Annotated in this window: 48 protein-coding genes and 5 tRNA genes (2 of these 53 only partly in view); 27 read left to right on the plus strand and 26 right to left on the minus strand. The window is 74.8% G+C overall.

Features of this window, described 5'->3' with window-relative positions; translation table 11 throughout:
- Both GA0070610_RS19085 and GA0070610_RS19090 read left to right on the plus strand, forming a co-directional pair.
- Positions 1-1,758 carry the 3' portion of a phosphoketolase family protein gene (locus GA0070610_RS19085; protein WP_089001300.1) on the plus strand. The gene continues 645 nt to the left of window position 1, outside the view, so 1,758 of the gene's 2,403 nt are visible here — the last part of the coding sequence; its start codon lies off the left edge, out of view; it ends in the stop codon at positions 1,756-1,758.
- 207 nt (positions 1,759-1,965) lie between these two features.
- Positions 1,966-2,838 (plus strand): universal stress protein, encoded by an 873-nt coding sequence (locus GA0070610_RS19090; protein ID WP_089003609.1) that lies wholly within the window; start codon positions 1,966-1,968, stop codon positions 2,836-2,838.
- 32 nt (positions 2,839-2,870) lie between these two features.
- Here GA0070610_RS19090 and GA0070610_RS19095 read toward each other — a convergent pair whose 3' ends face one another.
- Positions 2,871-5,213: a heavy metal translocating P-type ATPase gene (locus tag GA0070610_RS19095; protein ID WP_089001301.1), complete on the minus strand. Its 2,343-nt coding sequence runs from the start codon at positions 5,211-5,213 to the stop codon at positions 2,871-2,873.
- Positions 5,214-5,403: 190 nt separating this feature from the next.
- Here GA0070610_RS19095 and GA0070610_RS19100 point away from each other — a divergent pair, with 190 nt between their 5' ends.
- Both GA0070610_RS19100 and GA0070610_RS19105 read left to right on the plus strand, forming a co-directional pair.
- Complete coding sequence (locus tag GA0070610_RS19100; protein WP_089003610.1) at positions 5,404-6,414, plus strand: Acg family FMN-binding oxidoreductase; 1,011 nt, start codon at positions 5,404-5,406, stop codon at positions 6,412-6,414.
- A 139-nt stretch (positions 6,415-6,553) separates the two neighbouring features.
- Positions 6,554-8,185, plus strand: a complete 1,632-nt coding sequence (locus tag GA0070610_RS19105; RefSeq protein WP_231926215.1) for a sensor histidine kinase — start codon at positions 6,554-6,556, stop codon at positions 8,183-8,185.
- A 39-nt stretch (positions 8,186-8,224) separates the two neighbouring features.
- Here GA0070610_RS19105 and GA0070610_RS19110 read toward each other — a convergent pair whose 3' ends face one another.
- Positions 8,225-8,863 carry a response regulator gene (locus GA0070610_RS19110; RefSeq protein WP_089001303.1) on the minus strand — a complete coding sequence of 213 codons (639 nt, stop codon included), beginning with the start codon at positions 8,861-8,863 and terminating at the stop codon, positions 8,225-8,227.
- A gap of 177 nt (positions 8,864-9,040) precedes the next feature.
- Here GA0070610_RS19110 and GA0070610_RS19115 point away from each other — a divergent pair, with 177 nt between their 5' ends.
- Complete coding sequence (locus GA0070610_RS19115) at positions 9,041-10,015, plus strand: Acg family FMN-binding oxidoreductase (RefSeq protein WP_089001304.1); 975 nt, start codon at positions 9,041-9,043, stop codon at positions 10,013-10,015.
- 59 nt (positions 10,016-10,074) lie between these two features.
- Here GA0070610_RS19115 and GA0070610_RS19120 read toward each other — a convergent pair whose 3' ends face one another.
- The 3 genes from GA0070610_RS19120 to GA0070610_RS19130 all read right to left on the minus strand — a co-directional run bounded on the left by GA0070610_RS19120 (position 10,075) and on the right by GA0070610_RS19130 (position 11,439).
- On the minus strand, positions 10,075-11,076 hold the full coding sequence (locus GA0070610_RS19120) for an NAD-dependent epimerase/dehydratase family protein (RefSeq protein ID WP_089001305.1): 1,002 nt from the start codon (positions 11,074-11,076) through the stop codon (positions 10,075-10,077).
- Positions 11,077-11,243: 167 nt separating this feature from the next.
- Positions 11,244-11,318 (minus strand) — tRNA-Val (locus GA0070610_RS19125).
- A gap of 48 nt (positions 11,319-11,366) precedes the next feature.
- Positions 11,367-11,439 (minus strand) — tRNA-Gly (locus GA0070610_RS19130).
- A 163-nt stretch (positions 11,440-11,602) separates the two neighbouring features.
- Between GA0070610_RS19130 and GA0070610_RS19135 the strand changes: the two genes are divergently transcribed.
- Positions 11,603-11,842 (plus strand): DUF6458 family protein, encoded by a 240-nt coding sequence (locus tag GA0070610_RS19135; protein ID WP_089001306.1) that lies wholly within the window; start codon positions 11,603-11,605, stop codon positions 11,840-11,842.
- Between the two features lie 102 nt (positions 11,843-11,944).
- Here GA0070610_RS19135 and GA0070610_RS19140 read toward each other — a convergent pair.
- The 3 genes from GA0070610_RS19140 to GA0070610_RS19150 form a co-directional block, all read right to left on the minus strand.
- Positions 11,945-12,019, minus strand: a tRNA-Val gene (locus tag GA0070610_RS19140).
- A gap of 13 nt (positions 12,020-12,032) precedes the next feature.
- Positions 12,033-12,103: transfer RNA gene (locus GA0070610_RS19145), tRNA-Cys, on the minus strand.
- Positions 12,104-12,137: 34 nt separating this feature from the next.
- Positions 12,138-12,210 (minus strand) — tRNA-Gly (locus tag GA0070610_RS19150).
- Between the two features lie 317 nt (positions 12,211-12,527).
- Here GA0070610_RS19150 and GA0070610_RS19155 point away from each other — a divergent pair.
- On the plus strand, positions 12,528-13,130 hold the full coding sequence (locus GA0070610_RS19155; RefSeq protein ID WP_089003611.1) for a TetR/AcrR family transcriptional regulator: 603 nt from the start codon (positions 12,528-12,530) through the stop codon (positions 13,128-13,130).
- Between the two features lie 80 nt (positions 13,131-13,210).
- Positions 13,211-13,786 (plus strand): TIGR03086 family metal-binding protein, encoded by a 576-nt coding sequence (locus GA0070610_RS19160; RefSeq protein ID WP_089001307.1) that lies wholly within the window; start codon positions 13,211-13,213, stop codon positions 13,784-13,786.
- A gap of 40 nt (positions 13,787-13,826) precedes the next feature.
- Here GA0070610_RS19160 and GA0070610_RS19165 read toward each other — a convergent pair whose 3' ends face one another.
- Positions 13,827-15,002 (minus strand): alkane 1-monooxygenase, encoded by a 1,176-nt coding sequence (locus tag GA0070610_RS19165; protein WP_089001308.1) that lies wholly within the window; start codon positions 15,000-15,002, stop codon positions 13,827-13,829.
- 508 nt (positions 15,003-15,510) lie between these two features.
- Positions 15,511-16,377 (minus strand): hypothetical protein, encoded by an 867-nt coding sequence (locus GA0070610_RS19175; protein ID WP_231925741.1) that lies wholly within the window; start codon positions 16,375-16,377, stop codon positions 15,511-15,513.
- A gap of 272 nt (positions 16,378-16,649) precedes the next feature.
- Between GA0070610_RS19175 and GA0070610_RS19180 the strand changes: the two genes are divergently transcribed.
- The 4 genes from GA0070610_RS19180 (at position 16,650) to GA0070610_RS19195 (ending at position 20,536) form a co-directional block, all read left to right on the plus strand.
- Positions 16,650-17,318 carry a class I SAM-dependent methyltransferase gene (locus GA0070610_RS19180; RefSeq protein WP_089001309.1) on the plus strand — a complete coding sequence of 223 codons (669 nt, stop codon included), beginning with the start codon at positions 16,650-16,652 and terminating at the stop codon, positions 17,316-17,318.
- Between the two features lie 9 nt (positions 17,319-17,327).
- Positions 17,328-18,491 carry a cytochrome P450 gene (locus GA0070610_RS19185; RefSeq protein ID WP_089001310.1) on the plus strand — a complete coding sequence of 388 codons (1,164 nt, stop codon included), beginning with the start codon at positions 17,328-17,330 and terminating at the stop codon, positions 18,489-18,491.
- 363 nt (positions 18,492-18,854) lie between these two features.
- On the plus strand, positions 18,855-19,787 hold the full coding sequence (locus GA0070610_RS19190) for an ATP-binding cassette domain-containing protein (protein WP_089001311.1): 933 nt from the start codon (positions 18,855-18,857) through the stop codon (positions 19,785-19,787).
- Positions 19,784-20,536: an ABC transporter permease subunit gene (locus tag GA0070610_RS19195; RefSeq protein ID WP_089001312.1), complete on the plus strand. Its 753-nt coding sequence runs from the start codon at positions 19,784-19,786 to the stop codon at positions 20,534-20,536. The genes GA0070610_RS19190 and GA0070610_RS19195 overlap by 4 nt, the downstream gene beginning before the upstream one ends.
- 37 nt (positions 20,537-20,573) lie before the next feature.
- On the opposite strand, the gene GA0070610_RS19200 is transcribed toward GA0070610_RS19195, so the two are convergent.
- The 4 genes from GA0070610_RS19200 to GA0070610_RS19215 form a co-directional block, all read right to left on the minus strand.
- Entirely contained in the window at positions 20,574-21,251 is a 678-nt protein-coding gene (locus tag GA0070610_RS19200) for a response regulator (RefSeq protein WP_089001313.1), read from the minus strand.
- The gene (locus GA0070610_RS19205; protein ID WP_089001314.1) at positions 21,248-22,984 is read right to left on the minus strand and encodes a sensor histidine kinase; all 1,737 of its coding nucleotides are present in this window, start codon (positions 22,982-22,984) and stop codon (positions 21,248-21,250) included. Before GA0070610_RS19205 ends, GA0070610_RS19200 begins: the two co-directional genes overlap by 4 nt.
- A gap of 54 nt (positions 22,985-23,038) precedes the next feature.
- Complete coding sequence (gene bioD, locus GA0070610_RS19210; protein WP_089001315.1) at positions 23,039-23,767, minus strand: dethiobiotin synthase; 729 nt, start codon at positions 23,765-23,767, stop codon at positions 23,039-23,041.
- 150 nt (positions 23,768-23,917) lie between these two features.
- Positions 23,918-25,054: an 8-amino-7-oxononanoate synthase gene (locus GA0070610_RS19215; protein ID WP_089003612.1), complete on the minus strand. Its 1,137-nt coding sequence runs from the start codon at positions 25,052-25,054 to the stop codon at positions 23,918-23,920.
- A 156-nt stretch (positions 25,055-25,210) separates the two neighbouring features.
- On the opposite strand from GA0070610_RS19215, the gene bioB reads away from it, so the two are divergent.
- Genes bioB through GA0070610_RS19230 form a run of 3 tightly spaced genes read left to right on the plus strand, consistent with a single transcriptional unit; the run spans position 25,211 to position 26,948 of the window.
- A complete protein-coding gene (bioB, locus tag GA0070610_RS19220) occupies positions 25,211-26,206 on the plus strand; it encodes a biotin synthase BioB (RefSeq protein ID WP_089001316.1) in 996 nt (331 codons plus the stop codon).
- A gap of 8 nt (positions 26,207-26,214) precedes the next feature.
- Entirely contained in the window at positions 26,215-26,436 is a 222-nt protein-coding gene (bsaP, locus tag GA0070610_RS19225; protein ID WP_089003613.1) for a biotin synthase auxiliary protein BsaP, read from the plus strand.
- Positions 26,437-26,441: 5 nt separating this feature from the next.
- Positions 26,442-26,948: a GNAT family N-acetyltransferase gene (locus tag GA0070610_RS19230; protein WP_089001317.1), complete on the plus strand. Its 507-nt coding sequence runs from the start codon at positions 26,442-26,444 to the stop codon at positions 26,946-26,948.
- A gap of 32 nt (positions 26,949-26,980) precedes the next feature.
- Here GA0070610_RS19230 and GA0070610_RS19235 read toward each other — a convergent pair whose 3' ends face one another.
- The 3 genes from GA0070610_RS19235 to GA0070610_RS19245 form a co-directional block, all read right to left on the minus strand.
- Positions 26,981-28,423 carry a WD40 repeat domain-containing protein gene (locus tag GA0070610_RS19235; protein WP_089001318.1) on the minus strand — a complete coding sequence of 481 codons (1,443 nt, stop codon included), beginning with the start codon at positions 28,421-28,423 and terminating at the stop codon, positions 26,981-26,983.
- On the minus strand, positions 28,420-28,938 hold the full coding sequence (locus GA0070610_RS19240; protein ID WP_089001319.1) for a SigE family RNA polymerase sigma factor: 519 nt from the start codon (positions 28,936-28,938) through the stop codon (positions 28,420-28,422). The genes GA0070610_RS19235 and GA0070610_RS19240 overlap by 4 nt, the downstream gene beginning before the upstream one ends.
- 64 nt (positions 28,939-29,002) lie before the next feature.
- Positions 29,003-29,527, minus strand: a complete 525-nt coding sequence (locus GA0070610_RS19245) for a DUF488 domain-containing protein (protein ID WP_089001320.1) — start codon at positions 29,525-29,527, stop codon at positions 29,003-29,005.
- A 9-nt stretch (positions 29,528-29,536) separates the two neighbouring features.
- Between GA0070610_RS19245 and GA0070610_RS31215 the strand changes: the two genes are divergently transcribed.
- Positions 29,537-29,944, plus strand: a complete 408-nt coding sequence (locus GA0070610_RS31215) for a hypothetical protein (RefSeq protein ID WP_197697920.1) — start codon at positions 29,537-29,539, stop codon at positions 29,942-29,944.
- Between the two features lie 23 nt (positions 29,945-29,967).
- Here GA0070610_RS31215 and GA0070610_RS19255 read toward each other — a convergent pair whose 3' ends face one another.
- The gene (locus GA0070610_RS19255; RefSeq protein ID WP_089001321.1) at positions 29,968-32,904 is read right to left on the minus strand and encodes a glycoside hydrolase family 9 protein; all 2,937 of its coding nucleotides are present in this window, start codon (positions 32,902-32,904) and stop codon (positions 29,968-29,970) included.
- Between the two features lie 400 nt (positions 32,905-33,304).
- Between GA0070610_RS19255 and GA0070610_RS19260 the strand changes: the two genes are divergently transcribed.
- From GA0070610_RS19260 to GA0070610_RS19270, 3 genes are all read left to right on the plus strand, one after another.
- Positions 33,305-34,093 (plus strand): LPXTG cell wall anchor domain-containing protein, encoded by a 789-nt coding sequence (locus GA0070610_RS19260; protein ID WP_089001322.1) that lies wholly within the window; start codon positions 33,305-33,307, stop codon positions 34,091-34,093.
- Between the two features lie 335 nt (positions 34,094-34,428).
- The gene (locus GA0070610_RS19265) at positions 34,429-35,994 is read left to right on the plus strand and encodes an aldehyde dehydrogenase family protein (protein WP_089001323.1); all 1,566 of its coding nucleotides are present in this window, start codon (positions 34,429-34,431) and stop codon (positions 35,992-35,994) included.
- 71 nt (positions 35,995-36,065) lie between these two features.
- A complete protein-coding gene (locus tag GA0070610_RS19270) occupies positions 36,066-36,461 on the plus strand; it encodes a VOC family protein (RefSeq protein ID WP_089001324.1) in 396 nt (131 codons plus the stop codon).
- Between the two features lie 21 nt (positions 36,462-36,482).
- Here GA0070610_RS19270 and GA0070610_RS19275 read toward each other — a convergent pair whose 3' ends face one another.
- Together GA0070610_RS19275 and GA0070610_RS19280 are read right to left on the minus strand one after the other, a co-directional pair.
- On the minus strand, positions 36,483-37,544 hold the full coding sequence (locus GA0070610_RS19275) for a GNAT family N-acetyltransferase (protein ID WP_089001325.1): 1,062 nt from the start codon (positions 37,542-37,544) through the stop codon (positions 36,483-36,485).
- Between the two features lie 123 nt (positions 37,545-37,667).
- Positions 37,668-38,372 (minus strand): ACT domain-containing protein, encoded by a 705-nt coding sequence (locus tag GA0070610_RS19280; RefSeq protein ID WP_089001326.1) that lies wholly within the window; start codon positions 38,370-38,372, stop codon positions 37,668-37,670.
- A 151-nt stretch (positions 38,373-38,523) separates the two neighbouring features.
- Here GA0070610_RS19280 and GA0070610_RS19285 point away from each other — a divergent pair, with 151 nt between their 5' ends.
- Both GA0070610_RS19285 and GA0070610_RS19290 read left to right on the plus strand, forming a co-directional pair.
- On the plus strand, positions 38,524-39,609 hold the full coding sequence (locus GA0070610_RS19285) for a phosphotransferase family protein (protein WP_089001327.1): 1,086 nt from the start codon (positions 38,524-38,526) through the stop codon (positions 39,607-39,609).
- Complete coding sequence (locus tag GA0070610_RS19290; RefSeq protein WP_089001328.1) at positions 39,609-40,823, plus strand: acyl-CoA dehydrogenase family protein; 1,215 nt, start codon at positions 39,609-39,611, stop codon at positions 40,821-40,823. The genes GA0070610_RS19285 and GA0070610_RS19290 overlap by 1 nt, the downstream gene beginning before the upstream one ends.
- A 225-nt stretch (positions 40,824-41,048) precedes the next feature.
- On the opposite strand, the gene GA0070610_RS19295 is transcribed toward GA0070610_RS19290, so the two are convergent.
- The 6 genes from GA0070610_RS19295 to GA0070610_RS19320 all read right to left on the minus strand — a co-directional run bounded on the left by GA0070610_RS19295 (position 41,049) and on the right by GA0070610_RS19320 (position 47,806).
- Entirely contained in the window at positions 41,049-42,095 is a 1,047-nt protein-coding gene (locus GA0070610_RS19295) for a LacI family DNA-binding transcriptional regulator (protein WP_089001329.1), read from the minus strand.
- An 85-nt stretch (positions 42,096-42,180) separates the two neighbouring features.
- Entirely contained in the window at positions 42,181-43,614 is a 1,434-nt protein-coding gene (locus GA0070610_RS19300) for a GH1 family beta-glucosidase (RefSeq protein ID WP_089001330.1), read from the minus strand.
- Positions 43,611-44,453 (minus strand): carbohydrate ABC transporter permease, encoded by an 843-nt coding sequence (locus tag GA0070610_RS19305; protein ID WP_089001331.1) that lies wholly within the window; start codon positions 44,451-44,453, stop codon positions 43,611-43,613. The genes GA0070610_RS19300 and GA0070610_RS19305 overlap by 4 nt, the downstream gene beginning before the upstream one ends.
- Before the next feature lie 11 nt (positions 44,454-44,464).
- Positions 44,465-45,430, minus strand: a complete 966-nt coding sequence (locus tag GA0070610_RS19310) for a carbohydrate ABC transporter permease (protein ID WP_089001332.1) — start codon at positions 45,428-45,430, stop codon at positions 44,465-44,467.
- A gap of 159 nt (positions 45,431-45,589) precedes the next feature.
- Positions 45,590-46,882, minus strand: coding sequence for an ABC transporter substrate-binding protein (locus tag GA0070610_RS19315; RefSeq protein WP_089001333.1), 1,293 nt, complete (start codon positions 46,880-46,882; stop codon positions 45,590-45,592).
- 378 nt (positions 46,883-47,260) lie between these two features.
- On the minus strand, positions 47,261-47,806 hold the full coding sequence (locus tag GA0070610_RS19320; RefSeq protein WP_089001334.1) for a plasmid pRiA4b ORF-3 family protein: 546 nt from the start codon (positions 47,804-47,806) through the stop codon (positions 47,261-47,263).
- A 150-nt stretch (positions 47,807-47,956) separates the two neighbouring features.
- Between GA0070610_RS19320 and GA0070610_RS19325 the strand changes: the two genes are divergently transcribed.
- The 6 genes from GA0070610_RS19325 to GA0070610_RS19350 form a co-directional block, all read left to right on the plus strand.
- Positions 47,957-48,703 (plus strand): pyrimidine reductase family protein, encoded by a 747-nt coding sequence (locus GA0070610_RS19325; RefSeq protein WP_089001335.1) that lies wholly within the window; start codon positions 47,957-47,959, stop codon positions 48,701-48,703.
- Between the two features lie 142 nt (positions 48,704-48,845).
- Positions 48,846-50,600 (plus strand): ATP-binding protein, encoded by a 1,755-nt coding sequence (locus GA0070610_RS19330; protein WP_089001336.1) that lies wholly within the window; start codon positions 48,846-48,848, stop codon positions 50,598-50,600.
- Between the two features lie 123 nt (positions 50,601-50,723).
- Positions 50,724-51,872, plus strand: coding sequence for an exonuclease SbcCD subunit D (locus GA0070610_RS19335; protein WP_089001337.1), 1,149 nt, complete (start codon positions 50,724-50,726; stop codon positions 51,870-51,872).
- Positions 51,872-54,346: an AAA family ATPase gene (locus GA0070610_RS19340; protein WP_089001338.1), complete on the plus strand. Its 2,475-nt coding sequence runs from the start codon at positions 51,872-51,874 to the stop codon at positions 54,344-54,346. The genes GA0070610_RS19335 and GA0070610_RS19340 overlap by 1 nt, the downstream gene beginning before the upstream one ends.
- A gap of 37 nt (positions 54,347-54,383) precedes the next feature.
- Positions 54,384-55,343 (plus strand): hypothetical protein, encoded by a 960-nt coding sequence (locus tag GA0070610_RS19345; RefSeq protein WP_089001339.1) that lies wholly within the window; start codon positions 54,384-54,386, stop codon positions 55,341-55,343.
- Positions 55,343-56,183: the 5' portion of a spermidine synthase gene (locus GA0070610_RS19350; RefSeq protein ID WP_089001340.1), read on the plus strand. It continues 17 nt past the right edge of the window; only the first 841 of its 858 coding nucleotides appear in the window; it begins with the start codon at positions 55,343-55,345; the stop codon falls past the right edge of the window. The genes GA0070610_RS19345 and GA0070610_RS19350 overlap by 1 nt, the downstream gene beginning before the upstream one ends.

Genomic DNA, 56,183 nt, shown 5'->3' on the forward strand with positions numbered 1-56,183 from the left:
CCGACGGTGCTGGACCGCATCCCCGAGGACGATCTGCTGGCCATGATGCGCGGCTTCGGCTACGAGCCGTACGTGGTCGCCGGTGACGACCCGGCGACGGTGCACCAGGCGCTCGCCGGCACGCTGGACCGGGCGCTGGACGAGATCGCCGCCATCCAGCGGCGGGCCCGCTCGGGCGGCGCCGTCGAGCGCCCCCGCTGGCCGATGATCGTCCTGCGTACGCCGAAGGGCTGGACGGGGCCGCACGACGTCGACGGCAAGCAGGTCGAGGGCACCTACCGCGCGCACCAGGTGCCGCTGTCCGAGGTACGCAAGAACCCGGAGCACCTGGCGGAGCTGGAGCGCTGGCTGCGCAGCTACCGGCCGGAGGAGCTCTTCGACGCCACCGGTGCCCCGGTCGCCGAGCTGGCCGAGTTGCCGCCCCGGGGCGAGCGGCGGATGAGCGCCAACCCGGTCACCAACGGCGGGCTGGTGCTGCGTGACCTGGTGCTGCCGGACTTCCGCGACTACGCGGTCGACGTGCAGCGGCCCGGCGAGACCGTGGCCGGGGCGACCGGCACCCTCGGCCCGTGGGTACGCGACGTCATCAGCGCCAACCCGGAGACGTTCCGCCTCTTCGGTCCGGACGAGGTCGCCTCGAACCGGCTCGGCGCGGCGTTCGAGGTCACCGACCGGGCCTGGGTGGCCGGCACCGTGCCCGGCGACGACCACCTCTCCCCCGACGGGCGGGTGATGGAGGTCCTCTCCGAGCACCTGTGCCAGGGCTGGCTGGAGGGTTACCTGCTGACCGGCCGGCACGGCATCTTCACCAGCTACGAGGCGTTCATCCACATCGTCGACTCCATGCTCAACCAGCACGCGAAGTGGCTGAAGGTGACCCGGGGCATCCCGTGGCGCAAGCCGGTGGCCTCGCTGAACTACCTGCTCTCCAGCCACGTGTGGCGGCAGGACCACAACGGTTTCTCCCACCAGGACCCGGGCTTCATCGACCACGTGATGAACAAGAAGGCCGAGGTGGTACGCGTCTACCTGCCGCCGGACGCCAACACCCTGCTCTCCACGATGGACCACTGCCTGCGCAGCCGGCACTACATCAACGTGGTGGTGGCCGGTAAGCAGCCTGCCCCGAACTGGCTGTCGATGGACGAGGCCGTCCAGCACTGCCGGCGCGGCATCGGCATCTGGGACTGGGCCAGCACGGACGCCGGCAGCGAGCCCGACGTGGTGCTGGCCTGCGCGGGCGACGTGCCGACCCTGGAGACGCTGGCCGCCGCGGACCTGCTGCACAAGCACCTGCCGGAGCTGAAGGTGCGGGTCGTCAACGTGGTCGACCTGATGCGGCTCCAGCCGCCGACGGAGCACCCGCACGGGCTGTCGGACAAGGAGTTCGACACCATCTTCACCCGCGACAAGCAGGTCATCTTCGCGTACCACGGCTATCCCTGGCTGATCCACCGGCTCACCTACCGCCGGACCAACCACGCCAATCTGCACGTGCGTGGCTACAAGGAGGAGGGCACCACCACCACGCCGTTCGACATGGTGATGCTCAACGACCTGGACCGCTTCCACCTGGTCATCGACGTGATCGACCGGGTGCCGGGGCTGGCCGACCGGGCCGCCCACCTGCGGCAGGAGATGGTCGACGCGCGGCAGGCCTGCCGGGACTACACCCGCGAGCACGGCGAGGACGACCCGCAGGTCGCGGAGTGGCGCTGGGTGCGCGAGACGGACCCGGGGCTGCGGGGTGACCAGTGAGCGCGAGGAGTGAGCTTGCGAGCCCCGCAGTCGCGCACGAAAGGCCGGCACCGGTGAGCGCGAGGAGTGAGCTTGCGAGCCCCGCAGTCGCGCACGAAAGGCCGGCACCGGTGAGCGCGAGGAGTGAGCTTGCGAGCCCCGCAGTCGCGCACGAAAGGCAGGCCCGGTGAGCGCGAGGAGCGCAGTCGCGAACGAGAGGTGGACCCGATGAGCGGCAACGAGATCCTGGTCGGCTACGACGGCTCCGCCGACGCCTCCGCCGCGCTGGAGTGGGCGTTGGAGGAGGCCGGCCGCAGCGGGCGACCGGTGCGGTTGGCGTACGTCTTCGAGTGGCTCACGGTGGCCGGCTGGATCGGCCCCGGCGTCGCCCCCGGCATCTGGCCGGACGAGACGGCCCGCCGGCAGGTCGAGGAGCTGGTCCGCAAGGCGGCGGCGGACGCGTCCGCCGCGCACCCGGAGCTGACCGTCACGGGCGAGGTGTTCGACGGGCCGCCCGCGCTGGTGCTCCAGGAACGCTCGGCGCAGGCCGACCTGCTGGTGCTGGGCACCCGGGGGCACGGCGGCTTCGGCGGGCTGCTCGTCGGCTCGACCGCGGTCGCCGTGGCCGCCCACGCGCACTGCCCGGTCGTGGTCGTGCGCGGCGAGGCCGCCGCCGGTGGGCGCAGCGGGCACGTGGCGGTCGGTGTGGACGGCTCCGACTGTTCGCTGTTGGCGCTGGGCTTCGCCTTCGAGCAGGCCGCCGCCCGGCGGGTGCCCCTGCACGTGGTGCGGGCCTGGCATCCGCCGACCGGCCAGCGCCCGCCGTCGGGCCCCGAGGCGCGGGAGGCCGCGGCGGCCGACCGGGCCGAGCTGGACGAACCGCTGGCCCGGTGGGGCGCGACGTTCCCCGACGTGCCGGTCACCGTGGAGGTGGCGGAGGGGCGCCCGGCGTCCCTGCTGGTCGACGGCAGTCGCAACGCGTGCCTGGTGGTGGTGGGCACCCGGGGCCGGGGCGGCCTGAAGGGGATGCTGCTCGGTTCGGTCAGCCAGCAGCTCATCCAGCACGCGCACTGCCCGGTGGCGGTGGTCCGGGAACGCTGAACGGGAGGCCCCGCGGGGGGCCTTCGGCGCGGTCACCGGGTCTCGGCCGGTTCCGCGGGGCTGAGCGAGAAGTAGTCCTCCTCCTCCTGGGCGAGGTGCAGCCGCAGGATCGCCTCCAGGCCGTAGAGGGTGGCGAGCAGGTCGGTGAGCTGGTCGCGGCGCAGCGGGCCGTCGCCGGCCTGCGCGAGATGGGCGCCGAGCCGCTCCACCAGTCGCCGGATCTCCACGTGGGCGCGGCTCATCGTCGAGGTCGCCTCGGCGCTGCCCAGCGGGTCGGCCAGCGCCGGGTAGAGCTGACGTTCCTCGGCCGCCTCGTGCGGCAGCACCTCCCCGGTCAGCCTGCGGTGCGTCCCGCGCAGCGCCGGCAGGCACTGCGGCGCGTCCGGTGCGGTGGCGACCAGGTCGGCGGTGTCGCGCAGAGCGGCGAGCACGTCGCGGACGCCGCCGTGTTCGGCCGCGTACCGGTCGAGCAGTTCGCGGGTGCCCGGCGGCACGTCGCGGCGACGCAACCCGCCCCCGAGGGCGCGCAACGCGTTGAGGATCACCAGCACGTCGATGCCCTCCTGGAGGAACGCGCCGGCGACCGGGGGCAGCCGGCCCAGCGCGGCGGCCAGCATCGCCAGCACCGCGAGGCCCATCCCGACGGTGGCGCTCTGCACCGCGATGCGGCGCGCGTAGCGGGCGATCTCCACCGCGTCGGCGAGCCGGTCGAGCCGGTCGACGGTGAGCACCGCGTCGGCGACGTCGGCCGAGGCGGTCGCCCCGGTGGCGCCCATGGCCACGCCGACGTGCGCCTCGGCGAGGGCGGGGGCGTCGTTGACCCCGTCACCGACCATCACGGTGACCGCCCGGTGCGCCTCCTCGCGTACGCGGGTCGCCTTCTCCGGCGGCGAGCACCGGGCCACCACGTCGTCCACGCCGACCACCCGCGCGACCTGGGCGGCGACGTCGGGCCGGTCCCCGGTGACCATCACGATGCGCCGCAGCCCCGCCTCGCGCAGCCGGCGTACGGTGCGGCGGGCGTCGGGACGTACCGGGTCCTCCAGCAGGATCGCCCCGAGCGGGCCCCGCTCACCGCTGACCCACACCACCGAGCGACCGGCCAACTCGGCCCGGGACCGGGCCCGCCCCGCCCAGTCGGGCAGGTCGCCGTCGAGCTGACCGACCCGTACCTGCCGCCCGTCGACCGACCCGCGTACGCCCCGGCCCGGCTCCTCGGTCACCCCCGCCGGCTCCGTCAGCGGCAGACCCCGCTCGCGCGCCTGCGCCACCAGCGCGCGGGCCAGCACGTGCGGGGAGAGCTGCTCCACCGAGGCGGCCAGACGCAGCACGTCGTCGCGGTCGCCGTCGGGGGCGGCCACCACCTCGGCGGCGCGGGGGCGGCCCGCCGTCAGCGTGCCGGTCTTGTCGACCAGCAGGGTACGGGCCCGACCGAGCAGTTCCAGCGAGCCGCCGTCGCGGACCAGCACCCCACGCCGGGCGGTACGCGACAGCCCCGACACGATGGCGATGGGGGTGGCCAGCAGCAGCGGGCACGGGGTGGCGACCACCAGCACGGCCACCGCCCGGACGAACTCGCCGGAGAGCAGCCAGCCCAACCCCGCCAGGACCAGGGTGAACGGCACGAACGCGGCGGCGTACCGGTCGGCGAGGCGGACCATCGGCGCCTTGTGGGCGGTCGCCTCCTCGGCCAGCCGGACGATCCCCGCGTAGGTGCTCCCCGCCGCGTCGCCCGTCGCGCGCATCGGAAAGCCGGCGCCGGCGTTGACCACGCCGCTGGCGACCTGCTCGCCCGCCGCGCGCCGCACCAGCCGGGACTCGCCCGTCACCACGGACTCGTCGAGGGTCACCGGCTCGTCGACCTGCCCGTCGACCGGCACCACGTCCCCCGGGCCGACCAGCAGCCGGTCCCCCGCCACCACCCGGTCCAGCGGCACCTCCTCGACGCCCCCGCCCGGGGTACGCCGGCGGGCGGTGCGGGGGGCGCGGGCGAGCAGCGCACGCAGGTCACGGGTCGCCCGCCCCTGGGCGTACGTCTCCAGCGCCCGCCCGGTGGCCAGCATCACCGCGATCACCGCCCCGGCCAGGTACTCCCGGACGACGAGCGCGCCGACCAGGGCCAGCACGGCGATCACGTCCACCCCGAACTGCCGGCGCCACAACTGACGCAGCACCGACCAGGCGGCGGGTGCCAGGGCGGCCACGGTGGCGGCCGCCCACACCGCGTCGGCCGCGTCCCGCCGCCCGGCGAGGCGCAGCACCGCCCCGACCAGCACCAACGCCGTCACGCCGGCCAGCGGCGCCCAGAGCAGCAGGCGCGACCGGTCCCGCCGTACCGGCTGCTCCGGCACGCACTCGCGCGACTCCGTTCCCACCTGCGGATCGTCTCAGCGCCCACCGCGCCACGGAGGGCATCCCGGCGAACCGGAGGGGGCGACATGCCCTGCCGCGCCGGGACCTGCGTACCGTGCGTCGGCACGGCCGATGGCGCAGGATGGAGCGGCAACCCCGCCCGGGGCACCGTCGGGCTGGGGCACGATGGGGAGAAACGGAAAGGTCGTGACCATGAGCCACGAGACGCCGGCGACGGATCGTCCGCTGACCACCGCACTCGCGGAGGCCGCCGCGACGGCCGGGCACGCCCCGTCGGTGCACAACGCCCAACCGTGGCGGTGGCGGGTCCTGCCGGACGCGCTGGAGCTGCGGGTGGTCCGCGATCCCCGGCTGGCGGCCACCGACCCGGAGGGCCGGCTGGTGGCGTACAGCTGCGGGGCGGCGCTGCACCACGCGCGGGTCGCGCTGACCGCGGAGGGCTGGACCGCCGTCGTGGAGCGGATGCCCGACCCGGCCGACGGGGACCTGCTGGCCCGGCTGACCGGGCTGGCCCACGCGCAGGCCGACCCCGAGGCCATGCGCCTCGTGCAGTGCATGCAGGTGCGGCACACCGACCGGCGCCCGGTCAGCGACGAACCCGTGCCGACCGCCGCGCTCGGCGAGATCGCGTCGGCGGTCGCCGCCGAGGGCTGCCAGCTGCAGTTCCTCGACCGCGACAACGTCCTGGAGCTGGCCGCCGTCGCCAGCCGCGCCGCCTCGGTCGAGGCGGAGGACTCGCAGCTGCGCGAGGAGCTGGAGTACTGGACCAGCCGGGCCGGCACCGGCACCGGACTGCCGCCGGAGGTGCTGCCCACCGAGGCGCCCCGGACCACCGTGCCGGCCCGTGACTTCGGCCGCCCCGGCACCCTGCCCGTCGGCCCCGGGCACGACCGGACGGCCGTGTACGGGGTGCTCTACGGCGACGAGGACGAGCCGGACAGCTGGCTGCGCGCCGGCGAGGCGCTCTCGGCCGCCTGGCTGACCGCGACCCGCCTCGGGGTCTCCGTGGTGCCGCTGAGCGGGGTGGTGGAGGTCGCGGGCACCCGGCAGACGCTGCGCGGGCTGCTGGCCGGCCTCGGCTACCCGTACCTCGTGATCCGGCTGGGGCTCGCGGACCCGGCGCACGCCGGCCCGCCGCACACCCCGCGCCTGGACGTCGCGCAGGTGGTCGACACGTCCGCGGTGCGCTCCTCGGACGCCTAGCGGAGCCTGGGCCACGGCCACCGGGCGATACCATCGTCCGGTGGCCAGCACCCCGAATCCGCGCCCCGAACCGCACGTGACCCCCTCGCTGGGGCTCAGCCCGCTGTCCCGGGTGCGGCTCGACGAGCTGCTCCAGGAGATGCTGGACCGGGTCGGCGAGGTGGTGACCAGCCGGGAGCGGCTGCGCGCCCTGCTCGACGCGGTGGTGGGCATCGGCACCGACCTCGACCTGCGCAGCACCCTGCAACGGATCGTGCAGTCGGCCTGCGACCTGGTCGGCGCCCGCTACGGCGCGCTCGGCGTGATCGGCCACGACCGCCTGCTGCACGACTTCATCACCCACGGCATCGACCCGGAGCTGCACGCCAGGATCGGTGACCTGCCCCACGGGCGGGGCGTACTGGGCCTGCTCATCGACGATCCGCGTCCGCTGCGGATGCCCGACATCACCCAACACCCGAAGTCCTACGGGTTCCCGCCGCACCACCCGCCGATGCACAGCTTCCTCGGCGTGCCCGTACGCATCCGCGACCAGGTGTTCGGCAACCTCTACCTGGCCGAGAAGCAGGGCGGCGCGCAGTTCACCGAGGACGACGAGGAGATCGTCGTCGCGCTCGCCGCGGCAGCCGGCGTGGCGATCGAGAACGCCCGCCTCTACGCGCTGGCCCACCGCCGGGAACGCTGGCTGGCGGCGACCGCCGAGATCACCGCCGTGCTGCTGGGCGAGGTGCGCCGCACCGACGCCCTCACCCTCGTGGCGCGACGCGCCCGCGAGGTCGCCGAGGCCGAGGTCGCGCTGGTGCTGCTCTACGACCCCGACGCCGAGGAGTTCACCGTCGAGGTGGTGGACGGCGCCGACGAGCAGGCCGGTGCCCTGGTCGGCACGGTGCTACCGGCGGCCGAGACGAGCTTCGCCGCCGCCGTCGTCGAGGGCCGGCACGACCGGGTGGACGACCTGGCCCACGCCGCGCCCTGGCCGGCGCTGCTGCGTACCGGCCCGGCGATGGTCGCACCGCTGGCCACCGCCGACACCCTGCACGGGGTGCTGGTGATCGCGCACCGGGCCGACCGGGCGCCCGTCGCCAACGACGACGACATGGCCCTGCTGGGCAGCTTCGCCGGGCAGGCCGCACTGGCCATGGAACGCGCCCGCGGGCAGGAGGAACGGGAGCTGCTGGTGGTCCTGGAGGACCGCGAGCGCATCGCCCGGGACCTGCACGACGTAGTCATCCAGCGGCTCTTCGCCACCGGCCTGCAGTTGCAGAGCGCCGCCCCGATGACGACGAAACCGGAGGTCGCCCGGCGGATCAACGCGGCGGTCGACGACCTGGACGCCACGATCAAGGACATCCGCCGCACCATCTTCGAGCTGCGTACCCCGATGAGCGCGGCGCTGCGCACCGAGATCCGCGAGGCGATCGAGGTGGCCGCCGAGTCGCTCGGACACCGCCCCCGCCTGGAGCTGAGCGGGCCGATCGACAGCGCCGTGCCCGACGCGGTCCGCCCCGACCTCACCGCCGTGCTGCGGGAGGCGCTCTCCAACGCCGTACGGCACGCGCGGGCCGACCACGTGGCGGTGGCGGTACGGGTCGACGCCGGCCGGGTGACCGTGACCGTCACCGACGACGGGGTGGGCTGCGATCCGGCCGACGCGCGGGGCGGCCTGGTCAACCTGCGCGAGCGCGCCGAGCGCCACGGCGGCGAGTTCCACGTACGCCGGGCCGAGCCCCGCGGCACCGCGGTGTGCTGGTCGGTGCCGCTGCGGGACTGACCCGCCGGCGTCAGGGGTCTTGCCCCGCAGGCGGGTCGGTCAGGGGGTCTTGCCCAGCAGGCGGGTCGCGAGGACCGCCGCCTGGGTGCGGCGCTCCAGGCCCAGCTTGGCCAGCACGCTGGAGACGTAGTTCTTCACCGTCTTCTCGGCGAGGAACATCTTGCCGGCGATCTCCCGGTTGGTCAGGCCCTCGGCCACGTACTCCAGGATCCGCCGCTCCTGCTCGGTGAGCGACTTCAGCTCGCGCGGCTGCTCCACGCCGCTGCGGATGCGCTCAAGCACCCGCGTGGTGATCGCCGGGTCGAGCAGCGACTGCCCGGCCGCGACCCGGCGCACCGCGTCGACCAGGTCGGTGCCGCGGATCTGCTTCAGCACGTAGCCCGACGCGCCGGCCATGATCGCGGCGAAGAGCGCCTCGTCGTCCTCGTATGAGGTCAGGATCAGACCCTTGATCGAGGAGTCCACGGCCCGGATGTCCCGGCACACGTCGATGCCGTTGCCGTCGGGCAGCCGCGCGTCGAGGATCGCCACGTCCGGCCGCAGGGCGGGGATGCGCCGGGCCGCCTCCTGGGCGAGGCCGGACTCGCCGACCACCTCGATGTCCCCGCTGCTCTCCAGCAGGTCGGCAAGGCCACGACGGACGACCTCGTGGTCGTCGAGCAGGAACACGCGGATCATCCCTCGTTTCTACCCCCGCCCACCGCATTCCGCACGGGCCGAAGGTCCCGAACCGGCAACACCTGCGCCGCCCGGCGGGACGGGACGTCCGGCCCTGCCCGCGACCCGCCGTCGTGACGCACCGTGGATACGTACCACCACCGCCGGCGCAGGACCTGTCACGGAAGGAGCACGACCATGGACACCGGCTTCACTGTCGAGCAGCTACGGGCCGCCGCCACCGACGCCGTCCGCGCGCCGTCGCTGCACAACACCCAGCCGTGGCGGTTCCGACTGCGCGACGGCGGCATCGAGGTGCTCGTCGACCCGGCCCGACGCCTGCCGGCCACCGACCCGAACGGCTGGGGCGTCCGCATCGCCTGCGGGGCGGCCCTGTTCAACCTGCGGCTCTCCCTGGCCGCGGCCGGCACCCCCGCGAAGGTGCGGCTGCGCCCCTACCCGGCCGAGCCGGACGTGGTGGCCCGGCTGGTCCCGGACGTGCCGCGCCGCCCCACCCCCGCCGAGCAGGCCCTGCACGCGGCCATCCCCCGCCGGTTCAGCAACCGTGCGCCGTTCTGGCCCGACCCGGTGCCCGCCGACGCCCGTTGGCGCCTGGCCGAGGCGGCCCGCGCCGAGCAGTGCTGGCTGGAGCTGCTGGTCGGCGTGAGCGCCGTGAACGCGTTCGCCGAGATCGCCCGCAGCGCCCACCGGGTGCTGGAGCGCAGCCCCGAATACCGGGCCGAACGCCAGGAGTGGGTACGCGCCACGCCCGCCACGGACGGCATCCCGGCCGCTTCCGGCGGCCCGCAGGGCGAGCCGCAGGACCTGCTGCCCTCCCGGGGCTTCGGCGGGCTCAACCGGGCACCGGGGCGGGACTTCGAGCCGGAGCCGCTGGTCGCGGTGCTCGGCTCGCCGGGCAACACGGCCGTCGACCAGGTCGTCGCCGGGCAGGCGTTGCAGCGGGTGCTGCTCACCGCGACGGACTCGGGGCTGTCGGTGTCGATGCTGTCCCAGCCGATCGAGGTGCCGTCGGCGCGCGAGCAGCTGCGGCTGTCGCTGGGGCGGTTCGGTACGCCGCAGATGGTGATGCGCGTCGGCTACGGCCAGCCGGGCTGGCCGACCCCGCGCCGCGAGGTGGACGAGGTGCTCGATCTGGCGGTCGTCCGGTCCTGACCGGCAGCGGGCCGGCGGCACCGCGTCAACCGGTCAGCGCGCGCAGCGCGTCGGCCCGCTCAGGTGCGTGTCGCGTGCGTGGCGGAGAGTAGCGCCGCCTCCCGGTCGGGGTCCAGCCCGACGGGGGCGCGCTGCGGTCTGCCTGCCCGGGGCGGGACGGTGCCGACCTCCCGCAGCCACGCCCACGTGTCGGCGACCGTCCCGGTCACCGGTCGGCAGGTCAACCCGGCCGCGTACGCCCGCTCGACGCCGCGCTCCTGCAACCAGCGGTACTCGTGCCCGACCGGGATCCAGATCGGCAGGTCGTTCCACGGCACCACGCCGGCGGCCAGGATGGGTTCCGGATCGGTCCAGCGCAGCCGGGCGTCGGCGCCGGTGACCGTGACGCAGGCGTCGAGCAACTCCCCCATCGTCGTGTGCCCGGGGCGGCTGACCACGTTGAACGTTCCGCCCGCGCCCCGGTCCAGCAGCCAGCCCGCGAGGTCACGCACGTCGACGTACTGCACCGGCAGGTCGACCGGGCCGGGCGCCAGCACGTCCCCGCCCCGCGCGACGCGCGTCAGCCACCAGGGCAGCCGGCCGATGTCCTCCCCCGGCCCGAGGATCAGCCCCGCCCGGGCGATCAGCGCACGCTCACCGAACGTCTCCCGTACGGCCCGCTCGGCGCCGGCCTTGTTGGCCGGGTAGTCGCCGTCGTCGGCGTCCGGCTCAGCGTCCACCAGCGGGGCGTCCTCGCCCACGCCGGGGGCGACGGGCTCGGCGTAGACCGAGCCGCTGGAGACGTAGACGTACCGGTCGACCCGGTCGGCCAGCGCGCGGGCGGCGTCCCGCGCCGCGCGGGGCGCACCGTCCCAGGTGTCGACCACCAGGTCCCACTCGCCGTCCGCGAGCGCCGCCAGGCCGTCGGGCGCCATCCGGTCACCCCGCAACCGGCGTACGCCCTCAGGCGTCGCGCCGTGCAGCCCGCGATTGAACGCCGTCACCGACCAGCCCCGGCGCACCGCCTCGGCGACCGTCGCGCCGCCCACGAATCCCGTTCCACCCAGCACCAGCAGCCTCATGCGCTCCACTGTGCCGGCTGCCGGGGGCGACGCGGTCCCGTGTTCACCGTCGGCGGATCTGCCCTCGGCAGAACCCGACGCGGTCAGGGCGTACGCGTGGTGGGACCGTCAGGTCTCGCGGCGGTGTTTCCCGCTCGCTGCGAGGGCGGGACGGGTTGACAGACGGATGGTGGGCGATACTGGGTTTGAACCAGTGACCTCTTCCGTGTCAAGGAAGCGCGCTCCCACTGCGCCAATCGCCCGGGGTGACCGCCCGCTCCGGCGGACCGGAGCACGTGGGGCGGATCGCGAGCGGACGACGGGATTCGAACCCGCGACCCTCACCTTGGCAAGGTGATGCGCTACCAGCTGCGCTACGTCCGCGTGTCGCCGGTGTTCGTCGGCGACGAGGGAAACTCTACCCGACGGCAAGATCGCCTCACACGCCGCCCCGCCGGGAGCCCGACCGGGCGAGGATTGCGCTGCTCACGCGTGGGGTACTGAGGTCCATCGACAGCACACCACATCCCTGACGAAGGAGGCTGTCGTGGGTATCGGCACCAGCATCTTCCTGATCGCGCTCGGCGCGATCCTCACCTTCGCACTCGACGCGAACCTCGGCGGTCTCAACCTCGACGTCGTCGGGTGGATCCTGATGGCCGCCGGCGTGCTCGGCCTCATCATGACCACGCTCATCTGGGGGCGCCGCCGCCGGGTGGTCAGCACGGCCGAGCCGGTCGAGTACCGGCGCGTCGAGGAGCGTCGGGACGTCGCCCCGCCGCTCTGAGGCGGCGGGCCGTGGGCCCGGCGGCCGTTCCGAGCGAGCCCCTCGGCCATCGGGTTAGCAGACGACGAAGGCCCGTCACCGGATGGTGACGGGCCTTCGTGCTGGTGGGCGATACTGGGTTTGAACCAGTGACCTCTTCCGTGTCAAGGAAGCGCGCTCCCACTGCGCCAATCGCCCTCGCTTGTTACCGAGGTGGGGACGGGATTTGAACCCGCGTACACGGCTTTGCAGGCCGTTGCCTCGCCTCTCGGCCACCCCACCGAGGTTGCCCCCGTCATGCGTGGCGGCAGCTCCGAGCGGACGACGGGATTCGAACCCGCGACCCTCACCTTGGCAAGGTGATGCGCTACCAGCTGCGCTACGTCCGCTTGTCTCCGGCGTTAACCGGTGACGGGTGAGAACTCTAGCCGAGCCGGCGAGCGGTTGCCAAATCGGGGCCCTCCCGGCGCGTCCGACGGGGGTCGGGCCTGCTCGACCACGACGTGATCGGCTCCGACGCGGGTGTGCGGCTCGGGGTGACGCCCGCCTCCCGCCCTAGCCTTCCTAGGAGGATGGGTCGGAATCCTCGGATCCGTCTCGCGGCCGGCGAGGCGAGGTCGGAACTGTCCGGCTTCCGACTGCATCGGGGCAACTGGGCCGTGATCCGTAACTGCTCGTGTTCGGCAGGATGGGCTACGGTAACGGCGTGACGAGACGTGCGGCCGAGATCCGCCTGGATGCCCTGCTGCGCACGGCCTGTGACGTGATCGTGGAGCGCGGTCTGGCCAACACCCGCACGGCCGACGTGGCGCAGGCCGCCGGGGTGAGTCAGGCGCTGGTCTTCTACCACTTCGCCACCAAGGACCGGCTGCTCGCGCAGGCGTTCGCGTACGCCGTGGAGCAGGACCTGGCCCGGCTCGACGCGGTGATGCGCTCCAGCGCCCCGCCCCTGACCAAGCTCCGCCGGATCGTGCGGCTCTACACGCCAGCGGGCCGGGCGACGTCCTGGGCCATGTGGATCGACGGCTGGGCGGAGTCGCTGCGTACCCCCGAGTTGGAGAAGGTCTCCCGCCGGCTCGACCTGCGCTGGCGGGAGGACCTGGCCACGGTCATCGCGGACGGGGTCCGCGATGGCACCTTCGAGTGCGCCGACCCGGCCGGGGCGGCGTGGCGGATCAGCGCGGTGGTCGACGGGCTGGCGGTGCAGCTCGCGGTGCACGAGCGGGTGATCTCCCGTCGGCAGTTCGCCGAGTGGGTACGCCTGCTCACCGCCCGCGAGCTGGGGCTGGACCCGGCACAGCTGGACTGACCGGGCACGGGCGGCGGCCGGAGGGCCGCGAAGCCGGCAAAACGGCTCGGCTGCCGGGGGCAGCCGGAACAATCGTCGGCATGGACCCGCTGGAGACGTACCGCCGCAGCCTGGCCGAATTCACCGACCGGGTGGACCGGGTCGGCCCCGACCAGTGGTCGGACCCGACCCCGTGCCCCGACTGGGACGTCCGGACGCTGGTCAACCACGTGGTGGGCGAGGACCGCTGGAGCGTGGCGCTGCTCGCGGGGCGGACGATCGAAGAGGTGGGCGACCGCTACGACGGCGACGTGCTCGGCCCCGACCCGGCCGGCACGGCCCGGGAGGCGGCGGGGCAGGCCGAGCTGGCCTTCACCCACCCGGGGGCGCTGGAGCGCACGGTGGCGCTCTCCTCCGGCGAGACCCCCGCCGACGAGTACCTGCACCAGTTGATCGCGGAACACCTGATCCACGGCTGGGACCTCGCCGTGGCGATCGGCACCGATCCCCGGCTGGACGCCGACGCGGTCGCCGCCTGCGCGCGGTGGTTCGACCAGCGGATCGGCGACTACCAGCGGGGCCGGCTCGTCCGCCCGGAGGTCGACGTGCCGGCGCGGGCGGACCAGCAGGACCGCCTCGTCGCCGCCTTCGGCCGCGACCCCGACTGGACGCCCTGAAAAACCCTCGGACGGCCAGCCGCCGCGACGCGGGTCCGCGTCAGTCGGCCCCCGGGCCCCGGCGGCGCTCGCGCAGCCGGCGCAGCGCCGGCGGGTGGACGTTGGCGCGGCTCAGGTCGCCGCCGTAGTGGGCGAGCACGCGGTGGTCCATCAGCCGGCGCCACACCGGCGGCACCAACGCGGCCACCACCATCGTGGCGTAGCCGGCGGGCAGCTGCGGGGACGACTCGAAGGTGCGCAGGGTCTGGTAGCGGCGCAGCGGATTGGCGTGGTGGTCGCTGTGCCGCTGGAGCTGGAAGAGGAAGATGTTGGTCACGCTGCGGTCGCTGTTCCAGCTGTGCCGGGGGTCGACCTTCTCGTAGCGTCCGGCGGGGGTGCGCTGCCGGGCCAACCCGTAGTGCTCCAGGTAGTTGACCACCTCGAGCAGGGAGAACCCGACCACCGCCTGGAGCACCAGGAACGGCAGCACACCCGGGCCGAAGGCGACGGCCAGCGCCGCGTAGAGCGCGAGGGTCATGGCGGACGCGTTGAGCACGTCGTTGCGCCACGTCCACGGGGTGCGGCCCCGCAGGCGGAACCGGGCCGCCTCCAGCCGCCACGCCGAGCGCAGGCTGCCTGAGACGGTACGCGGCCAGAACGCCCAGAAGCTCTCCCCCAGCCGGGCGCTGGCCGGGTCCTCAGGCGTGGCGACGCGGGTGTGGTGGCCCCGGTTGTGCTCGACGTGGAAGTGCCCGTACGCGGCCGGCGCGAGGGCCACCTTGGACAGCCAGCGCTCCACCGCCTCCCGCTTGTGGCCCAGCTCGTGGGCGGTGTTGATGGCGATGCCGTCGACCACCCCGATCGTGGCGACCAGGCCGGCCGCACCGGCCACCGTCAGGCCGCCCCGGGCCCAGACCGCGCAGCACAGCGCGAGGGCCGCGTACTGGGCGGGCAGGTAGAGGTAGGTCAGCCAGCGGTAGTAGCCGTCGGCGGCCAACCGGGGCACCGCCTCGTCGGGCGGGTTGCGACGGTCCTCGCCCACCAGCAGGTCGACCACCGGGATCAGGACGAACACGGCCGCCGGGGTGAGCCACCAGGCCCACGCGTCGCCGGTGGCCCGCCAGGTCGCCCAGCCGATGAACGGCAGCGAGGGGACGAGCAACGCCAGCGGCCAGAACGGCCGGCGGGCGTCCCGCCAGCCGGCGGCGGAGGCTGTCGCTGCGGGGTCGAGGGCCATGGGCCGGCCTCCGAATCTGTCGCGGTCCTCCCTCGACTGTGACAGCCGTCACGTCCGTGCACAAGGGACTGTTTTTGTCAAGACCGACGCGGGGGCGGTCCCGCGGCGTGGCGCCCGCGCGGGCCGCCTTGAGTAGGCGCGCCCCTTGTTCCCCACCAGGCAGGCTGATATCCAGATGCACATGCGCAACCGCGCCCGGCTTCGGCCACCAGCGGCTGACCGTCGTCGCCAAGGCCGGCAAGCAGGGGTACGTCGACCTGCGGATGAGCCGGAACAACCTGCGCGAGTTCGCGGTGCCGACCACGCTGGCCACGCACCTACGGTTGGAGGTGCTCGCCAGCCAGTGCACCGGCGGCCCCGCCTACGCCGGGGAGCAGGACGACGCCCCGGCGACCACCACCGACTGCGCGACGGCCAGCCCGGCGCGTACGCAGGTGCATCGCGGAGTTCCAGGCGTTCTCGAAGTGACCGCCCGTCGGGGCCGGTCGGCCCTGACGACCACCGCCGGTCAGCGGCGCGCCGCCCGCCACCGTCCGGACGCGACGGGTCGTTCCCGGCGTCGGTCCGGCCCGGCGGCGGCGTCGCCCGCGCCGGCGGCCCGAGTCAGGTGGCGCAGCCGCAGCAGCAGGCCGAGGCCGAGCGAGAGCAGCAGCCCACCCAGCAGGAACGCGGCCTGCACCACCCCGAAACCGCCGGATTCCGCCACCGGCCGCCCCGCGCCGGCCGGGGGCGGCCCCTCGGACGCGGGGTCGTCGGTCACCGGCTCGTCGGTGGCGGGTTCCGCCCCGGTCTCCGTCGCCCCGGTCTCCTCGGCCGCCGGTAGGGTCGGCCCGGGCGGGGTGTCACCGGGCGCCGGTTGCCCCGTCGGGGCCCTCCGGGCGTCCGGCCCGACGACCGACCGCGTGGCCGTCTGCCGCGACAGCAGCCGCAGGTTCGCGTCGTACGCCTCGGCCGCCAGGGTGATCCGCCCCCGGGTGACGTCCCCCGCGAAGGCCACCCGGTAGCGGGCGGTGACCGTCCGCCCCGGGCAGAGCGTGCCCGGGTCGAGCCGGCGGTCGGTCAGCCGGGCCACGTCCCCCTCGGCACGGACGTCCAGCGGGAACGAGCCGGTCTCCTCGATCCGGTCCATCCTGACCTGGTCGAGCCGGAGCCCGCGCACCCGCAGCACCATCGACCAGCGGACCTTGACGCAGCCGCCGTCGTCGCGGGAGACCACGGCGGAGACGGTCCGCACCCGGTCCCCGGCGGTGAACTCGTCCGGCAGGCCGCTCAGCTCGGTGCTGAAGGCCGCCTGCGCGGGCGCGGGCAGGCCCGCCCCGGCCAGGCAGGCGAGCACCATCGCGGCCCGTAGCGCGTACCGCCACACCGTCGCCACCTCCCGTCCGTCGCCGCCACCCCGCAACGCTGCCAGCGCCGCCGGGCGGTCGGTAGACGGGCGTGTTCGCACCGGCCGCCAACCGCGGTGCCCACTTTCACCGACGGTGGTGAACCGATCACCCCTCCCCCGCGACACGCCGGTCGTCCGACGTCGGCGGGTCGACGGCCGGGTTCGCCGGGACCGGCAGTGGTGGGGTTGTGGCCGGGTCGCAGGGATCGGCCGGGGTGGCGGCGGTCGGCGGGTGCGGGTGAGGGGGGACAATCGCCGGCGTGTCCGAGCTCTCCACCGCCTTCGTCCGGCTGCACGCCAGCCTCACCCCCGTCGCCTTCGTCCCCGAGGTGCGGCTGCACCAGGCGGACGACGCCATCGGGCTGTGGGAGTTGACGGAGGGCGAGTTCCGCAGTTCGCAGCCGCCGCCGTTCTGGGCCTTCGCCTGGGCCGGCGGGCAGGCGTTGGCCCGGTACGTCACCGATCACCCGGACCTGGTCACCGGCCGCCGGGTGCTCGACCTCGCCGCGGGCTCCGGCCTGGTCGCCATCGCCGCCGCGCGGGCCGGCGCCGCCGCCGTGCGCGCCGTGGAGATCGACGAGCTGGCCGTCGCGGCCGTCGCGGTCAATGCCGAGGCCAACGGGGTACGCGTCGACGCCGAACTCGGCGACATCCTCGACGGCGACGCCGGCGGCGCCGAGGTGGTGCTCGCCGGGGACGTCTTCTACAGCCAGGCGATGGCCAACCGGGTACTGCGCTTCCTGCTCCGGGCCGCCCGCGCCGGGGCCCGGGTGCTGGTCGGGGACCCCGGCCGCGCCTTCCTGCCGCACGACCGCTTCGACGAGGTGGCCGTCTACGACGTGCCGGTACCCGAGACGCTGGAGAGCGTACGGGTGAAGCGCACCACGGTGTGGCAGTTGCGGGCGGGGCTGCCGGGGGCGGGCCGCTAGCGTGTCGGCGTGCTGTTCCGGAGCTGGGCGCAGACCGCCGACGCGCACTGGCCGGACGTGGCCCGGGTGGCCGACCACGTGGGGGTCGTGCACCTGGTGGTGACCCGGCACGCCCTGGTCCGCCAGGTGCTCACCGATCCGGTGACGTACCGGCCGGACAACGCGCTCGACGCGGTGACCCCCGTCCCGGTCGCCGCCCTGCGGGTGCTGGCCGGACACCGGTTCCGGCTGCCGCCGACCCTGGCGAACAACGGTGGCGCCAGCCACCCGGCGATCCGGGCGATCGTCGCCGACGCCCTGCACCCGAGCCGGGTCGCCGCGCAGCGGCCCTGGCTGACCGGGCTGGTGCGGGAGCGCGTCGCGAGGATCGGCGCCGCCCTGGACGCCGGCACGCCGGTGGACCTGTACGCCGAACTCGCCGCCGACCTGCCGCTGCTGGTGCTGGCCCGGCTGGTCGAGCTGCCGGACGCGCCGGTGGGCGCGGTGAAGGAGTTCGCCCGCGCCGCGCTGGAGCTGTTCTGGGCTCCGCTGGACGCCGAACGGCAGCTGGCCCTCGCCGCCGAGGTGGGCCGCTTCCACCGGGTACTGCGGGAGTTCGCCGCGACCGGGGGCGGGCTGGCCGGCTCGCTGCGGTCCGCCGGGCACCCGCCCGACGTGGTGGTCGGCGCGCTGTTCTTCCTGCTGGTGGCCGGCCAGGAGACCACCTCGCAGTTCCTCACCCTGCTGCTGCACCGGCTGGCCGGCGAGCCGACCGTACTGGCCGGGCTGCGCGACGGCACCGTCGCGGTCGCCGACGTCGTCGAGGAGGGACTACGGCTGGAGCCGCCGATCGTGACGTGGCGGCGGGTGGCGGCGCTCGACACCACGCTGGGCGCGACAGCCGTGCCGGCGGGCAGCAGCATCGTGCTCTGGCTGGCCCGCGCCGGCCGGGACCCGGCCACCGTCGAGGCGCCGGACGAGTTCCGGCCCGGGCAGCGCGGCTCCCGCCGGCATCTGGCCTTCGGGGCGGGCGCGCACCGCTGCGTCGGCGACCAGCTGGCCCGGATGGAGGCGGCGGTGGTGGTCGCCGAGACCGCCGCGCTGCTGGACGGGGTCACCGTCGTCCGCGAGCCGTGGTGCCCGGACAACCTGACCTTCCGCATGCCCGACGCCTTCGTCGTCCGCCGCCGCTGACCCCGCACACCCCGCGCCGTCCCGCCGAGTGCTCCGCCGCCCGGAACGCCCGAGCCCGCCACCCCCACCCACCCCCACCCACCCCCACGGCAGTGACACGAGCGCTCGGTGATCAGGACGCCATGGACCTTCCCCGGCGTTTTTCAGGTCCATGGCGTCCTGATCACCACTGGAGGGGCCGGGCCTGCGGGGTGGGTTGGCGACCGGGTGAGCAGGTCGGGCGGCGGAGGCCGGACGGGGTGGGTGGTCGGACGGGGGCAGGCAGCCGGGCGGGGGTGGTGGGTGGCGGGGCGACGAAAGTCGGGGGTCGGTGGTGCCGTTCGGGGGCGGTCGGCGCGGGGGTGCCGGACCTAGCGTCAACACATGATCACATTACGTGGGTTGACGAAGCGGTTCGGGGACGTGACCGCCGTCGACGCCCTGACCGTCGACATCGGACCCGGGCGGGTCACCGGCTTCCTCGGCCCGAACGGCGCGGGCAAGTCCACCACCATGCGGATGATCCTGGGGCTGGACCGGCCCACCGCCGGGCAGGCGCTCGTGGGCGGGCGGGCGTACGGGGAACTGCGGCGGCCGCTGCACGAGGTCGGCGCGCTGCTCGACGCCCGGGCGGTGCACCCCGCCCGGTCGGGTCGGGCGCACCTGCTCGCGATGGCCCGCAGCAACGAGATACCGGACCGTCGGGTGGACGAGGTGCTCGCCACCGTGGGGCTGGACGCCCGCGCCGCCGCCAAGCCGGGCCGCACCCTCTCCCTCGGCATGGGCCAGCGACTCGGCATCGCCGGTGCGCTGCTCGGCGACCCGCCGGTGCTGATGTTCGACGAACCGGTCAACGGCCTCGACCCGGACGGCGTGCGCTGGGTACGGCAGCTGATGCGGTCGCTGGCCGACGAGGGCCGGACGGTCTTCGTCTCCAGCCACCTGATGACGGAGATGCAGCTCACCGCCGACCGGCTGGTGGTGATCGGCCGGGGTCGCCTGCTCGCCGACGCCCCGATCGACGAGGTGATCGCCGGCAGCGCGGTGGCGGTGCGCGTACGCAGCCCGCAGCCGGTCGGCCTCGCGGCGCTCGCCGAGCGGCTCACCGCGACCGGGGCCACCGTCGAGGCCGCCGGACCGGACGAGCTGACCGTCACCGGCGCCACCGTCGAGCGGATCGGCGATCTGGCGTACGAGCTGGGGGTGCCGCTGCACGGGCTCAGCCCGCACGGGGCCTCCCTGGAACAGGCCTTCATGGAACTGACCGCCGACAGCGTCGAGTACGCCGGCACCCCGACCCGGAGCGAGGCACGATGAACACGATCTCCGCCGAGTGGACCAAGCTGTGGTCCGTACGTTCCACCTGGTGGTCGCTGCTGGCCGGGGTGCTGCTGATGGCCGCCACCGCCGGTCAGCTCGCCATCTACGCCGCCAACGCGAACACCAACGACGACCCGGCCGACGACGCCGGGATCGTCACCGTCGGCAGCGTCGTGATCGGCTCGGTGGAGCTGACCCAGTACGCCGTGCTGGCCCTTGGCCTGCTCGTGGTCACCAGCGAGTTCACCAGCGGCACCATCCGTACGACCCTGCAGTGCACGCCGTCGCGCGGCCGGGTCCTGCTGGCCAAGGCGGCGGTGACCGGGGCGGTGACGTTCGCCCTCGGGCTGCTGCTGGGCACGGTCGGCGCGCTCGTGGCCCGCCCGGTGCTCGGCCGCTGGGGCGCCGCGCCGGCGGGCGGCACCGTCGGCGACGTGCTGGCGGTGGCGACCTACCTGGCGCTGGTCGGCGTGCTGGCCCTCGGGCTCGGCGCGGCCCTGCGCAGCGCGGTGCTCGCCCTCGTCGTGCTCGTCGCCACGCTGATGATCGTCCCGCTGTCGTTGCAGGAGCCGGACATCGCCGTACTCAACCGGATCGCCGACGCCTTCCCCGGGGTCGCCGGCGGGCACTTCATGGCCGGGAACACCGGCCCGTACCCGGCTCCGATCGGGTTGCTGCTGCTGGCCGCCTGGGCCGGCGCGGCGCTGCTGCTGGGCCGGGCCACGCTGCGCCGCCGGGACGCGTGAGCCACCGAGGACGTGTGCGGTGCCGGGGCGGGGCGGGTCAGCCGGTCGGCTCGACCAGCCCCGCCTCGTACGCGAGGATCGCCGCCTGCACCCGGTTGCGCACCTCCAGCCGGGTGAAGACGCTGGTCAGGTAGCTCTTCACGGTCCCCTCGACCAGGTGCAGCCGGCGGGCGATCTCGGCGTTGGACAGCCCGGCCCCGACCAGCGCGAGGACCTCCCGCTCCCGCTCGGTCAGCCCGGCCAGCCGGTCCCGGGCCACCGGCCGGCGCGCGACCCGGTCACCGCCCAGTTCGATGACCCGGCGGGCGACCTTCGGCGACAGGTACGCGCCGCCCTCGGCGACCGCGTGCACCCCGGCGATCAGCTCGCGCGGGTCGCCCGCCTTGAGCAGGAATCCGCTCGCCCCGTGCCCGAGCGCCCGGGCGACGTGGTCGTCCTCGCCGAACGTGGTCAGCATGAGCGTCGCCGTCTCCGGCACGAGCCGACGGATCTCGGCGGCGGCGGTGAGCCCGTCCAGCCTCGGCATCCGGATGTCCAGCAGCGCCACCCGGGGCCGGTGCGCCCGGACCAGCTCCACCGCGGTCCGGCCGTCGCCGGCCTCCGCCACCACCTCGATGCCCGGATCGGTGGCCAGGATGGCCCGGACCCCGGCCCGGATCATCGCCTCGTCGTCGGCGAGGACGACCCGCACCGGGCCGGCCGTGTCGGCGTTCATCCGTCGATCCGCTCCTTGCTGACCAGCCGGCCCTCGACGAAGCAGAGCCGCCACGTCGGCTGGGCCAGGGGGAAGTTGCCATCGGTGTAGTGCTCGCAGCCCGGGCGCGCCGCGCCGTCGGGCGGGGTGAGCTGCCGTCGGGGCAGCCCGGTCAGCTCGGCGCGCTGCGCGCCGAGCGGCAGCCGCGCGAAGGCCCCCTCGTCGAGGACCGTCCCGGCGGTGGCGACCGGGTAGTAGACCAGCGAGAGCACCAGCGCCAGGCCCGCCGGGGCGCCGAGCGCGGTCAGCAGGCTGAGCCGGACCCGACGGCGGGCGTCGCGCAGCCGCCGCTCGGCCTCGGTCGCGGTCGCGGACTTCGACGGCGACGGCCCCGGCCGCTCCCCCGGCGACCCGCCGTCCGACGGATCGGCGCCCGCCCCCGGGGCGACCGGAAACCCCGGCTGGTCCGCCTCGCCCGCCGGCCAGCCGCCCACCGCCCACCTGCCGGCGGGGTCGGGATCGCCTGTGCGCGACGGGAGGGCGTCGCCCCCCGGCCGAGCAGTCACGGGCGGGCGGGCGTCGGCGCCGCTCGGCTCGGCGACCGGCAGCTGGGCGCGGACGGCGAAGCCGCCACCGTCCTGGTGACCGGTCGTCAGGGCGCCGCCGGCGAGCCGGACCCGCTCGGCGAGGGCAAGCAGGCCGGAACCGGTGGACGGCGGTCCCGGCAGCGGCCCGGCCGGTGGGGGCGCGTTGACGACGGCCACCTCGAGCCGGTCGCCGTCGCGGCGCAACACGACGTCGACCGCCGCACCGGGTGCGTACCGGGCGGCGTTGGTGAGTGCCTCGCGGACCATCCGGTGCGCGGCGTGCACGGCCATCGGGGACAGCGCCGCGAGGGCGTCCGCGCCGTCCAGCCGTACCGACATGCCCGCCTCGCGGGCCCCGTCGACCAGCTCGCCGACGCTCTCGTCGGCCGGCCGGATGGTCGCCGCGCCGTCCGGCTCCCGGAGGACCCCGATGATCCCGTGCAGCCGCTCGGTGGCGGCGGCGACGCTGGCGCGCAACTCCCCGGCGGCGGCCCGGTGCCGGGGCGCGAGGTCGCCGGCGACCTCCAGCGCGGCGGCGCGCAGGGCGATCAGGCTCAGGTCGTGTCCGAGGGAGTCGTGCATCTCCTGCGCGATGCGGGCCCGCTCCCGCAGCCGGATCCGCTCGGCGGCGCCCCGCCGCTCCCGGTCCCGCGCCTCGGCGTGCCGGCGGCCGGCCTCGACCAGCACGGCCTGCTGACGCCGGTACCGCCCGACGAGCCACGGGAAGACCCCGGCGAAGAGCAGCACGGAGGCGAGCAGGAACCAGGTGGCCGCGCCGGTGCCGAGCCACCCCAGGTTGAGCGCCGTGCCGCCGGCCGCGAGCACGGCGAAGGCGACGGCGGCCGGTACGGCGGTGGCGCTGCGGCGGCCGGTCAGGTAGCTGAACACCGGGATCGCGAAGAGGAAGTTGCCGTCCAGCAGCGAGCCGAGCACGACGACGACCAGGGCGGCCACCGGCCATCGCCGGCCGACCGCGACCGCCGCCGCGAGCAGCAGCAGCACGCCGAGCGTCAGGGCGGTGGCGCGCCCCGAGTGCGGCGGGGTCACGCCCGCGTACGCGATCGGGGCGGCGGTGCCCACCCACAGCAGCAGGTCGGCGCCGCGTAGCCGGACGACCGCCCGGGACCACCGACCGCCGCCCGCCCGGGCGGACCGCCAACTCTCCACGGCGGCCAGGCTACCGACGCCCGACCTGCGCCGACACCGACGAAAGTCAGGTGCTCAGCTGATCTCCTCGGCCCACGCACGCCAGTCGTCGAGCACCCCGTACAGCGTCGGGGTCAACCAGCCGGACGCGGACCGGCGGAAGACCCCCGGGTCCATCGCCCCGGTGCCGGCGGGCAGGGCGCCCAACAGCTTCGGCACCAGGTCCGTCAGGTTGGCCCAGTGCACCAGCTCCGGCGCGGCCGGCCAGGCGCCGACCACCACGCCGGCCGGCACCGCCCGGCGCTCCAGCGCCTCCAACGTCAGCGCCGTGTGGTTCAGGGTGCCCAGGCCGGCCCGGGTCACCACCACGGCCGGGCAGCCCAGCTCCACCGCCAGGTCCGCCACCGTCCAGGGCTTCCCCTCCGGCCACAGCCCCATCGGTACGAGCAGGCCGCCCGCGCCCTCGACGAGCACCAGGTCGTGCTTGTCGGCCTCCTCGTGGACCGCGTCGACGGCGGTGTGCAGCTCCAGCGGCGCCAGCTCGGCGACCCGGGCCGCCGCCAGTGGGGCGAGCGGGTCGGGGAAACTCGCCAGGGTCCGACCGGTCAGCGGGGCCGCCAGCCGGTTGACCGCGTCGACGTCGCCGGGCTCACCGCCGGCCGTACCCGTCTGGGCGGGCTTGACCACCGCGACCCGCAGTCCGGCGGCCTGCGCGGCGGCGGCGATCGCGGCGGTGACCACCGTCTTGCCGACGTCGGTGTCGGTGCCGGTCACCAGCACCGGCCCGCGCCACGGCCCGGTCATGTCACCACCCCGACCCCGCTCACTCCTCGCGCTCACCGTGCCACCTTTGTTCGCGACTGCGGGGCTCGCAAACCCCGCTCACTCCTCGCGCTCACCGTGCCACCTTTGTTCGCGACTGCGGGGCTCGCAAACCCCGCTCACTCCTCGCGCTCACGGGGCACACGCCACGATGGTCTCCAGGGCGCGCTCGAAGTCCGCCCGGGGGACGCCGGCGCCGATGGTCAGGCGCAGCCGGGACCGGCTGTCGGGCGTGGACGGGGGCCGGAAGCAGCCCACGGCGACCCCCCGGTCGCGGCAGTCCGCCGCCCAGGCGGTCGCCGCCTCGGGGCCCGGCGTGGTGACCGAGACGACCGCGCCGTCGGGGGCGGAGACCGCCAGCCCGGCGGCGCCGAGCCGGCGCACGGCCAGGGCCGCCCGGTCGGCCAACTCGGCGCGCAGGTCGTCACCGGCGCGGGCCAGGCCGACGGCGGCGTGCACGCCGGCGGCGACGGCCGGGGGCAGCGCGGTGTCGAAGATGAAGGTGCGGCCGGTCTCGATCACGTGCCGGACGAACTCCGCCGGCCCCGCCACCACCCCGCCCGCGCCGCCGAGGGCCTTGGAGAGGGTGGCGGTGACGACCACGTCGGGCTGGCCGGCGAGGCCGGCGGCGGCGACTCCCCCGGCGCCGGACGGGCCGGTCACGCCGAGGGCGTGCGCGTCGTCGACCAGCAGCAGCGCGCCGTGCTCCCGGGCGACGGCGTGCAGCCGGGCCAGCGGGGCGAGGTCACCGTCGACGGAGAAGACCGACTCGGTGACGACCACCGCCGGACGGCCCGGCGCGGCGGCGAGCGCGGCGGCCACCGCCGCCACGTCGGCGTGCGGGGTCACCACGGTCTCCGCGCCGGAGATGCGGCACCCGTCGATCAGGGACGCGTGGTTGTGGGCGTCGGAGACGAGCAGCGTACGGGGCCGCACCAGCGCCCGCACCGCCGCGAGGTTGGCCAGGTAGCCGGAGGAGAAGACGAGCGCCCGGTCGGCGCCGAGCCAGTCGGCGAGGGCGTCCTCGAGCGCGTGGTGGACGTCGGTGGAGCCGCGCACCAGCCGCGACCCGGTGGCCCCCAGCCCGTACGCCGACAGCGCCCGCGCCGCCGCAGCGGTGACCTCGGGGTGGGTGGCCAGGCCGAGGTAGTCGTTGCCGGCCAGGTCGACCACGGCGTCGCCGGCGGCCCGCGCTCGCAGCCGGCGGGTCAGCCCCGCCTTCGCGCGCAGTGCGGCGCGGCGGTCGAGCGCCGCCAGCCAGTCCGCCACCGTCACCCCCACGCCGCCCGCGCCGGCCGCCGTCGGCCGCTTCCGCCGGGCGAAATTACCACCCGCCGGCCAGCGCCCGGCGTGTCCACCCCGCCTCCCCGGGTGCCGACACGCGGGCCGTTCATCCCGGCCAGCTGGCCTTGTAGGGTACGAGCCATGCCAGAGATCCTCGACCAGGCCCGAACCCAGGTGCTGGAGAACGGCGTCGGTCTCGACGAGGCCGGCGTCCTCGCCGTGCTGAACCTGCCCGACGAGCAGTTGCCCGCCGCCCTCCAGCTCGCCCACGAGGTGCGGATGCGCTGGTGCGGGCCGGAGGTGGAGGTCGAGGGCATCGTCTCGCTGAAGACCGGCGGGTGCCCGGAGGACTGCCACTTCTGCTCGCAGTCGGGCCTGTTCACCTCCCCGGTCCGGTCGGTCTGGCTGGACATCCCCTCGCTGGTCGAGGCGGCGAAGCAGACCGCGGCGACCGGGGCGACGGAGTTCTGCATCGTGGCGGCCGTGCGCGGCCCGGACGCCCGGCTGATGAAGCAGATGCGCGAGGGCGTCGCCGCGATCAAGGCCGAGGTCGACATCCAGGTGGCCGCGTCGCTGGGCATGCTCAACAAGGAGCAGGTCGACGAGCTGGTCGACATGGGCGTGCACCGCTACAACCACAACCTGGAGACCTGCCGCTCCTACTTCCCCAACGTGGTCACCACCCACTCCTGGGAGGAGCGCTGGGAGACCCTGCGGATGGTCCGCGAGTCCGGCATGGAGGTCTGCTGCGGCGGCATCCTCGGCCTCGGCGAGACGGTGGAGCAGCGGGCCGAGTTCGCCGCGCAGCTCGCCGAGCTGGACCCGCACGAGGTCCCGCTGAACTTCCTCAACCCCCGCCCCGGCACCCCGCTGGGCGACCGGCCGGTCGTGGAGGGCAAGGACGCGCTGCGCGCCATCGCCGCCTTCCGGCTGGCCATGCCGCGCACCATCCTGCGGTACGCGGGCGGCCGGGAGATCACCCTCGGTGACCTGGGCACCCGCGACGGCCTGCTCGGCGGCATCAACGCGGTCATCGTCGGCAACTACCTGACCACCCTGGGCCGGCCGGCGACCGACGACCTGAAGATGCTCGACGACCTGAAGATGCCCGTCAAGGCGCTCTCCGCGACGCTGTGAGCGCCCCGGTGACGACGAGTGACGCGGCGACGGCGGCCGGCGGGGCGTCGGCCGCCTGGTGCGACCGCTGCGGCGAGGCCGTGGCGGCCGGGTCGCACGACGGGTGCGCGGCGGCCCGGGTGCTGGAGCCGCCGCGCTTCTGCCCGCACTGCCGCCGCCGGATGAAGGTGCAGGTGCTGCCGGTCGGCTGGGCGTCGGTCTGCGTCGAGCACGGCGAGATGCGGGGCTGAGGGCGATGCTGCGCGGCCGGGCGGTGACCCTGCGGCCGGTGACGGCCGGGGACGTGCCGGCGCTCGCCGCGATCCGGGCCGACCCAGAGGTCCGGCGCTGGTGGCGCGGCGGCGACGACCTCGCCGCCGCCGTCCGGGCCGACCTCGACGACGAGGCCCTGTCGGTGTACGCGATCGAGCACGACGGCCGGGTGGTCGGCGCGATCCAGTGGTACGCCGAGGACGACCCCGACTACCGGCACGCCAGCATGGACGTCTTCCTCGACCCGGCGGTACGCGGCGCGGGGCTGGGCGGTGACGCGATCCGCACCCTGGTCCGGCACCTGATCGACGAGCACGGCCACCACCGGTTCACCATCGACCCGGCGGCGGCGAACACGGCGGCCGTGCGGGCGTACGCGAAGGTCGGCTTCCGCCCCGTCGGGGTGCTGCGCCGCTACGAGCGCGGCGAGGACGGGCGCTGGCACGACGGGCTGCTGATGGACCTGCTCGCCGACGAACTGGCCGACTGACACCCCGGCGACGCACCGGGCGCAGCGCGTCGTCAGCGGCCCGGCGGGGCGGGGCGCATCGTCCGCAGCCACCGCCGGCGCCGCCGCCAGAGCAGCACCGACCCCAGCACGGCGGCGACCAGCAGGGCCGGCGGCACCGCCACGAACAGGATGACCGGCCGGGCCGGGAACGGACGAGGGTCGGTCGCCGGGGCGCCGAAGCGGCCGGCCACCAGCAGGTCCCGCGCCACGTCCATCGCCCACACCGGGCCGGGCGGGTCGAGCAGCGTCTCGACGTGACCGTCGGGGCGCAGGGCCACCAGCCGGACGTGCCCGGTCTCCCAGTAGCCGGTGTCGTTCCATTCCGGGAGGTCGGTAGTGCTGGTGCCCGGCTCCGGTTCGTAACGCACCGCCACCAGGTCGGTCCCACCACGCCAGCCGAGCGCCCGCAGTGCCTGCCCGCGTACCGGCGGGAGCGCGGGGCCGGCGCCGTCGCGTCCGGTGGCGGCGTCGACGTACTCGACCCGCCAGGTGCGCGCGGCCCGCTGGTCCGCGTCGCACCGGCTCAGGCAGCCGTCCAGGTGGAGCACGGCGACGGCCGAGCCGTCGGGGGTGAACGCGCCGATCCCGGCGAGCCGGCGGTCCGGCCCCAGCTGCCTGGACCAGGACGACTCCCCGTTGCGGTCGAGCATGACCAGTTCGTCGCCCGCGCTGGCCACGATCCGTGAACCGTCCGGGGAGAAGGCGGCCAGCGAGCCGGTCCGCACGCTCCACCGGTCGCCGAGGCCCGGCCCGAGGTCCCTGGTCGCGCCGCTGGCCAGCTCCAACAGCACCAGCCGGCTGGGCCACGGGCCGTCGTAGCCGGCGTCCTGGCCGGTGCGCTCGGCATGGTGCAGGACGAGCAGCGCGCTGCCGTCGGGCGCCCAGGCCACCGGCGTACCGCAGCAGGTGCTGCCGGCCCAGCCGGTGAAGACCCGGCGGCTGCCGTCGGTGAGGTCGGTGACGCCCACCCAGCCATCGGTGAAGCTGTCGGCGACGTACCGGCCGTCCGGGGAGAGCAGTACCTCCTCCCCCGCGACACTCTCCCGGCCGCCGTAGAGCAGCATCCGGTACCGGCCGTCGCGGCCGAGGACCGCGACCTTGCCCTCGTGGTCGAGGCCGTCGATGCCGCGCAGGCCGAGGCCGCCGCCGCTGAACAGCAGCGAGGCGGGCCCGGGCGGGTCCTGCTCCACGGTGGCCTGCCACATGTACGGCAGGCCGATCCGCTCCGGCACGCCGTCCGGGGCGGCCGCAGGCGTCGCCCACGGGCCCGGGGCCCCGAGCCCGGCCGGCACGCCGAGCGCGCAGGCCAGCGTCGCGACCAGGACCGCCCCGGCGGTACGCCAGCGGGCCCGCCGCCGCTGCCGCCGCCCGGCGGCCCACGGGTCACCGGGCAGCCGGGCCGGCGGCATCCGCTCGCCCAGCTCACGCAGCGCGGTACGCAACTCGTCGCTCATCGGTCCCTCCGTGTGGTCACGCCGACCAGGTCGGCCAGTTCGGGGGCGTGTGCCCGCAGCCGCGCCAGGGCGTCCCGCGTCTGGCTCTTGACGGTCGAGACCGAGCAGCCGAGCGCGTCAGCGGTCTCCGCCTCGGTGAGGTCCTCGAAGAAGCGCAGCACCAGCACGGCCCGTTGGCGTGGGGCGAGCCGGGCGAGTGCGGCACGGACCACCATCGCGCGGGCGACCCCGGCGCTCCCGTCGGGCGTCGCCTGCTCCGGCGGGTCCGCGCGCAGGTCCACCTGCCGCCAGCGACGCCGCCAGAGCGAGACGTGCTGGGTGTACATGACCCGCCGGACGTACGGCTCGGGGTCGCCGGCCGCGCTCACCCGCTCCCAGTGCCGGGCCACCCGGACCAGCGTGAGCTGCACGAGATCCTCGGCCTGGTGCCGGTCACCGGTCAGCAGCCACGCCGCCCGGGACAGGGCCGCGATCCGCCCGGACACGTACGCGCGGAACGACTCCTCAGGGTCCACACCCACCTCCCGACACGGAGCACGCCCGGCGGTGGCCGCGCGGGTGGGTCCGGCGGGGAGTTTTTCAGGCGTCCCAGATCAGGTCGCGGTCACCGCAGCGGCGGGCGCCCTCGGCGGGGCGGTGCGGGGTGAGCCGGCCGTCGGGCATCAGGTGGGACACCGGCACGCCGTGGGCCAGCACGGCGACGTCGGCGATCAGCCGCCGGTGGCAGCGCCACCAGACGCTCTCGCTGCACATCACCGCCGTGGTCCGGGTCGCCGCGTCGGCCAGCACCGCGTCCAGCGCCGCCCGGAAGTCGGCGGTACGGGTGTACGCCGCGTACGCCCGGAAGGCGGCGACGGTCCACCAGGCGTCCGGCTCCTCGGTGCCGGCAGGGGTGTGCCGCCGGCCGCCGAGGTGCTGCTCCCAGCGGTAGTCCACGCCGGCCGCCGGCAGCCAGCGGGCCAGCTCCTCCCGGCGTACGTCGGGGTTGGTCCGGCTCGCCGGGAACCGCCGCACGTCCACGACGAGCGCGACCCCGGCACCCGTCAGCAGCTCGCCCAGCCGTTCCCGGTCCGCCGCCCCGTGTCCCACCGTCAGCAGTGTCACGAGGAGGATATGCCCCGATTCCCGGGTGGCTACCGCCCGCGCGAGGCGGAGACCGCCGGGATCTCCGCGCGGGGCGGGCGACGCGGCCGGGCGGCGAGGGTGGTACGGGTGCGCCCCGACCTTCCGGCCGACGAGGCCGACGCCCTCGACTGGCTGGCGTTCGAACAGGCCGGCGTCGTCACCACCGCCCAGGTGACCCGGTCGCTGACCGAGGGCACCGTACGCGGACGCGTGCGCTCCGGGCGGTGGCGCTCGATCTGCCGGGGCGTCGTGCTGATGGGCAACGGCCGGCTCACTCGGGACCAGCAGTTGTGGGTGGCGGTGCTCGCCGCGGGTCCCCGGGGCCGTACTGGCCGGACAGTTGCCGTTCCACGGGAACGGCAACTGTCCAAGGTTCTCCGATGGCGCGGACGGTGACGTCCGCGCCACCGGATCGTGCGTCAGGAGACCGTGCAGGGGGTGCCGTTGAGGGTGAATGCCGTGGGCTTCGGGTTCGAGCCGGTGTGGGTGCCGTTGAAGCCGACGCTCGTCGACGCCCCCGGCGCGAGCCGGCCGTTGTAGGAGATGTTGGTGGCGGTGACCGCGGTGCCGGTCTGGGTCCAGGTCGCCGACCAGCCCTGGCCGACCTTCTGGCCGGCGCTGGGGAAGGCGAAGGCGAGCGTCCAGCCGTCGATCGTCGTCGTGCCGGTGTTGGTGAGGGCGACGTTCGCGGTGAAGCCGGTGTCCCAGCTGCTGGCCGTCCAGGTCACGGAGCAGCCGCCGGACGCGGGCGGGTCGGCGGTGGTGACGGCGACCGGCGCGGACGCCGCCGAGGCGTTGCCGGCCGCGTCCACCGCCACCACGAAGAACTGGTACGCGGTCGCGGCGGTCAGCCCGGTCACGGCCAGCGTGGTGCCGGTGGGCGAGCCGACAAGCGTGTCCCCACCGGCGGCCGACCGGTAGACCCGGTAGCCGGTGACCCCGACGTCGTCGGTCGACGCCGCCCAGCTCAGCGTGAGCCCGGTGGCGGTGACCGCCGAGGCGGTCGGCGTGCCGGGGCGGGTCGGCGCGACGGTGTCGGGGGCCGGCGCGACGGGCGTGGTCACCTCGGCCACGGGCGAGGCGGCGGAGCGGTTGCCGGCACCGTCGCGGGCCCGCACCGTGAACCGGTACGTGCGCTCGGGCAGCAGCCGGGTCACGGCCAGGGTGTTGGTGGCCGAGTTGAGCAGGACGAGCGCGTCGCTGCCCACTTGCGCCTGGGTGACCTCGTAGCCGGCCAGCCCGCTGCCGCCGGCATCGGTGGACGCGGGCCAGGTGAGGGTCAGCCCGGTCGCGGTGACCGCCGAGGCGACGGGGGTGCCGGGGGTGGTCGGCGCGGTGGTGTCCGGGATGGCCGGCCCGGGCTCCTCGCCCCAGACGCGGGTGGCGCCGGAGTGGAGCGTGACCTTCCGGTTCGGCCCCGCCGTCGCCTGGTACGACGGGTCGTTCGTCGGGTCCCAGGTGCCGCCCTCGGGCACGCCGATCTTGAACTGCACCTCCATCCGGTGCTGCGACTGCCCGGCGGGCGCGATGGTGTGCCCGGTGCAGTCCACCTCGACGTACCAGACGTCGCCGCTGTGCTGGCGGGCCGTGGACGGCGACGGGCAGCCCTGGGTGTAGCCGGGGGTCACCGTGACCGGGCCGGTGCCGTCGGGACGGAAGTAGTAGCGGAACTTCCCGTCGGTCAGGGCGCGGGCCGGGAACGCCGACTTGTTGTAGACGATGGCCTTGAGGCCGGTGGCGCGCGGCTCGGCCTGCATGACCGTGGTCTCGACGGTCAGCTCGTCGATGTCGGGCGTCTCGGCGCGGGGGAAGCCGGCGAGCGGAGTGCCGCCGTACTCCCGGGTGAGCCGGGCCAGCGCGGAGGTGAAGCCGGCGTTGTAGTCGGTGGCGACCTCGTTCATCACGTAGTCCGACCGGTTGTCGGTGTACGCGTCGTTGGCCGCCGACGGGCCGCCGACCAGCGCGCCGTAGAGGGTGTGCCGCGTCTCGACGGGCACGGTCTGGCTGTCCCACCAGGAGCCGTGCGCGGTGCGGTGGTGCGGGTTCTTCGGCGGGTTGGCCCCGAAGCCGATGACGTAGCTGGAGGCGCGCGGGTTGTCGCCGAGCGCGTAGTCGATCTGCCGGACCGCGAAGTCGTGGTAGCGGGCCTTGCGGGTGGCGTCGGTGGTCTTGTCGCTGTAGACGAGGGCGGCGAAGGCGGTGTTCGCGGCGTAGCGCAGCGCCCCCCACGAGTCGAGCACGGCCATCCCGCCGGGCGAGTACGGCACCCGCTGCCCGTTGACGCCGACGGTCCAGTAGTCGAGCCAGCGGTTGGCGTCGTCGACGTACTTCTGCTTGCCGGTCAGGTTGGCCAGCAGCACGTACGCCCCGAACTGCTTGTTGTCCCAGGCGATGGTCCACTTGTAGGAGCGGGTGGTGCTCTGGTTCTCGGTGCCGAGCCTGTCGTACTCGCTCTCGGCCTTGGCCAGGTAGGCGGGGTCGCCGGTGGCCCGGTACAGCCAGATGGCGGACCAGACCAGCTCGTCCTGCCAGCCGCTCCAGGAGCGGTAGAAGCTGGTCGCGTCGGTGATGCACTCGTGGTAGTTCTTCCGCACGGTGTCGGCGAAGGTGTGCAGCTGCTTCGCGTGCCCGAGCAGCCGGTCGGCGTAGGCGGCGTCGGCGGGCCGGAAGACCATCGACGACGCGGCCATCGCCGCCGCCGTCTCGCCCGCCAGGTCCGCGCCGCCGCAGCTCGCGTCGATCTTGTACGCGGGCCGCGCCATCGGCATCACCTCGGCCGGGCCCCACCACTTGTGGTCGTCGTCGCCCTTGCCGACCTGCCCGTAGAGCACGCTCGGCGCGGGGTGCGCCTTGACGAAGTAGTCGTTGACGAAGCGCAGGTTGTTGAGCAGGTGGGGCAGTTGGCCGGAGGCGACGTAGCCGGCGCGGTACTCGACGGCGCCCCAGGCGAGCATGGTGGCGCTGAACGCCATCGGGAAGCCGAACTTGACGTGGTCGCCTGCGTCGTACCAGCCGCCGGTGAGGTCGAGCCCGACGTCGGCGCCGTCGGTGAGCGCGGAGTCGCCGCGCCAGGAGACCCGGTTCCAGTCCGGCAGCGGGCCGGACTGCTGCGCCTCGTAGAAGTAGAGCGACTTTTGCAACGCCTCGGCGTAGTTGAACGCGCCGGCCGCGGCGGGTGTGGTCCGTGCCGTGGCGGTGCCGGCGGTCGCGGCGGTCCGCGTGGCGTCCACGGCGGACGCGGGCGCCGGGCCGGTGACGGCGAGGGCGAGGCCGGCGACGAGGGCGGTGCCGGCGGCCAGCAGGAGGCGCGACCGGGGCGGGGCGCCCGGCGGGCGTGGAGAGCTCGGATGGCGCATCAGGTGCTCCTGTCGGTGGTGTGGCCCGTCGGGCACCGGCGGGCGCGGCGCTGCGGGCGGTGCGGGTCCCCGTGGCGACGAGGGTGGTGAGTGGCACGGGCAGGGCGGGCGCGGTGCGACCACGGTCGCCGGGAGCGCTCCCATGGATAGACGACAATGTAAAGCGGGCGCGGACGATTTGGGAAGTGTCGCCGCGCCGGACAGGGCGACCCGGTGTCGCCGGAGCGCTCGCGGGATCGAAAGCGTTACAGCGACACGCCCACCGAGAGTCACGGATTCTCCTGCCGCCGAGAAGAGAGGTGACGCGTATCGGCAGCTCAGGCCGATCGCCCGATCCCCAGGACCGTCACTCATCGTGCGATCATGGGCCGTCCCCTCGATCAATTCCGGAGGAATCCTCATGGCACACCGTCGGCGCGTGGTGCGCGCGGCCGTTTCCACCGCAGCCGCCACCGCCTGCCTCGCCCTCGCCACCCCGGCCTGGGCGTCGAGCACCATTGCGATCAACCCGGACCACCGGGACGAGACGGCCGGCGGCTTCTCCACGCGGGACTGCGCCGACCCGCGGTTCGCGGACCGGCCGGCGGACCACGACGGCTGGCACTTCGTCCTGCCCGGCGGCAAGGCCTCGGGCGGCTTCGAGAGCCTCACGCTGACCTTCGGGACCGGCACGGGCGAGGTCACCGTCACCGTGCCGGACGCCGACGATGCCTACCCCGACGCCCTCTACCCGGCGGGGAAGAACGAGGACCGGCTGATCCACGCCTACCTCTTCACCCCGGCCGGCTGGACCCTGCTGGACGGCAGCGCCGTCATCACCGGGACCGCCGGCAAGTTCAACCTGAGCCACACCTGCGGGGGCACCGCGCCGTCGCAGTCGCCGAGCCCGAGCCCGTCGCCGACCACCTCGGAGTCGCCGCAGCCGTCGGAGTCCCCGTCGGAGTCGGCCTCCCCGAGCGCGTCCGCCCCGCCGTCGGAGTCGGAGTCGCCCTCGGACTCGGCCTCGCCGTCGACGCCGGCCACCGACTCGCCGACGGCCAGCCCCGGTGGCAGCGGCGGCGGTGAGGGCGGCCTGCCGCTGACGGGCGTGGCGACGACCAGCATCGCGCTGGGCGGGCTCGCCCTCATCGGGGGCGGCGCGCTGCTGATGCTGCGCCGTCGTCGCGACGACATCACCTTCACGAGCTGACCCCACCCAGCGCCGACCCGGCCGCCGGACACCTCGTCCGGCGGCCGGTCCTCGTCTCCGCCCCGGACGGCCCGCCACCCGGACGCCCGACGGGCCTCCCGCGACCACCGGACGTTCATCACATCATCTAAGTACGTCGATGTGACGTCGACATATGCCCAGGTCAACCTGCCGGAAGGGGTCCAAAAAGACGCGGCGGGACCGGTGCGACGCGGGGCCGGCGTTCCGGCATACGAACGTACTGTTGCCGCGCCGCTTCCCGGCGCGCGACAGTACGCCTCACCAGCGGTGCCATCGACGCCGCCGCTCCCCCGGTCAACCCTGAGGAGATCGCGATGGCTCTACGACTCGCCGAAGGCACCGCCTGGTCCGACACCCTCGCCCGCGCCGTGGCCGCCGCACCGGAGGCGTTCGGCTCCCCGGTCGACGGCGTCACCACGCTGCACAACCTCGTACGCGGCGACTGGCACGCCGTGGGCTCGCCCAGCCCGGTCCGCACGCCGGTGGACAACACCGTGCTGGTCAGCCTGGCCCGCCTCGACGCCGAATCCGCCCGCGCCGCGGTCGCGTACGCCGCCGCCGCGCACCGGGTCTGGGCCGACACCCCGCTCGCCGACCGCAAGGCCCGGGTCACCGACGCCCTGGACGCGCTCACCGCCCACCGCGACCTGCTCGCCCTGCTGCTGGTCTGGGAGATCGGCAAGCCGTGGCGGCTGGCCTGCGCCGACGTGGACCGGGCGCTCGACGGCGTCCGGTGGTACGTCGACGAGATCGACCGGATGCTCGCCGACGGCCGGGAGCCGCTGCCGGGACCGGTCAGCAACATCGCGTCGTGGAACTACCCGATGAGCGTGCTCGTGCACGCCGAACTGGTGCAGTTGCTCGCCGGCAACGCGGTCATCGCGAAGACCCCGTCGCAGGGCGGGGCGGTCTGCCTCACCGTCGCGCACGCGCTGATGCGCCGGGCCGGGCTGCCCGCCACCCTGGTCTCCGGCGGCGGCGAGGAGCTGTCCGAGGTGCTCGTACGGGCGCCGGAGATCGGCGCGGTGGCGTTCGTCGGCGGGCGCTCCAACGGCGGCAAGGTCGCCGCCGCGCTGCTCGACTCCGACAAGCGGCACTTCATCGAGCAGGAGGGCCTCAACGCGTGGGGCATCTGGCACTTCTCCCAGTGGGACCTGCTCGCCGGGCACCTGAAGAAGGGCTTCGAGTACGGCAAGCAGCGCTGCACCGCGTACCCGCGCTTCGTGGTCCAGCGGGACCTCGTCGACGAGTTCCTCGACATGTACCTGCCGGTGGTGCGCTCCGTCCGGTTCGGACACCCGCTCGCCGTCGGCGACGGCTGGACCGCCGGTAACCCGCTGCCCGAGCTGGACTTCGGCCCGCTGATCAGCGGCGCCAAGGCCGACGAGCTGCGCCGCAAGGTCGACGAGGCGGTACGCGGCGGCGCCGTGCCGCTGCACCGCGGCAAGCTGCACGGCGCGCCGTTCCTCGACGGGCAGGACACCTCCGCGTACGTGGCCCCGTCGGTGCTGCTGGCCCCGCCCGGGCGGTCCCGGCTGATGCACGCCGAGCCGTTCGGCCCCGTCGACACCATCGTCGTGGTGGACACCACCGACGAGCTGCTGGCCGCGATGAACGCCTCGAACGGCGCGCTGGTCGCCTCGCTGGCCTGCGACGACGAGGAGTTGGCCGGCAAGCTCGCGGTCGACCTCCAGGCGTTCAAGGTGGGCATCAACAAGCCGCGCTCGCGGGGCGACCGCGACGAGCCGTTCGGCGGCCGGGGCGCGTCCTGGAAGGGCGCCTTCGTCGGCGGCGACCTGCTGGTGCAGGCCGTCACCCAGGGCGGCGACGGCCGGCTCTACGGCAACTTCCCCGACTACAGCAGCTACCCCGCCACCTGAGACGTGAGGCAGCGCCCCCTGTGCACGTCGCAGGGGGCCCTGCCGACACCACGGACGCGTACCGTCGAGTGATGTCGATCATCGCGCAACTCTCCCTGGGAGTGTCCGATCCGCAGCGGGCGGCGGCCTTCTGGTCGGCCGCGCTGGGCTACCACCGCCGCCCGCCCCGGTACGCCGGCGACGACTGGATCGTGCTGGAGCCGCCGCCCGGCGTGCCGGGCACCGCCATCGCCATGGACGTCAGCGAGAGCCCGGCCGAGGAGTTCCCCCGCATCCACCTCGACATCGACGCCGGCGACCGGGACCTCCACGAGGAGGTGGCGCGGCTCGTGGCGCTCGGCGCGCACCCGGTCGACTGGCGGCACTACCCGACCGACCCGCACCCGGCCGAACCGCCGTACGTGGTGCTCGCCGACCCGGAGGGCAACCGGTTCTGCGTGCAGGGGACGCGCGCACCCGCGACGTGACGCCTCCGCGCGCCCGCCGCGTCAGCAGGGGCCCCTTCCGTTGACCGAGGGCACGCCCGCGGTGAGCGGGACGGTGAGGCTGACCAGCGCGCCGTCCCGCTCGGCCGCGGCCGGCCGGTCGAGCCGCCGCACGGTGCGCAGCATCGGCGCGTTCTCCGCGTGGACGTGCAGCACCAGGGCCGCGTGACCGGCCTGCTCGGCGTGCCGGACCAGCCGGCGCAGCAGGGCCGAGCCGAGGCCCCGCCGCTGCCAGTCGTCGCGCACCAGCAGCGCCGCCTCGGCCTCGTCGCCCTCGGCGAGCAGGTTCGCCATCGCCACCACCGACCCGGTCGCGCCGGCGTCGCCGGCCGTGGCGAGCAGGGTCACGCCCCGGGCCGGCTCCAGCAGCCGGCGCAGCCGGGCCGGCGAGGGAGCCGCCGCACCGCCCAGGTAGCGGCGGTGCCGGCTGCGCGCCGAGCAGCCCTCGTGCAACTCGACGACGCCGGGCAGGTCGTCGACGGTTGCGGGTCGTACGGCCGCCTCGGCGCCGTCGGGCAGCACCAGGGTGACCTGCTCGGCGGCCCGGCGCGCGACGGCCGCCGACAGCTCGACCAGGGCCTGGGCGCGGGCGTACTCGGCCGGGGTGAAGCCCGGCACGGCGCGGCGCAGCGCGAACGACCCGCCGGCCGGGTCGTCCAGCAGCATCGTGGTCTCGGCGAGCCCGCCGCCGGAGCCGGTCGACGCGGGCCGCCAGGCGACCGCGTCCGCGCCGAGCAGGGCGCGCAGCGCCTCGCCGGTCGCGTCCGGGTCCCGCACCAGCCGGGTGGCCAGGCCGAGCGCCCGGGTCGGCTGGTCGGCGAGCCCGCGCGCCTCGCTGCGCGCCACCCAGCAGTCCCGGCCCCGCCCCCGGTGCACGGCGGCGACGAGGCCGGCCTCGTCGAGCGAGTCGGGCGCGTCGACCAGGAAGTCGTCGACGGCGCCCCGCTCGGTGGTGTGCACCTGCACGGCGAGGATGTTGACCCCTCGCAACGCCAGGCTCGCCGTCAGCACCGACAGGTAGCCCGGCCGGTCGTCCACGGTCGCCCGGATCCGCCACAGCGTCATGGTTCGCTCCCTTCCCCCGTACGAGGCTCGCGGGTCGCTGTTGCGGGCCGGTTGCTCCCGGGTGACGGCTCCGGTCCCGGCACGGCGACCTGCGCCACACCGGCCGCCGCCGGCCGGCCCGGCTCAGGGGTTCGCGGCCACCGGGGGCGCCCCGACCAGGTCGAGCCGGTCGCCGAGGATCACCGCGGCGGCCCGCACGAGCTGCGCCAGCCGGTCCACCTCCGTGGCGTGGAAAGCCGCCGCGGCCGGCGTCCCGGCGCACTCGCGGGCGGCCACCAGCACCAGGCCCGCCCGGCCGAACGGCGCGACCGCGACGTGCGGGCCGGCCGCGACGCTGATCGCCCGGGCGCGCAGCGGGGTCACCTCCGGCAGCGGCGGCGGTACGGGGGCACGCCAGCTCGCGTACCCGACGGTCGCCTCCCCGGCGGCGCCGGTCCGGGAGGCCCAGTCCACGGGCACCACCGCGGCCACCGCCCAGTCGGCGGCGAGCAGCCCGGGCACGGCGTCGACCAGCGTGGCGACGCCGTCGACCGGGTTGGCCGCGACCTGGGCCAGCAGTTCGGCGTCCTGCCCCGACGTGGTGGGCGCGCCGATCGCCCGCCACACCCCGTCCACCCGGACGCCGGGGATCGCCGCCAGCCCGGCGAGCAGCCGCTCGACCCGCGCCGCGCCCGGCCAGACCACGGTGAAGTCGTCCACCGCCCGCCCGCCGAGCCGCTCCAGGACGACCACCTGGACGATGTCCGCACCGGACACGCCCATGGTGCGCGCCACCTGACCGAGCGTGCCCGGACGGTCCGGCAGGGTGACCCGAACTCGCAGCAACATGTCTGAACCCTCCGCTCGGCGGGCCGGCACCACGGGCCGGCAGGCTGGGCCCCAGCCTGGTGGGTGGCCGTTTCGCCCCTGTTGCAGCGGCATGTCCCGAGGGTCAAATCCCGACCTTGACAGAATGGCGGAGCTGCCATCAACTAATCGGATGACCGAGCCGGCCGTCGACGCGCACGGGCCGGGCAGTGTGCCCGCCCCCGCCTCCCCCCGCGGGCTGGATCTCGACCGGCTCGCCGATCACCTGGCCCGGCACCGGCCCGACCTGGCCGACGGCCCGCTGCGGGCCCGGCTGATCGCGGGCGGCAAGTCCAACCTGACCTACCTGCTGGCGCTCGGCGAGCGCGAGGTGGTGCTGCGCCGCCCGCCGCTCGGGCACGTGCTGGCCACCGCGCACGACATGGCCCGAGAGTACCGGGTGATCTCCGCGCTGGCGCCGACCGACGTGCCGGTGCCCGCCGCGCTGCTGCTCTGCGAGGACGCCGAGGTCATCGGCGCGCCCTTCTACCTGATGGAACGGGTGCACGGCGAGGTGTTCCGCACCCGCGCCCAGACCGATCCGCTCACCGCCGAGCAGCGGCGGGAGCTGGCGCTGGCGATGATGGACACCCTCGCCGCGCTGCACGCGGTCGAGCCCGCCTCGGTCGGGCTGGCCGACTTCGGCCGGCCCGAGGGCTACCTCGCACGGCAGGTACGCCGCTGGGCGGGCCAGCTCGACCGGTCCCGCAGCCGGCCGCTGCCCGGCATCGAGGAGCTGCGGGACCTGCTCGCCGGCACCGCGCCGGAGGGCGCCAACGCCGGCCGGATCGTGCACGGCGACTACCGGCTGGACAACCTGCTCGCCACCGTCGACCCGGTGGCCGTACGGGCCGTGCTCGACTGGGAGATGGCCACCCTCGGCGACCCGCTGGCCGACCTCGGGCTGCTGCTGACCTACTGGGACGTGCTCGGCGGCAGCGACTCGGCCGCCGGCAACCCGGTCGCCGACGGGCTCGGCCCGCGTGCCGGGTTCCCCACCGGCGCGGAGCTGATCGCCCGGTACGCGGGGCGCGGCGACGTCGACGTCGGGCCGCTGCACTGGCACGTCGCGCTCGGCTGCTTCAAGCTCGCGGTGATCTGCGAGGGCATCCACTACCGGCACACGCTCGGGCAGACGCTCGGCGAGGGCTTCGACCGGATCGGCGACATGGTGGCACCGCTGGTCGAACACGGGCTGACCGCCGCCAGGGAGCGGTGATGGACTTCGCGTACGACGCCCGCACGGAGCAGCTGCGGGCCGAGCTGACGGACTTCCTGGAGCAGCACGTCTACCCCTCGGAGCCGGTGCACGCCGCGCAGGTGGCCGCCGCCGGCGACCCGTGGGCCCGACCCCCGGTGATGGCCGAGCTCAAGGCCGAGGCGCGCAAGCGCGGCCTGTGGAACCTCTTCCTGCCCGACCCGCGCCACGGCGCCGGCCTGACCAACCTCCAGTACGCCCCACTGGCCGAGCTGACCGGGCGCAGCCCCCACCTGGCCCCGGAGGCGCTCAACTGCGCCGCGCCCGACACGGGCAACATGGAGCTGCTCGCCGAGTTCGGCTCGCCGGAGCAGCAGGAGCGCTGGCTGCGGCCACTGCTGGAGGGCGAGATCCGCTCGGCGTTCTGCATGACCGAGCCGGAGGTGGCGTCCTCGGACGCGACCAACATCGCCACCCGGATCACCCGCGACGGCGACCACTACGTGGTCGACGGGCGTAAGTGGTGGTCGTCCGGGGCGATGGATCCGCGCTGCGAGATCTTCATCGTGATGGGCAAGACCGACCCGCAGGCCGACCGGCACCGCCAGCAGAGCATGATCCTGGTGCCCCGGGACACCCCCGGCATCGCCGTGCGGCGGGGCATGACGGTGTTCGGCTACAGCGACGCCTCGCACGGCGGGCACGCCGAGATCGACTTCACCGACGTCCGCGTACCGGTGGAGAACCTGGTCGGGGCGGAGGGCACCGGCTTCGCGATCGCCCAGGCCCGCCTCGGCCCCGGCCGCATCCACCACTGCATGCGGCTGATCGGCATGGCGGAGCGGGCCCTGGAGCTGCTCTGCCGGCGGGCCCTCGACCGGGTCGCGTTCGGCCGGCCGCTCGCCGAGCAGGGCGTGGTGCGCGAGTGGATCGCCGAGTCGCGGGTGCGCATCGAGCAGGCCCGGTTGCTGGTGCTCAAGACCGCCTGGCTGATGGACACGGTCGGCAACAAGGGCGCGCACACCGAGATCCAGGCCATCAAGATCGCCACTCCCGCCATGGCCGAGTGGGTGATCGACAAGGCCATCCAGGCGTACGGCGGCGCCGGCGTCAGCCAGGACACCCCGCTCGCCGCCCTCTGGGCGCAGTCGCGCACCCTGCGCCTGGCCGACGGCCCCGACGAGGTCCACCGCTCCTCGCTGGCCAAACGCGAACTTCGCCGCTGGTCGGACTGACCCCCCAGACACCCCCACCCGCGAACCGACCCCCCACCCCCACCCCTCCCACACCCCACCCCACCCCGGCCCGGCCCGGCCCGGCCCGTTGATCATGAAGTTATTGTCGCGACACGCCGATGTCGAGGGCAACAACTTCATGATCAACCCGGGAGGTGGGTCCGGAGGTGGGTGGGGTGGGTGGGCTGGGTGGGGTGGGCTGGGTGGGTGGTGGAGGCGGGTGGGTCAGGCGGAGGCGCGTTCGATCAGTTGGGTGTCGAGGAGGATGTGGGGGGACGGAAGCTCGTCGCCGCGGATGCGGGAGACCAGCAGGCGGGCCATCTGCCGGCCCATCTCCTCCACCGGCTGGAAGACCGTGGTCAGCGGCGGCTCGGCCTGCCGGGCGATCGGGGCGTCGTCGAAGCCGACCACCGCCACGTCCTCCGGCACCCGCCGACCCGCCTCGCGCAGCGCGCGCAGTGCCCCGAACGCCATCAGGTCGGAGGCGACGAAGACGGCGTCGAGGTCGGGGCAGGCCTCCAGCAGCCGACGCATCCCGGCCGCCCCGCTGCCCTCGCTGAAGTCGCCGTACGCGATCAGGGCGGGGTCGACCCCGCGCCCGGCGGCCTTGACCGCCTCCTTGTAGCCGGTCAGTCGGCCCAGGCCGGCGCCCATGTCCTGCGGGCCGGCGATGGTCGCGATGCGCCGCCGCCCCCGGCCGGCCAGGTGTTCCACCGCGCGCCGGGCGCCGCCGACGTTGTCCACGTCGACGTAGTACGCCGGCTGGGCACCCGGTTGCAGCATCCGGGCCGGACGGCCGCCGAGCACGGTGGGCAGGCCGCGCTCCTCCAGCAGGGTGGGCAGCGGGTCGGAGTCGTGCAGCGACAGCAGCAGGACGCCGTCGACGTGCTGGTTGGTCAGGTGGTGCTCGACCCGCTCCCGCTCGATCGGCGACTGCACCATGGCCAGCCAGAGCTGCAACGGGGTCTCCAGCAGCCCCGAGCTGACGCCCCGGACGATGCCGGCGAAGAACGGCTCGGTGAAGACCCGGTCGCCGGATTCGGAGACCACCAGGGCGATCGAGTCGGTGCGCTGGGTGACCAGGGCGCGGGCGGCCCGGTTCGGCACGTACCCCAGCTCGGCGATGGCCTGCTGCACCGCGGCGCGCGCCTCGGGGCTCACCTGCGGCGAGCCGTTGACCACCCGGGAGACCGTCCCGCGACCGACGCCGGCGCGGGCGGCGACGGCGTCGAGGGTCGGGCGCCCGAGCGACCGGGTGCGCTGCGTTGTCATTGTCTGCTCCTCCGACGGCGGACCGGCCCCGGCGCCACCCCCTGCGGGGTGGCGCCGGGGCCGCCCGTTGATGACTGGCCCTGGCCTATTGTGCGGCCAGACCGTTGCGTCGGATCACCTCGGCGTACCACCTGGCGCTGGACTTGGGGATGCGCACCTGGGTGTCGTAGTCGACGTGGACCATGCCGAACCGCTTCGTGTAGCCCCAGGCCCACTCGAAATTATCCATCAACGACCAGGCGAAGTATCCGCGCAGGGGCACCCCGGCCTCGATCGCCTCGTGCGCGGCGCGCAGGTGGGCGTCGAAGTACGCCAGCCGGTCGACGTCGTCGACCCGCCCGTCGACCACCTCGTCGACGAAGGCGGAGCCGTTCTCGGTGACGTAGAGCGGCAGGTCGGTGTACTCCTCGTGCACCCGGCGCAGCGTCTCCACCAGGCCGGGGGCGTCGATCTCCCAGTTCATGTCGGTGACCGGCACGCCCCGGGTGACGAACCGGACGTCCTCGCTGCCCGGCCAGCACGACGGCGCCCGCCAGTACGGCTCCGGCTCGGCGTCGGGCACCGGCGCGGCGACGACGTGGCGGCTGTAGTAGTTGACGCCGACCACGTCCAGCGGGGTGGAGATGGTCGCCAGGTCGCCGTCGCGCACGTGCCCGAAGTCGGTGACCCCGGCGAGGTCGGCCATCAGGTCGGCCGGGTAGGACCCGCGCAGCAGCGGGTCCAGGAAGAAGCGGTTGGCCAGCCCGTCGATGCGCCGCGCGGCGTCGACGTCGGCGGGCGCGTCGCTGGCCGGGGTGACCGGGTAGAGGTTGACCGTCACCCCCACCTCGGCGCTCGGCCGGGCCGCGCGCAGCGCCTGCACCGCGAGGCCGTGCCCGAGCATCAGGTGGTGCCCGGCGCGCACCGCGTCGGCGCCGTCCGAGCGGCCCGGTGCGTGCACGCCCGAGCCGTAGCCGAGGAACGCCGAGCACCACGGCTCGTTGAGCGTGGTCCAGTAGCGCACCCGGTCGCCGAGCGCGTCGGCGACCAGCGTGGCGTAGTCGGCGAAGCGCGCGGCGGTGTCCCGGGCCGGCCAGCCGCCGGCGTCCTCCAGCGGCTGCGGCAGGTCCCAGTGGTAGAGGGTGAGCCACGGCTCGATCCCGTGCCCCAGCAGCTCGTCGACGAGCCGCCGGTAGAAGTCGAGCCCCTCGGCGTTGGCCGGGCCGGTGCCGCCGGGCTGGACCCGGGGCCAGGAGACCGAGAACCGGTACGACTTCAGCCCCAGCTCGGCCATCAGCGCGACGTCGGCGCCCATGCGGTGGTAGTGGTCGCAGGCCACGTCGCCGGTGTGCCCCTCGACCACCCGGCCGGGGGTGTGGCTGAAGGTGTCCCAGATCGACGGGGTCCGGCCGCCCTCGGCCGCCGCGCCCTCGATCTGGTACGCGGCGGTGGCCGCGCCCCAGAGGAAGCCGGGCGGGAAGGTCAGCGGCGGACGGTCGTCGACGACGCCGACGGCGGGCGGGCTGGCGGGGTTGCTCACGACTTGACGGCACCTTCCATGATCCCGCCTACGATCTGGCGGCCGAACACGATGAACACGATCACCAACGGTAGAGTGCCGACCGCCGTGGCGGCGAACACCTGCGAGTAGTCGGTGTAGTAGGCGTACGACAGGAAGGCCAGCGAGACCTGGAGGGTCGGGTTCTCGGAGGTGAGCACCGCGTACGGCCACAGGAACGAGTTCCAGGTCTCCATGAACGTGAGCAGGCCGAGCACGGCGGCGGCCGGGCGCAGCGCGGGCAGCACGATGTTCCAGTAGATCCGGAACGTGCTCGCCCCGTCCACCCGGCCCGCCTCGATCAGCTCGTCGGAGATGGCCTGGGTGGCGTACTGCCGCATCATGAACACGCCGAACGCGCTGACCAGGAACGGCACCGTCACCGCGTAGAGGGTGTCGAACCAGTTCAGGTCCTGGATCATGCCCCACAGCGGGATGAGCCCGAGCTGCGTCGGGATCATCATGGTGACGATGATCGTCAGCAGCAGGGCGTTGCGGCCCCGGAAACGCAGCTTCGCGAAGGCGAAGCCGGCCAGCGAGCCGGTGATCACCACGGAGACGGTCACGATGCCGGAGACGATCACCGAGTTGAGCAGGCCGGTGAGGAAGTTCGCCGCCTCGTTGTCGAGCACGCGGCCGAAGTTGTCGCCGAACGACCCGGCGGGCGCGACCGGCGGCGGGACGTCGTTGATCGAGTCCAGGCTGCGGGTGGCGATGACCACCATGTAGTAGAACGGGTAGATCGAGAAGAGCGTCGCCAGGACGAGCGCGACGTAGGTCAGCGGGCTGGTGCGCCACAGGCGCCGGGATGCCGAGTTCATCTGGGCGTTCCTCACTTCACCGTGCGGCGGACGAGCAGGAAGTTGATCCCCGAGACGAGGGCGATCATCAGGAACATCGCCCAGGCGACCGCCGCGCCGTAGCCGGCCGTGTTGAGGTTCTCGATGCCCAGCTCGTACATGTACATGGCCAGGGTCTGGAACTCGCGCTGGTCGCCACCGATGATGTTGCCGTTGGCGAAGACGAGCGGCTCGGTGAAGAGCTGGAGCCCGCCGATGGTGGAGAGGATCACCACGAAGACGAAGGTCGGCGTGAGCATCGGCAGGGTGATCCGCCAGAACTGCTTCCACTGGCTGGCCCCGTCGAGCGCCGCCGCCTCGTACAGGTCGCGCGGGATGGCCTGCATGCCCGCGAGCAGGATCAGGGTGTTGTAGCCGGTCCACCGCCAGTTGACCATCGAGGCGATGGCGGTCCAGGAGCTCCAGCGCTCGGCGTCCCAGTCGATCGCGTCGATCCCGACGAAGCTCAACAGCCAGTTGATCACGCCGAAGTCGCGCTGGAAGAGCATGCCGAAGACGATCGCCACGGCGGCCACCGAAACCACGTTCGGCATGAAGATCGCCATCCGGAAGAACGTGCGCGCGCGCAGGAAGGTGCGGTTGAGCAGGTTCGCCAGGAACAGGGCGAGCAGCAGCTGAGGGATGGTCGACAGCAGGAAGATGCCGAACGTGTTGAGCGTGGCGTTCCAGAAGTACTCGTCCTTGACCAGGGCGACGTAGTTGTCGAACCCGATGAAGCTGTGGTCGCCGATCAGGTTCCAGTCGTGCAGGGACATCCAGGCGGTCCGCAGCATCGGGTAGAGCCCGAAGATGCCGAAGACCACGAAGAACGGCGCGATGTAGAGGTACGGCGAGTACTTCAGGTCCAGCCGGGTCAGCGAGTGCGACCGGCGCCGCGCGGGCGGGCGGGGTGGCGGTGCGGCGGGTGACGGCGGCGCCGTCGTGGCCGAGAGGCTCATGCGGGGTCCTTTCCCGGCGTCGGCACGGGCGCGCGCCGACGCTCAGGCGCTCTTACGCGAAAACGGGACGGCGCCGATGGCGTCCGGGGACGGAACGGGGACGGCGCCGGTGGCGCCCGGGTGTGTGAGGACCCGGACGCCACCTGGCGACGAGATGGGTCAGAAGGCGCCCTGCGTCTTGGCGTCCTTGGCGAACTGCTCCCAGGCCTTGTCCTTCGTGGCCTGTCCCTGTTCGTACGAGCGCAGCGCCGGCTCGAACGCGTTCTCCTTCACCGCCTGGTGCTTCGGGCCGAGGTGCAGCGGCTGGATCTTGGCGACGCTCTCACCGAAGATCTTGCCGGTCGGCGCGTTGTTGAAGTACTCGTTGGTGTAGGCGAGGAACTCCGGGTTCTTCAGCGCCTCCAGGTTGGTCGGCAGCGGGCCCTTGAGCTTGAACGCCGCCACCTGGCTCTGCGCGTTGGTCAGGTACTCGGCGAGCTTCGCCGCCTCCTTGGGGTACTTGCTCTGGGTCGGGACGCCCAGCCAGGAGCCACCCCAGTTGCCGGCGCCGCCGGGCACCGGGGCGACGTCCCACTTGCCCTTGTTCTCGGGGCCGGAGTTGTCCGCGACGATGCCGAGCATCCAGGACGGGCAGAAGGTCGCCGCGAAGGTGCCCTGCTTGAAGCCGGCCGACCACTCCGGCGACCACGTGGCCGTCTCGGCGGTGATGTTGGCGTCGGCCATCGCGACCGCGGTGTCCCAGGAGGTCTTCACCGCCGCGCTCTTGTCGGCGACGATGTTGTCGTCCTTGTCGTAGAACAGGTCGCCGCCCTGCTGGAACATCACCGCGCTGGCGGCGGTGGTGACCGAGTCGACCAGGCCCTTGCCGGTGGCGGCGCGGTACTTCTTGCCGGTCTCGATGAAGGCGTTCCAGTCCGGCCAGAGGGCGGCGACCTGGTCCCGCTCGACCGGCAGCTTGGCGGCCTGGAAGAGGTCGCGGCGGTAGCAGACGGCAAGGCTGCCGACGTCGGTCGGCAGACCGATCAGCCGGCCGTCGGGCGCCTTGCCCAGCTCCCACTTCCAGGGCAGGTAGTCCTTGCTGTGGTCGGCGACCAGCGGGGCGAGGTCGGCCCAGTTGGCGGGGTTGGCCTTGAACTCGTTGAGGATGCCCTCTTCGAGGGCGACCACGTCGGCCGCGCCCTTGCCGGTGGCCAGCGCCCGGACGATCTTCGGCCGGTACTCGTTGAGCTGGGCGGTCTTGCGCAGCTCGACCTTGATGCCGGTGTCCTTCTCGTACTGCTTGATGATCTCGTCGTAACCGAACTCGCCGAACGTGTCGACGACCAGCTTGGCGGGCTTCTCGCCGGCCGCGGGCGCGTCGTCGTCCTTGCCGCAGGCCGCGAGACCGCCGATGGCGGTGATCGCGGCCAGTGCGGCAGCCGCCATGCGGGTGCGCCGCGTGGTGAGGCTCATCGGAGACCCCTCTTTCGGTGGTGAGGCTGACTGGGTGTGGTGGGGGGGTGCCGTGCGCGTCGTCGGTGCCGGCCGGGGCCGGCGCTCGACGACCGGGAGCGGGGCGCGGGTGAGTCGTGCCACGTTCGCGGGAGCGCTCCCATGAGATTGCCGGCGGGTGTCGAGGGTGTCAATAGGCCTATGGGAGCGTTCCCAGATCGTTACCGCGAACGCGTCCGCGCGGAACGCCACGCGGCGCCAGCCGATCCGCACCCCGGCGCCACCTGGGCATCCGTCGGGTTGAAGCGGTTCAGCTCGCCAGCGCGGGCACGAGGGGCCCGCTCAGCGGCCAGCCCGGCAACCGGGTACCGGCCGCGGACGCGTCCCGCCGAAAGCGGTTCAGCAGAAGCGGCGGAGCAGGGTGCCGGCCCGGCGCGCGTCGAAGGCGTCCGGGTCGAACCGGTCGCCCACCCAGTCCCGCGTGCGCGCGTGCTCGGGGTGCCCCGCGTCCGCCAGCACGGCCAGCAGCGCCTGCCAGCCGGCCGGGCCGCCGGTGTCCTCGGGCGGGCACGCCCGCTCGCCGCCCGAGCAGGTCGGGTACCGCTCGTCCGGGTCGGCCGTGAAGGCGTCCTCCACCACCAGGTCGTGCTCCCACCAGTCGCCGAAGTCGTACGTGTAGTGGAAGCGGCTGCCCTTTCCGACGACGGCGTCGAGGCGGACGTCCAACTCGTCGCGCAGGGCCAGCTCGCCGTCGGGGTCGGGCTCGCCGTACTGGCGGCCCTCGATCTCGAACGAGTGCAGGTGGCAGTCCCGCCAACCCATGGCGTGCTGCACCACCCGGTGCAGCCGGTCCAGCGTGTAGCCACCGGGGACGAGGACCCGACGCCAGACGGGCGGCCGGACCCCGGCCAGGGAAATCTTCAGCTGGAAGATCTGACGCGGCATGCTGTCCCATCCTTCCTCGGCATAGGCTGCGGGCATGATCTGCCGAGCGTGCCGGGCCAGGCGGCACGACGACTGCCCGGGGCGGAACTGGTGCGACTGCCAGCACCGTACCTCCCGACCCACCCCTCCGGTCACTGGTCCGGCCGGCGAATGAGCGTCGGAATCCCGATCTCGGCGCTCTGGCCGCGACCGTCGGCGCGCCCGTTGGACGACGCCGCGCTCACCGCGCTCTACGGCCGGGTCGGCCGACCCCACCTGCGGGTCAACTTCGTGACCAGCGTCGACGGCGGCGTCTCCGTCGACGGCTACTCCGCCGGGCTCTCCGGGGAGCCGGACAAGCGCGTCTTCGGGCTGCTGCGCATGCTCTGCGACGCCCTGGTCGTCGCCGCCGGCACGCTGCGGCACGAGGGCTACCGGGCGGTACGCCTCGACGAACGGCGCCGGGCGTGGCGCCGCGAGCACGGCCTGCCCGAGTACCCGACGCTGGTCGTCGTCTCCGGCTCGCTCGACCTCGACCCGGCGCAGGCCGCGTTCGCCGACGCGCCGGTGCGGCCCGTGGTGCTCACCCGGGCCGGCGCCACGGCGCCGCCCGGCCTGAGCGACGTCGCCGACGTGGTGCGCCGCGGCGACGACCGGGTGGACCTGGCGGCGGGCCTGGCCGAGCTGCGCCGCCGCGGGCTCGGCCAGCTGCTCTGCGAGGGCGGTCCGCAGCTGTTCGGCGCGCTCACCGCCGCCGACCTGGTGGACGAGGTCTGCCTCACCGTCGCCCCGCTGCTCGCCGGGGCGGGCCCGGGGCGGATCACCGCCGGCGACGCCAGCGACGTACGCCACCTGCCGCTGCGGCACGTGCTCGCCGCCGACGACGGCGTGCTCATGCTCCGCTACGCCCGCGACTGACCGTGGCCGGACGGGCACCCTGCGGCTGAGGGCACCGCCGACGGCGTGGCGTCCGCCGCGTCGCGTGGCAACCTGTCGTACTCCTCGGGCAGGATGCAGGCGTGTGCCCCGACCGCGACGACCAGCCGACCGGAGTTGCCCGATGACTGACGACGGGTTCGACGGCCCGGGCGAGGCGGTCGGCCGGGTACTGGGCACCGCCGACGCCACCCCCCTGCAGTTCTGGACGGCGGTCTCCCCCGGCAGCTACCTCCAGCTCGACGACGTCGTGGTGACCCGGCGCGAGCTGCCCGACCGCGAGCCGGTGACGATCGCCGGGGTGGTCACCCAGGTGCGGGCCCGGCACGAGGGCGCCCAGTTCGAGTCCGACGTCTTCGCCATCGCCGACGGCACGCTGCCCGCCCAGGTGCAGGAGGCCGCCGAGATCACCACCACCCGCGTCGACCCGGAGCTCTACGTGCCGCCGTCGCCCGGCGCCGTGGTGCACCGCGCCGAGGGCGACGCCCGGGCGCGCGCGCTGCACTTCGACCGGATGGAGCGGCGCATCCCCATGGGCATGGGCCGCGACGGGGTGCCGGTCTACCTCAACGCCGACTTCCTCGACGGCAGCCGGGGCGCGCACGTGTCGATCTCCGGCATCTCCGGCGTCGCCACGAAGACGAGCTTCGCCACCTTCCTGCTCTACTCGGTGTTCCGCTCCGGCGTGCTGGGAGGCGACGCGGTCAACGCCAAGGCGCTCATCTTCAACGTCAAGGGCGAGGACCTGCTCTTCCTCGACCACCCCAACACCCGGCTCGACGACGCCACCCGCGCCTCCTACGCGAAGCTCGGCCTGGTCGCCGGTGCCTTCCCCGACGTGCGGGTCTACGCCCCGCCCCGGGTCGGCGACTCCTCCGGCACGCCCGACGTGAGCAGCCGCCTAACCGGGGTCGACAGCTTCTACTGGACGCTGAGCGAGTTCTGCGCCGACCGCCTGCTGCCCTACGTGTTCGCCGACGCCGACGACGAACGCCAGCAGTACACGATGGTGGTGCACTCGGTCGCCGCCCACCTGGCCCGTTACGCCCAGCCCGCCGACGGCGGGGTGAGCATCGACGGGGTGCGTCTCGGCTCGTACGCCGACCTGGTCGACCACATCGTCGAGCAGCTCAACGACGACGAGACCCGCTCCGACTGGGCCGGCAGCGCCGTCGGGCTGGGCACGGTCAACGCGTTCGCCCGGCGGCTGATCGGCAGCAAGAAGGACCTGTCCCGGCTGATCCGGGGCGACCTGGCCACCCGTCGCCCGCACAGCATCAACACCGCCGAGAGCGCCCAGGTCACCGTGGTCGACCTGCACAACCTCCCCGACCGCGCGCAGCGGTTCGTGGTCGGCGTGACGCTCAAGAGCGAGTTCGAGCGCAAGGAGAAGGCCGGCACCGCCAAGCCGCTGCTCTTCGTGGTGCTCGACGAGCTCAACAAGTACGCCCCCCGCGAGGGCTCCTCCCCCATCAAGGAGGTGCTGCTCGACATCGCCGAGCGGGGCCGCTCCCTCGGGGTGATCCTGGTCGGCGCCCAGCAGACGGCGAGCGAGGTGGAGCGGCGCATCGTCACCAACTCGGCGATCCGGGTGGTGGGCCGGCTCGACCCGGCCGAGGCGTCCCGCCCGGAATACGGCTTCCTGCCGCCCGCCCAGCGGCAGCGCGCGCTGCTGGCCAAGCCGGGCACGATGTTCGTCAACCAGCCCGACATCCCGGTGCCGCTCTGCCTGGAGTTCCCGTTCCCGGCCTGGGCCACTCGGGTCTCCGAGGCCGGCCGCGCCCCGTCCGAGACGCTCCGGTCGCTCACCCAGTCCGTCGACCCGTTCGCGGTGGTCGGCTCCGGCGGGGGCACCTCCGACGACGACATCCCCTTCTAGGGGGAGACCGGTGAGCGCGAGGAGTGAGCTTGCGAGCCCCGCAGTCGCGAACGAAAGGCTGGCACCGGTGAGCGCGAGGAGTGAGCTTGCGAGCCCCGCAGTCGCGAACGAAAGGCTGGCACCGTGAAGATCCTGCACACCTCCGACTGGCACGTCGGCAAGGTCCTCAAGGGGCAGTCGCGGGCCGAGGAGCACAAGCGGGTCCTGGCCGGCGTGATCGACGTCGCCCGCGCCGAGGCGCCCGACCTGGTCATCGTCGCCGGTGACCTCTACGACACCGCCGCCCCGACTCCGGAGGCCACCCGGCTGGTCACCCGGGCGCTGACCGCGCTGCGCCGCACCGGCGCCGACGTGGTGGCCATCGGCGGCAACCACGACAACGGCCAGGCCCTCGATGCGCTGCGACCATGGGCCGAGGCCGCCGGCATCACCCTGCGCGGCGGGGTCCGGGACAACCCCGACGAGCACGTCATCGACGGCACCACCGGCGGCGGCGAGCGGTGGCGGCTGGCCGCGCTGCCGTTCCTCTCCCAGCGCTACGCCATCCGCGCCGTGGAGATGTACGAGCTGACCGCCGCCGAGACCACCCAGACGTACGCCGACCACCTGGGCCGGGTGCTGGGCCGGCTGACGGAGAGCTTCACCGAACCGGACCGGGTGCACCTGGTCACCGCCCACCTGACCGTGGTGGGCGCGACCACCGGCGGCGGCGAGCGCGACGCGCACACCGTGCTGGGCTACGCGGTGCCCGCCACCGTCTTCCCGGGCACGGCGCACTACGTGGCGCTGGGCCACCTGCACCGCTCGCAGCGGGTGCAGGGCCCCTGCCCGATCCGCTACAGCGGCAGCCCGCTCGCGGTCGACTTCGGCGAACAGGAGAACGTGCCGTCGGTGACCGTCGTCGAGGTCACCGCGACCACGGCGGCGCAGGTGCGGGAGGTGCCGGTGACCGCCGCCACCACGCTGCGTACGGTCCGGGGCACCCTGGCCCAGCTCGCCGAGATGGACGTGCCGGACGCCTGGCTGCGGGTCTACGTGCGGGAGCAGCCGCGCGCCGGGCTGCGCGAGGAGGTGCAGGAGCTGCTCCCGCAGGCCCTGGAGATCCGGATCGACCCGGAGCTGGTGCCCGCCCCGGGCAGCGGCGCCCGGGTGGCGCAGCGGGCGGGCCGCTCGCCCCGGCAGCTCTTCGCCGACTACCTCGACAGCCGGGGGCACACCGACGACGGGGTGCGGGAGCTCTTCGACGAGCTCTTCGAGGAGGTCGACCACTGATGCGGCCGATGCGGCTGGACATGGCGGGCTTCACCGTCTTCCGCGACGAGACCACGATCGACTTCACCGACGCCGACTTCTTCGCGCTGGTCGGGCCGACGGGCTCCGGCAAGTCGACGGTGCTGGACGCGATCTGTTTCGCCCTCTACGGCACGGTGCCCCGCTGGGGTGGCGCCCGGGGCCTGACCAACGCCCTGGCGCCGTCGGCCACCGAGGCGCGGGTCCGGCTGGTCTTCGAGTCCGCCGGTTCCCGCTACGTGGCGACCCGGGTGGTCCGCCGCGACGGCCGGGGCAACGTCAAGACGGCCAACGCCGGATTGCAGCTGATGCCGGCCGGTTTCGACGTGACCAAGCTCGACACCGGGCTGAGCCCGGAGGACCTCGGCGAGGTGGTGGCCGGCACCCCCGCCGAGATGGAGCAGGCGGTGCTGGAGGCGGTCGGGCTGCCGTACGAGCAGTTCACCAGCTGCGTGGTGCTGCCACAGGGGCAGTTCGCGGACTTCCTGCACGCCAAGCCGGCCACCCGGCAGCAGATCCTGGTCAACCTGCTGGGCCTCGGGGTCTACGAGGACGTGCAGAAGAAGGCGACCGCGCGGGCCGCGCAGGCCGAGGCGAAGCTGGAGGCGGTCGACCAGGCGCTCGCCGGGCTCACCGACGTCGACGACGCCGCGCTGGAGGCGGCCACCGGGCGGGTCGACCGGATGCGGGAGCTGGCGGGGGCGGTGGCGAGCGCCGTACCGGAGTTGGAGGCGGCCCGGGCGTCGGCGCGGGAGGCGGGCGCGGCCCTGGCGGCCCTCGACGCCGACCTGGCGGTGTTGACGGCCGTGCGCGCGCCGGACGGCGTGGCGGAGGTGGCCCGGGCGGTGGCGTCGGCGCGGGCCGGCGCGGACGAGGCGGCGACGGCGGTGTCGCTGGCCGAGGAGGGGGAGGAGAAGCTACGCGGCGAGCTGGCCACCGCCGGTGACGAGAGCGCGCTGCGGCTGCTGCTGCGGGCGTACACCGACCGGGAGAAGCTGGCCGGCGAGGCGGCGGCGGTCCGCGCGGCGGTGACCGGGGCGCAGGCCGAGCACGGCGCGGCCGTGGCGGCGCTGGCCGAGGCGCGGGCGGCGGCCGAGCGGGCCGAGGCGGAGCTGGAGGCGGCCTTCCGCGCCCACGAGGAGGCGAAGGCGACCGACCAGGCGGTGGCGTTGCGCGCGCACCTGCGCGCCGGGGCGCCCTGCCCGGTCTGCGAGCAGACCGTCGCGACGGTGCCGGCGGTGCCGGCCGACTCGGCGGTGGCCGCCGCGACGGCGGCGGGACGGGCGGCGCGGGCCGCCAGCAAGGCCGCCCAGTCGGTGGTGCAGGAGCGCGACGGGGCGGCGCGGGAGCTGGAGCGGGTGCTGCTGCGCGCGCGGGCCCGGCAGGACCAGGTGCAGGCCCGGCTAGCCGAGCTGGACGACCATCTGGCCGGGGCGGCCGAGCCGGTGGTGCTGCGCCGCGAGCTGGACGACCACGCGCGGCTGCGCCGGGCGCTGGAGGAGTCGGCGGCGGCGGTGCGGGCCGGCCGGGAGGCCGCGCGGCGGGCCCGGGCGGCGGTGGACGCCGCCGAGGAGCGGTTGCGGGCGACCTGGCGCGCGTTCGACGCGGCCCGCGACGGGCTCGCCCGGTTCGGGCCGCCGACGGCGGACCGCGACGACCTGGGGGCCGCGTGGGCGGCCCTCACCGGCTGGGCCGGCGAGGAGGCGGAGCGTCGCCGCGCCGAGCGGGCCGGGCGGGCCGGGGCGGTGACGCAGGCCGAGGCGGCGGCCGCCGAGGTCGGCGAGCGCATCGCGGGCGTCCTCGCCGCCGCCGGGCTGCCGCCCGCCGACGATCCGCTGCGCGCCACCGACCGCGCCCTCGAGCGGGCCGAGGCCGACCTGCGCGAGCTGGAGCGGCGCCGGGAGCAGGCTGGTGGCCTGCGCGAGCAGCGGGCCGGCTACGAGCGCGAGGCGCAGGTGGCCCGGGCCCTCGCGGGGCACCTGCGGGCCAACAACTTCGAGCGGTGGCTGCTCGCCGAGGCGCTGGACCTGCTGGTCGACGGCGCCTCGGGCATCCTGCGGGAGCTCTCCGGCGGGCAGTACGACCTGATGCACGACAAGGGCGAGTTCTTCGTGGTCGACCACCACGACGCGGGGTTGCGTCGGGGCGTTCGCACCCTGTCGGGCGGCGAGACCTTCCAGGCGTCGCTGGCGCTGGCGCTGGCGTTGTCGGAGCAGCTCGCCGGGATGTCCACCACGGCGGCGAGCCTGGAGTCGATCGTGCTGGACGAGGGCTTCGGCACGCTCGACGCGGCCACCCTCGACACGGTGGCCGCCACGCTGGAGAACCTGGCCGCCCGGGGCGACCGGATGGTCGGTGTGGTCACCCACGTGCCGGCCCTCGCCGAACGCATCCCGGTCCGGTTCGAGGTCAGCAAGGACGCCCGGTCGGCCCGCGTCGAACGGACCGGCCGGTGAGCGGGGCCGCGGCGCGCGCGACGGGAGGTCCGCTGCGGTGACCGATCCCCGGTTCTTCGTCGACGCGTGGGACCCGGCGTACGGCGCGTCGTTCGAGGCGTCCGGCGGCGGCCCCGCCGCGCCGAGCAGCGCCCAGGTCGACGCGGACGCCGAGCTGCCGGCGGTGGACTGGCGGGCGATCGGGCCGCGCTCCGACGTCCGGGCCCCCGACGTGGTGCTGCTCGTCGACGGGGTGCGCCGCATCGACGCGAGCGTGTGGACGGCCGAGGACGACGGCGCGTCCTTCCCCGGCCTCGCCGCGTCGTACGCCGCCGGCGTGGTCCGGTGCGACCTGGAGCGCGGCGCGGCACAGCTCGCCGGGGCGAAGGTGGGCCGGGGCCTGTTCACCGCCAGTCCGTCGGCGGTGGACGTGGTGGCCGGCAGCGTCCGCTACCCGGTGCACCGGGTGAGCGGCACGGGCGAGCTGAACAAGCTCCCGGCCGCCGTGCAGGGGCCGCTGACGGCGCTGGAGGTGGAGGTCTCGGGGGCGGCCCGCACCGACGGCGACCTGCTGGTGGTCGACGGCCCGCTGCGCAACCGGCGGCAGCTGCCGCGCACCCTCGGCTACATCAAGACGCAGCACAGCCAATACCTGGACGCCCGGCTGACCGCCGTGGTCACCGGGTTGGCGGCCGGCGAGCGCTCCCCGGTGTTCAAGCTCGGCACGGCCTGGGGCGGCTGGTCGTGGTACCTGCGGCTGCCGGTGGCCCTCGGCGCGCCGTGGGCGGGCATCGTCCGGATGGAGTGCTCCGCCGAGCTGGGCATCGACGAGGCGGTGGGGCTCGCCGACCTGTCGCTGGTCACGCTGCCCCGGTTCGCGTCCACCCCCTATAAGGACCCGCGGGCACCGCAGAACCTGATCCCGATCGCCGGCCTGGAGCGCCGGCTGCGGTCGCTGCTCGGCGACGCGCGGCTGCTGCACCGGGTGCTCACCACCGCCGCCCGGGCCCGGCGCTGATGGGCCGCAAGCGGGCGGCCGACACGGTGGCCGCGCGGGTGGACACCGGCCAGGCCGAGCTGGTGCCCGATCCGGACCGGCCGGGATCGTGGACCCTGCTGCTCGACGGCGCCCCGCAGTCGCACGTGGACCTGGCCGATCCCACGCACCTGGAGTTCGAGTACGTCCGGCGGCTCGCCGCCGCGATCGACCTGCTGGCCCCGGCCGGGGCGCCGCTGCGGGTGCTGCACCTCGGCGGCGGCGCGCTCACCCTGCCCCGCTACGTGGCGGCCACCCGGCCCGGCTCCACCCAGCGGGTCGTCGAGGTGGACGGCGCGCTCGTGGACCTGGTCCGCCGGGCCCTGCCGTGGCCGCCGGACCCCCGCCTCAAGGTGCGGGTGGCCGACGCCCGGGCGGTGCTCGCCGCCAGCCGGGACGCCAGCTACGACGTCGTGCTCGCCGACGTCTTCGCCGGTGCCCGCACGCCGGCGCACCTGACCTCGGTGGAGTACGCCGCCGAGGTGGCCCGGGTACTGCGTCCCGCCGGTTTCCACCTGGCCAACGTGGCCGACGGCCCGCCGCTGCGCCACGCCCGGGCGCAGGTCGCCACGGTCCGCTCGGTGCTGCCGCGGGCCTGCCTCGTCGGCGACGCGGCGGTGCTGCGCGGGCGTCGTTACGGCAACCTGGTGCTGGTGGCCGGCCGGGTCGAGCCGCCAGTGCCGGAGCTGACCCGGCGCGCGGCCGGGGACTGGTTCCCGGGGCGGGTCCTGGCCGGCGAGGAACTCGACCGCTTCGCGGGCGGCGCGGCGGTGGTCCGCGACGTCGACGCCACCGACTCGACCCCGCCGCCGCCCGGGATCT

The sequence above is a fragment of the Micromonospora echinofusca genome (assembly GCF_900091445.1).
Taxonomy (GTDB): domain Bacteria; phylum Actinomycetota; class Actinomycetes; order Mycobacteriales; family Micromonosporaceae; genus Micromonospora; species Micromonospora echinofusca.

Bases quoted from the DNA above. Each gene is read 5' to 3' on its own strand.
- GA0070610_RS19200 (WP_089001313.1), bottom strand. From the start codon at position 21,251: ATGAACGCCGACACGGCCGGCCCGGTGCGGGTCGTCCTCGCCGACGAC.
- GA0070610_RS19110 (WP_089001303.1), bottom strand. From the start codon at position 8,863: ATGATCCGCGTGTTCCTGCTCGACGACCACGAGGTCGTCCGTCGTGGC.
- bioD (WP_089001315.1), bottom strand. From the start codon at position 23,767: ATGACCGGGCCGTGGCGCGGGCCGGTGCTGGTGACCGGCACCGACACC.
- GA0070610_RS19120 (WP_089001305.1), bottom strand. From the start codon at position 11,076: ATGAGGCTGCTGGTGCTGGGTGGAACGGGATTCGTGGGCGGCGCGACG.
- GA0070610_RS19270 (WP_089001324.1), top strand. From the start codon at position 36,066: ATGTCGATCATCGCGCAACTCTCCCTGGGAGTGTCCGATCCGCAGCGG.
- GA0070610_RS19260 (WP_089001322.1), top strand. From the start codon at position 33,305: ATGGCACACCGTCGGCGCGTGGTGCGCGCGGCCGTTTCCACCGCAGCC.
- GA0070610_RS19230 (WP_089001317.1), top strand. From the start codon at position 26,442: ATGCTGCGCGGCCGGGCGGTGACCCTGCGGCCGGTGACGGCCGGGGAC.
- GA0070610_RS19255 (WP_089001321.1), bottom strand. From the start codon at position 32,904: ATGCGCCATCCGAGCTCTCCACGCCCGCCGGGCGCCCCGCCCCGGTCG.
- GA0070610_RS19305 (WP_089001331.1), bottom strand. From the start codon at position 44,453: ATGAACTCGGCATCCCGGCGCCTGTGGCGCACCAGCCCGCTGACCTAC.
- GA0070610_RS19320 (WP_089001334.1), bottom strand. From the start codon at position 47,806: ATGCCGCGTCAGATCTTCCAGCTGAAGATTTCCCTGGCCGGGGTCCGG.
- GA0070610_RS19340 (WP_089001338.1), top strand. From the start codon at position 51,872: ATGCGGCCGATGCGGCTGGACATGGCGGGCTTCACCGTCTTCCGCGAC.
- GA0070610_RS19325 (WP_089001335.1), top strand. From the start codon at position 47,957: ATGAGCGTCGGAATCCCGATCTCGGCGCTCTGGCCGCGACCGTCGGCG.
- GA0070610_RS19190 (WP_089001311.1), top strand. From the start codon at position 18,855: ATGATCACATTACGTGGGTTGACGAAGCGGTTCGGGGACGTGACCGCC.
- bioB (WP_089001316.1), top strand. From the start codon at position 25,211: ATGCCAGAGATCCTCGACCAGGCCCGAACCCAGGTGCTGGAGAACGGC.
- GA0070610_RS19330 (WP_089001336.1), top strand. From the start codon at position 48,846: ATGACTGACGACGGGTTCGACGGCCCGGGCGAGGCGGTCGGCCGGGTA.
- GA0070610_RS19160 (WP_089001307.1), top strand. From the start codon at position 13,211: ATGGACCCGCTGGAGACGTACCGCCGCAGCCTGGCCGAATTCACCGAC.
- GA0070610_RS19295 (WP_089001329.1), bottom strand. From the start codon at position 42,095: ATGACAACGCAGCGCACCCGGTCGCTCGGGCGCCCGACCCTCGACGCC.
- GA0070610_RS19265 (WP_089001323.1), top strand. From the start codon at position 34,429: ATGGCTCTACGACTCGCCGAAGGCACCGCCTGGTCCGACACCCTCGCC.
- GA0070610_RS19105 (WP_231926215.1), top strand. From the start codon at position 6,554: ATGCTGGACCGGGTCGGCGAGGTGGTGACCAGCCGGGAGCGGCTGCGC.
- GA0070610_RS31215 (WP_197697920.1), top strand. From the start codon at position 29,537: ATGCCCCGATTCCCGGGTGGCTACCGCCCGCGCGAGGCGGAGACCGCC.
- GA0070610_RS19275 (WP_089001325.1), bottom strand. From the start codon at position 37,544: ATGACGCTGTGGCGGATCCGGGCGACCGTGGACGACCGGCCGGGCTAC.
- GA0070610_RS19195 (WP_089001312.1), top strand. From the start codon at position 19,784: ATGAACACGATCTCCGCCGAGTGGACCAAGCTGTGGTCCGTACGTTCC.
- GA0070610_RS19280 (WP_089001326.1), bottom strand. From the start codon at position 38,372: ATGTTGCTGCGAGTTCGGGTCACCCTGCCGGACCGTCCGGGCACGCTC.
- GA0070610_RS19310 (WP_089001332.1), bottom strand. From the start codon at position 45,430: ATGAGCCTCTCGGCCACGACGGCGCCGCCGTCACCCGCCGCACCGCCA.
- GA0070610_RS19285 (WP_089001327.1), top strand. From the start codon at position 38,524: ATGACCGAGCCGGCCGTCGACGCGCACGGGCCGGGCAGTGTGCCCGCC.
- GA0070610_RS19290 (WP_089001328.1), top strand. From the start codon at position 39,609: ATGGACTTCGCGTACGACGCCCGCACGGAGCAGCTGCGGGCCGAGCTG.
- GA0070610_RS19315 (WP_089001333.1), bottom strand. From the start codon at position 46,882: ATGAGCCTCACCACGCGGCGCACCCGCATGGCGGCTGCCGCACTGGCC.
- GA0070610_RS19235 (WP_089001318.1), bottom strand. From the start codon at position 28,423: ATGAGCGACGAGTTGCGTACCGCGCTGCGTGAGCTGGGCGAGCGGATG.
- GA0070610_RS19165 (WP_089001308.1), bottom strand. From the start codon at position 15,002: ATGGCCCTCGACCCCGCAGCGACAGCCTCCGCCGCCGGCTGGCGGGAC.
- GA0070610_RS19115 (WP_089001304.1), top strand. From the start codon at position 9,041: ATGGACACCGGCTTCACTGTCGAGCAGCTACGGGCCGCCGCCACCGAC.
- GA0070610_RS19090 (WP_089003609.1), top strand. From the start codon at position 1,966: ATGAGCGGCAACGAGATCCTGGTCGGCTACGACGGCTCCGCCGACGCC.
- GA0070610_RS19100 (WP_089003610.1), top strand. From the start codon at position 5,404: ATGAGCCACGAGACGCCGGCGACGGATCGTCCGCTGACCACCGCACTC.